This is a genomic window from Mycobacterium sp. DL99 (assembly GCF_004762045.1).
GTDB lineage: Bacteria > Actinomycetota > Actinomycetes > Mycobacteriales > Mycobacteriaceae > Mycobacterium.
The window spans coordinates 4144270-4201940 of sequence record NZ_SJOM01000007.1 but is presented as its reverse complement, the minus strand read 5'-3'; the positions used below and the strand labels follow the sequence as shown (position 1 = coordinate 4201940).

Below are 57671 nucleotides of genomic sequence, written 5' to 3'. Positions count from 1 at the left end.
TGCCCGCGGGGGTGTTCGCTGAGGATGAGCGTGACACACGACGGGCGGCATTCACCCAGGTGGTACGCCAGCGGCAAGCCTCCGGAACCGATCGCCGTGATCGGCATCGGCTGCCGCGTCGCGGGCAATGTTGCGACACCGGCGGAGTTCTGGAATTTCCTGGTCGAGGGGCGCAGCCACGTGACCGAGGTGCCCGAAGAACGCTGGGAGCCTTACCTGCGGCGTGATCCGCGCAATGCCGCGGTGCTGCGCGAGGTCACCCGACTGGGCACCTTCCTCGATGATCTGGCCGGCTTCGACGCCGAGTTCTTCGGGGTGTCACCGCGCGAGGCCGAGGTGATGGACCCCCAGCAGCGGCTGGCGCTCGAGGTCAGCTGGGAGGCACTCGAACACGCCGGGGTGTCGCCGAGGGCGCTGGCCGGCAGCGACACCGCGGTGCTGATGGGCGTCAACTCCGACGACTACGGCAAATTGATCATGGAAGACCTGCCCGGGATCGACGCGTGGACCGGCATCGGGACCTCGCTGTGCGGTATCGCCAACCGGGTTTCGCATCTGCTCGATCTCCGCGGCCCGAGCGTGGCGTTGGACGCCGCATGCGCGGCCTCGTTGGTCGCGGTGCACCAGGCCTGCCAGATGCTGCGTGCCGGCGAGACGTCGCTGGCCCTGGCCGGCGGGGTCAGCGCGCTGATCGGCCCGGGCCTGACCCGGGTCCTCGACGAGGCCGGGGCCACGGCCCCCGACGGCAGGTGCAAGACCTTCGATGCCGCCGCGGACGGTTACGGGCGCGGTGAGGGTGCCGGCGTGGTGGTGCTCAAACGACTTGCGGACGCCGAACGCGACGGTGACCGAATCCTGGCCGTGGTGCGTGGTGGTGCCACTGCGCAGGACGGGCGCACGGTGGGCATCATGTCGCCCAACGGTGCCGCGCAGGCGGACATGTTCCGCCGCGCCTGCGCGATGTCGGGCGTCGACCCGGCCGGCGTCGGCTATATCGAGGCGCACGGAACCGGCACTCCCACAGGCGATCCCACCGAGGTGGAGGCGCTGGCCGAGGTGTACGGCGTCGGGCGGGCCGAGGCGGACCGGTGCCGCGTCGGGTCGGTCAAACCCAACATCGGCCACCTCGAAGGCGGCGCCGGCGTGATGGGACTGATCAAAACGGTCCTGGCCCTGCATCATGAGGCGATCCCGCCCACCGCCGGGCTGCGGCAACTCACCGGCGCGGTGGACTGGGCCAACAGCGGGCTTCGGGTGCCCATCGAGGTCGAACCCTGGGCACGCACCGATACCCCGCGTCGGGCCGCGGTGTGCAGTTACGGCTACGGCGGCACCATTGCGCATGTCCTGCTCGAAGAGGCTCCGGCGCAACAGAACATGACGCCGCACGCGTCCGGTCCGGTGATCGTCCCGCTCTCGGCGCGCTCTCCGCAGCGGCTGGCCCGCCAGGCCGAAGCGCTGGCCGATCATCTGCGGGCAGGCCATCAGGACCTGGCACCGGTGGCCGCCACATTGTGGACCCGGCGTACGCACGAACCGGTCCGGGCCGCGGTCGTCGCCGAACATCGGCATGAACTGATCGCCGGCCTCGACGCACTGTCCCATGGGGATTCCGGCGCTGGCGTGGTCACCGGCGAACTCCCGGGCGGTCAGGTCGCCGACGCGGTGTGGGTGTTCTCCGGACACGGTTCGCACTGGGCCGGAATGGGTCGTGAGTTGCTCACGGCCGAACCAACTTTCGCCCGTGTCATCGACGAAGTCGACGAGGTATTCGGGCGCGAGCTCGGGTTCTCCGCGCGCGAGGCGCTGAGCACGGGAGAGCTCGGCGGCACCGACCGGATCCAGGCGCTCACCTTCGCCATGCAGGTCGGACTGGCCGCGGTACTGGAGCAGCGGGGAGTGCGTCCGGCCGCGGTGATCGGTCACTCGGTCGGCGAGGTGGCGGCCTGCGTGGTCTCCGGGGTGTTCGAGTTGCGTCAGGGCGCCGCCGTGGCCTGCTACCGGGCCCGCGGCTTCCGATCCGTGATGGGTTGCGGCGCCATGGCTTTGGTGCGTCTGCCGTTCGCCGAGGCCGCGCAGCGGCTGACCGGCCGCACCGATGTGGTGGCGGCCATCAGCGCATCGGCGGAATCCTGTGTCATCTCGGGTCTCACCGACGCCGTCGAGGAGGTCTGCCAGTCCTGGGGTGAGCAGGGCATCGTGGTGCGCCGGGTGAATACCGACGTGGCATTCCACAGTCCTGCGATGGACGATCTGACCGACGCCCTGGCCGAGAACGTCGCCGGGCTCGATCCGGCCCGGGATGCGGTGATCCCGCTCTACACCACGGCTTTGCCCGATCCCCGCTCCACTGCGTCGAGGGACGCCGACTACTGGGTGCGCAACCTGCGCGGGCAGGTCCGGTTCGCCGAGGCCGTCGCGGCGGCGGCAGAGGACGGACACCGGCTGTTCCTTGAGGTGTCCGCCCATCCCGTGGTGTCGCACTCGACCGTCGAGACGCTGCTGCACCTGGGCGTCGACGACCACGCCGTCATCCCGCTGCTGCGTCGTGACGCGCCCGAGTCGACGGCCGTCACGACCGCGGTCGCCTCGCTGTACTGCCACGGCGCCGATGTCGAACATGGTGTCGCCGAGACCGATCCGTGGGCCGCCGACCTCCCGGTCACCCAATGGCAGCACCGGCACTTCTGGCGGGTGCCTTCCGCCGCGCCCGGCGGGCGTGCGGTGCACGACACCACCGTTCACACCCTGCTGGGCGGCCGCACCGACGTGGCCGGAACCGTCGCCACCCGGATGTGGCAGACCCGGCTGGACTTCGACAATCGGCCGTACCCGGGGGACCACCCGGTGCAGGGCACCGAAATCGTGCCTGCCGCAGTACTGCTGAATACCTTTCTGGCGGCGGCCGGTGGTGGCGCCGGGCTGACGGACATCCGGCTGCGCACGCCCGTGGCCCCGGCCCGCGCCCGCGATCTTCAGGTGGTGCTGGCCGACCGCGAGCTGACCCTGGCCTCGCGGTTGGCGGATGCCACCGAGGACCAGGGCGGCGGGTGGCTGACGCACAGCAGTGCGGTGGTCGCTCTCGATGACGGTGCGGACGACGGTGGCGCACCGGCCATCGACCTGGCTGCGGCCCGTGTGCGCTGCACCGAGGCCCTGCCGGCGCGGCATGTGATCGACTCCCTGGCCGAACTCGGGGTTGCCGCCATGGGATTCGGTTGGGACATCAAGGATCTGCGCCGCGGTGAAGGCGAACTGCTGGCCCGGGTGAGCTCGGGGTCCGACGGCGCGCAGCCCAGCACCTGGGCCTCGCTGATGGACGCGGCCACCTCGGCCGCCTCGACGAGCTTCGACGGCCCGCCGCGGCTGCGGATGCCTGCCCGGATCGAACGGGTGCACGTACTTGGCGCGCCGCCGGCGACCGCGATGCTGTCGGTGCGGCGCAGGCCCGGTACCACCACCACCGACGTGGCGATCACCGACGAGTCCGGGTCGGTGCTGTTGTCGATCGGTGGGATGGCCTTCGAGGAGTTGGAGAATCCGGGGCGCGCTGCGTCGGCGACCGACGTCCGCCGGATCGTGCACCAGGTGTCGTGGCATCCGGTGTCGGCTCGCGGCGGGCGGTCGCCCAGTGGGGTGGTGCTGGTCGGCGGAGATGTCGACCGGCTGGAAACCGCGGTCAACGACCTGACCGCGGCCGCCGTGCCCTACCTGGCGGTGGAAGACCCCGCCGAACTGGAGTCGAGCATCGAATTCGGCTCATTACCAAGCGAACTCGGCGACGCCCCGGTCGTGCTGGTGTTGCCGCGCGACGATGACTCACCCGGGGCTGCCGTCGACCTGGTGACCGGGACGTTGGCCCTGCAGCAGCGCCTGGGTCTGTCGGCGCGGCTGTGGGCGCTCACCGTCGGCGTCCATGAAGGCGCCAACGTGACCCACGCACCGCTGTGGGGTCTGAGCCGGGTCGCCGCGGCCGAGCACCCGCAGTTGTGGGGCGGTGTCGTCGACGTGGCCGACGGACGCCTGCCACTCGACGCGCTGGGGTCGCTGGCCGGACATGGTGTGCTGGTGGTTCGCGACGGGGTGGCGTTGGCCGCCCGCCTCTCCGCTTCGGGTTCGGGTTCGGCCGCGACGGTGCAGGCGAGCCCGATGCGGTGCGCACCGGGGGGCACCTATCTGATCACCGGCGGCACCGGCGTGCTCGGTCTGCAGATGGCTCAGCGTTTGGCCGATCTCGGTGCCCGCCGTCTCGTGCTTCTGTCCCGCTCGGGCCTGGGCGACCGTTCGGCCTGGGCGGCCGGCGAGCAGTCGGCGGCGGTCCGTGCGGTGACCGCACTCGAGGATCGTGGGGTGTCGGTCACCGTCGCCGCGGTCGACGTCGGTGCGCCCGGATCGGCCGACGCCCTGCGGGACGTGTTGCGCCCGCTGCCGCCGGTGCACGGTGTCATCCACGCCGCCGGCGTGGAAGCCGGTGCGCTGCTGATGAACACGACATCCGACGAGTTCGCCGCCGCCATGCATCCGAAGGTGCAGGGGACACTCGTGCTGCACGAGGTGTTCCCGCCCGAGCAGCTCGACTGGATGGTGCTGTTCTCGTCATGTGGCTACCTGGCCGGGTTCCCGGGGCAGGGCGCCTATGGCTGCGCCAACTCGTTCCTGGACGGAATGGCCCGGCACCGGCGCAGTCTGGGCGACCGGACCACCGCCGTCGCCTGGACGGCGTGGCGTGGGCTGGGGATGGGCTCGGCATCGGAGTTCGTGGCGGCGCAACTCGATGCACTCGGCATGGGCACCGTCGGCGCCGACGACGCGATGGGCGCGCTCGACCTGGCGATGCGTGAGGATGCGGCCAACATCGTGGTGCTACCGGTCCTTCCCGCGGCCGCCGCGGTGCCGATCCTTGCGGATGTCGCACCCGAGGAAGAACCCGACGACGCATCGGAGCCGCCCTCGTCGAGCACGGGGGAGTTCGATCCCGATCAGGTGGCGGCCCATGTGTTGACCGCGGTGGCAAGTCAATTGGGGCTCGCGGAGTCCGACGTGAACGTCGACCTGCCATTGGTGGAATTGGGCGTCGACTCGATCATGACGGTGCGGCTGCGCCGCCAGCTGGAGAAGCAGACCGGGCTGTCGCTGCCGCCGACCCTGTTGTGGGAGCATCCCACCGCAGCCGCCGTGACGGCCAGGATCATCGAGCTGCTGGAGGCTGGGATGGGCTGTGAGGTCAAGGCGTAGCGGTGGCCGCCCAGCCTGTCAGGCTGATGATTTCCGCGGCGATATCGGAGACGCTGCGACCGTCCGTGGGGATCTGGTGTGTTGTGGCCGCGGCGCCGGCCCGCAGGCGGTCGTTCATGTGGGAACTGGACGCGAGGTGTTGATCGAGCGTCGAGCCGATTTCGCGCTGGCTGAGACGTTTTCGGGCTGTGGTATCGGTGCAGGTGAGCAGGATGGTGAGGACGGTGGGTTTGTCGCCCATCGCGGTGGTGAGGTGTTCGACGACGTCTGGTAGGACGCAGGCGGTATTGGTGTAGATCAACCGGCGATAGCCCAGTGCGCGGTAATTTGCCCACATCGCTGCGAGGTTTTGTTCGGCGAGCTTGTGTTCCCACGGGGCGGGGTAAGCCATGTCGAGGAGGTCGCCGTCGATCAGACAGTGAGAGACGCCCGCGACGCCCAACCGGGCGTGCATCTCAAAGCTGGTGCTGGTCTTGCCGGTCCCGGATCGCCCGCCGATGAATACCACCTCGCTGGTCATGTCGGGCAGTGTCGTCCATGGCGGCGGCAGGCGCGAGACATTTTCAGCCGAGGGGCAGCGACGTCACGAGCTTCTTCTTGTCGACCTTGCCCACCGCCGTGGTGGGCAGCGTCGACATCGGGACTAGCACGTCGGGCCGGGCGTGAACCGATGCCCCGCGTTGGTCCAGGAACTCGTTGAGCTGGATCAGGGTGATCGGTGCGCCCTTGAAAACCACCGCGGCGCAGATCTTTTCGCCGAGGTAGTCGTCGGGAAGCGCCACGGCGGCAGCCGCGTACACCGCCGGGTGCGTCAGCAGGTGGTCCTCGAGGTCGGTGGCCGACACCGTCTCGCCGCCACGGTGGATGACGTCCTTGATCCGGCCGGTCACCTCGACGTAGCCCGCGCGCGGCCCGTCGGTGAAGATCCGGACCCGGTCCCCGGTGCGGTAGAACCCGTCGGGGCTGAAGGACCGGGAGTTGGCCTCCTCGGCGCGGTAATAACCGTTGAGTGTGTAGGGGCCGCGCACCAGCAGCTCCCCTTCCTGTCCGGGCGCAACCTCATGGCCGTCCTCGTCGACCACCCGCATCTCGTCGTGCGGTGACATCGGCCGGCCCTGGGTGTTCTCCACCACGTCCACCGGGTCGCCGGGCCGGGTGAAATTCAGCATCCCCTCGGCCATTCCGAAGATCTGCTGCAGTCCCGGGCTCAGCCCCTGACGGATGAAGCGGGCCTCCTTCGGCGACATCCGTGATCCGCCCACCTGGACCACGCGCAGTGACGTCGGCAATATCGGTTCCCAGTCGCAGGCCTGGGTCCACAGCTTGGCCAGGGCGTTGACGAGTCCGGTCACCGTGACGCCGTGGCTGTTGATCAGAGCGAAGGCGGATTCAGGGCTGGGGTCATCGGTGTAGACGGTCGTTGCCCCGACGGTCATGGAGCCGAGCAGGCCGGGGCAGGCGAACGGAAAGTTGTGCCCGGCGGGCAGTACCGCCAGATACACGTCGTCGTGCACCATTTCGCAGGCCTGTGCGCACGCCGCGGCGTTGTAGAGGTAGTCGTCGTGGGTGCGGGGGATGAGCTTGGGCAGCCCGGTCGTTCCGCCGGACACCAGGAGTACGGCCGGACCGCTGGTGTCGACGGTGACGTTCGGCGGTCCCGAGTCGTCGAAATCTTTGAGGGCCGACCAGGATTGGAAGCTGCCGGGGTCGCCGTCGACGAGGACGTGACGCAACCGCGGGTGTTCAGCGACGAGCTGAGCCGCCAGCTCGCGGTGGTCGAAGCCGGCGATGATGTCGGGGATCACCAGTGCGACGGCTCCGCTGACCTCGGCGAAGTGCCCCAACTCGGCCGACCGGTGACCGGGCAGGCACAACACCGGGACCGCTCCGGCGCGAAGCAAACCGAAAGTGGCGACCGCGAATTCGCGCGTGTTCGGCAGCTGCACCAGGACGCGGTCGCCGGGGGCGATGCCCCGGGCGGCGAGTGCCGCGCCGATGCGATCGGCGAGTGCGTCCAACTCGGCGAAGGTGTGGCCACCGGTGGCGTCGACGACGGCCGGCTTGTCCGGCCAACGCTGCGCGGCCTCGCGCAGGATGCTGTCGAGCGCTTTGCCCTGCCAGTACCCGGCCTGGCGGTACACCTCGGCGCGGTCCTCTGGGAACGGTGCGAATCCGTTTGCCAGCTCGGCCTGTTCGTGGTCAAAACCGGTGGTCATCGGTGTTCTGACTCCCCTTGGGTAAGTGTGTCGGCAGATCGAATATAGGGTAACCTCCGCTAAGTTAGGGCAGCCTTTACTAATTGTTTGAAGGATGGTGAGCGTGGTGGCGACGAGTTCCCGGACGGTCCGCGACGAGGTCGCCGAACTCCTGGGGGTCAGCCCTGACGATGTCGATCCCGACGCCGACCTGATCGCTTCCGGGCTCGATTCGATCCGGATGATGTCGCTGTCGGGCCGCTGGCGTAAGCAGGGCATCAATGTCGGATTCGCCGCCCTGGCGGCCAATCCCACCGTCGCCGCCTGGATCGGCCTGGTCGCCGAGCATTCTCCGGACGCCCCGACCCGGGACCCCGGTCCCGAAATTGGTGGGGCCGCCGGTGATGACGGCGAACCCTTCCCGCTGGCGCCCATCCAGCACGCCTTCTGGATAGGCCGCAACCAGGATCAGCAGCTCGGCGGAGTCGGTGCCCACCTGTACGTCGAATTCGACGGTGCCGGTGTCGATCCGCAGCGACTGCAGACGGCGGCGGCGAAACTTGCTGCGCGCCACCCGATGCTGCGGGTCGAGATCCTGCCCGACGGCACCCAGCGGATCGGTGACCGCCCGCTGCCCGTCACCGTGTACGACCTACGTGACCTGGATGAGGCTGCGGCACAAGCGCAGTTGGAGCTGACCAGGGAATCCAAGTCCCATCAGATGCTGCACGAGGAGGTGCTGCAGCTGAGCCTGTCTCTGCTGCCCGGTGGACGTAGCCGTCTCCATGTCGACATGGACATGCAGTGCGCGGACGCGGTGAGCTACCGCAACTTCATGGCGGATCTGGCCGCGTTGTACCGCGGCGTCGATCTGCCGGATCTCGACTACACCTACCGCGAATACCGGGCCCAGCTGACGGCTTCGGTGCCGCCGCCGTCGGAGCAAGATCTGCAGTGGTGGGCCGAACGCGTGCCCGATCTGCCGGATCCGCCTGTGCTGCCACTGGTTCCGCTGTCCGATCAGAGCAACCCGCACCGCAGCATCCGGCTGTGGGAGACGCTCGACGTGCCGACCCGCGACGCATTGTTCGCGGCGGCCCACCGGCGCGGCATCACCCCGGCCATGGCGGTCGGGGCGTCGTACGCCAATGCGCTGGCGCACTGGTCGACCCAGTCCCGGTTCCTGCTCAACCTGCCGATGTTCGGCAGGGAGCCGTATCACCCCGATGTGGACAAGCTCGTCGGTGACTTCACCTCATCGCTGTTGCTCGACATCGACCTGACCGGAGCCGATACCGCCGCGGCCCGGGCCCGGGTGGTGCAGGAGACGCTGCACGCCACCGCTGCGCATTCCTCGGTGTCCGGTCTCGATGTGCTGCGCGACGTGAGCCGGCACCGTGGCAGCCAGACGCTGGCCACGATCGTCTACACCAGTGCGCTCGGGCTGGGCGATCTGTTCGCCGGCGACGTCACCGACCACTTCGGCGCGCCGGTCTGGACCATCTCGCAGGGACCCCAGGTGCTCATCGACGCTCAGGCCACCCCCATCGCCGAAGGCCTGATGATCAACTGGGACGTCCGGGTCGAGGCGTTCCGGCCTGGCGTGGCCGAGGCGATGTTCGCTTACCACTTGGCCGAACTGCGCCGCCTGGCCACCGACGACGCGGCCTGGGATGCCCCTGATGCACCCGCGGCCTCGGAGCAGCAGCGGCGGGTGCGGGCGGAGCTGAACGCGACGGCCTCGGCGCCCAGCGGCGATGTACTGCACACCGGTTTCCTGGCCAACGCGGCCGCCACCCCGGACGCGCCCGCGGTGTTCAGCAGCGCCGGGAATCTCACTTACGGCGAGCTGGAGGACAAGGTGCTGGCCGTGGCGGCCGCCCTGCAGTCCCGCGGCGTGTGCCGGGGCGAGGTGGTCGCGGTGCTGGGCCCGAAGAGCGTCGAGCAGGTCATCGCGTTGCTGGCCGTCTCGATGGTCGGAGCCGCGTATCTGCCGGTCGGGGTGGATCAGCCGGCCGACCGGGCGGCACGCATCCTGCACACCGGGGGAGTCGACTTCGCGCTGATCTGTGGTTCGGGGTCGGAACATCCCCACCTGCCGCACCTGACCGTTGCCGACGCCGAGATCATCGGCGATCCGGCACATTTCGAGCCGATCGAGGTCAAGCCGGAAGATCTGGCGTACGTGTTGTTCACGTCGGGCTCCACCGGCGAGCCCAAGGGCGTCGAGATCACCCACGACGCGGCGATGAACACCATCGAGTTCATCAACGACCATTTCGAGATCGGGCCGGCCGATCGCTGTCTGGCGTTGTCCCACCTGGAGTGCGACCTGTCGGTGATCGACGTCTACGGGACTTTCCGCTCGGGTGGCTCGATGGTGGTCGTCGACGAGGAGCACCGCCGCGATCCGGACGTCTGGGTCAAGCTGATCGACGAGCACCAGGTCAGCGTCCTGCACTTCCTGACCGGTTGGCTGGAGATGCTCGTGGCTGCCGGCGGAGCGCGTGAATCCCTGTCGTCGCTGCGGGTGGTACCGACCGGCGGGGACTGGGTGCGTCCGGACCTGGTGCGTGCACTGCGCGCCGCGTCGCCGCGGGTGCGCTTCGCCGGGCTGGGCGGAGCCACCGAGACCGCGACGCACAACACGGTCTTCGAAGTCGGATCCGGTGACGACGCGCTGCCCTCGCACTGGACCTCGGTGCCGTTCGGCGTCCCGCTGACCAACAACTGCTGCCGGGTGGTCGACGCTCGGGGCCAGGACTGCCCCGACTGGGTTCCGGGTGAGCTGTGGGTCGGCGGTCGCGGCATCGCCCGCGGATACCGCGGCCGTCCTGACCTGACCGCTGAACGGTTCGTCGAGTACGACGGGCGCCGCTGGTACCGCACCGGAGACCAGGTGCGGTCCTGGCCCGACGGCACACTGGAATTCGTCGGCCGGGCCGATCACCGGATCAAGGTCAGCGGCTTCCGTATCGAGCTGGGTGAGGTCGAGGGTGCCTTGTGCCGGGTTCCCGGTGTGGATGCGGCGGTGGCGGTGCTGGTGCCGGTCGAGGGCGGCCACGATCTGCTCGGCGCGGTGGTGCGGGCGGACGAGGCCGGCCTGGATGCCGGCAGGGATGCGGAGACGGTCGCTCAGGTCATCCGCACGGCACTGGCCGAGCTGGTACCCGCGCACATGGTTCCGCAGGTGCTTCTGGTCGCCGACGAGATTCCCTACGCCCGGGGCAAGACGGACCGCACGGTGGCAGTCCGGATGCTCTCGGCGGTCGGCGCCCCCGAGGCCAGGGGGTACCGGGCGCCGTCGGACCCGCTGGAAACGGCCCTGTGCGCGATCGTCGGCGACGTTCTCAAGCAGTCCGGCGTCGGTGCCGACGACGATTTCTTCGCCCTCGGCGGGGACTCGGTGCTGGGTACTCAGCTGGTGGCGCGGATCAGGGACTGGCTGGACACCTCGACCGTCATGGTCGCCGATGTCTTCGCGGCCCGAACGGTCGCCGAGATGGCCGCGCTGCTGGCCGGCCGGGAGGCGGGATCGGACCGTCTGCAGTTGGTTTCCGAGCTGTATCTCGAGGTCGCGGGCATGGACAGCGCAGATGTGGCGTCCGAGTTGGAACGCACGGCCCCAGAACCCGCGTTCGGCAACTAAGGTTAGAGTTACTTCAGTTAGGGCAGGCTTTGCTTATCGTCAGGAGGTCGTTGTGGACGCCGTGAGTCGCACGACTACGCAGACCATGCACGCAGTGGCGGCCGACCCGCTGCACCAGGGGTTCTTCGCGCACGCGCAGGTCGCGCCCGACGACATTGCGGTGACCGGACCGACAACCCGTTGGACCTACGGGCAACTGCGTGAGCAGGCGCTGTCGGTATCCGGCGCGCTCGCGGTGGCCGGGGTGCGCGTCGGAGACCGGGTCGCCGTCGTGGGGCCCACCGGCCTGGACACCGTGATCGCCATGCTGGGCATCCTGGCGGCCGGCGGCGTCTGCGTTCCGATCGACACCGCCGAACCGGCCGAGCCGATCCTGGAGCACACGGGCGTGCGCATGGCCCTGTTCACGGGAGACGGACCACCCAACTGGCTGCCCGCGCTCACCGTCTCCGAAGCACTGCGGATCGGCGCCCGCGCGGGTGACGTCACCCCGGTGCGCTCGGGCCCGGCCGATCCTGCCTTCCTGGGATCGCTCGATGACAGCGGATATGCGGTGGTGACGCACGCTGCCGCTCGCGACGCGGTCCTGGAACTCAGTGGCCGGCTCGGTGTCAGCGGCGAAGACCGCATCGGCGCGTTCGCGGCTACCGGTGCTGCGGCTCCGGTCCTCATGGTGCTGGTGGCACTGACCGCGGGCGCAGGCGTCGTCGTCGCCGATGATGCGCCGCGCCGCAACCCCGAGCGGCGGATCAACAGCTTCGCGCTGGCCGCACGGCGTCGGGATGCGGTGTCCGCTCTCGACACCGCTGTGCCGTCGTGACACCGCCGGATACCCAGATCACCGTCAAGCCCTGGGTCAAGCGCTATCCAGGGTCTCAAAGCTCAACAGCCACACTGATTTTCCCGCACGCCGGCGGAGCGGCAGTGGCCTACCGCGGATTCGGGATGGCGCTGGCCGCGGCCGGATCCGACGCCTACGTCATGCAATACCCGCAACGCGGCGACCGGCTGTCGCATCCGGCCGCACCTACGGTGGGCGATCTCGCCAAAGATCTGTTCGACGCGGCTGATTGGGCCGGCATCGGATCGATCCGGCTGTTCGGACACTGCATGGGCGCCGTGGTGGCCTTCGAATTCGCGCGGATCGCAGAACGCAACGGTGTGGCGATAGACGCCCTCTGGGTGTCGGCCAGCGAGGCGCCGTCGGCGGTGGCGGCCGCGCCCGCACTGCCGATGGCCGAGTCCGAGATCCTCGCCGAGATGGTCGATCTCGGCGGCACCGATGAGGCGCTGCTCGCCGACGAGGATTTCGTCGAACTGCTGCTGATGGCGGTGCGGGCCGACTACGCGGCGTTCAACCGGTACTCGTGTGAGGCCGACGTGACGATCGCGGCCGACATCTATGCCCTTGGTGGCGACCGCGACCACCGCATCAGCGAGGACATGTTGCGGCGCTGGGAATCTCACACCGGCGGGGCCTTCACGTGCTCGATGTTCGACGGCGGACATTTCTATCTCAACACCCAACTCGAGGATGTGGCGGAGCTGGTCAATGAGCTCTAGCCACCAGCTTCCCGGGCTGGACGCCGTCGATCCGGTGGTGATCGTGGGGATGGCGCTGGAGGCTCCCGGCGGGATCGACACCGCCGACGGCTACTGGTCTCTGCTGACCGAGCAACGTGAAGCGCTCGGCGGCTTTCCCACCGATCGGGGCTGGTCGGTGCGCGAGCTGTTGGACGGCTCCCGCCGTGACGGATTCAAGCGGATTCACGACCTCGGCGGGTTCCTTTCCAGTGCAGCGGTGTTCGATCCCGCGTTCTTCGGAATCTCACCGCGTGAGGCGGTGGCGATGGATCCGCAGCAACGCGTCGGACTGCGCATCGCATGGCGCGCACTGGAGAACAGCGGCATCAACCCCGACGACCTGGCCGGGCACGATGTGGGCTGCTACGTCGGTGCGTCGGGCCTGGAGTACGGGCCGGCACTGTCGCAGTTCTCCCACCACAGCGGTCATCTGATCACCGGCACCTCGCTGGGCGTCATTTCCGGCCGGATCGCCTACACGCTGGATCTGTGCGGCCCGGCGCTGACCATCGACACCTCGTGTTCGTCTGCGTTGACCGCGTTTCACACCGCCGTGGCCGCGGTACGGGCGGGGGATTGCGACATGGCGCTGACCGGAGGTGTCTGCGTGATGGGCACACCCGGGTACTTCGTCGAGTTCTCCAAACAGCACGCGTTGTCCGACGACGGGCACTGCCGGCCCTACAGCGCACACGCGAGCGGGACAATGTGGGCCGAGGGGGCGGCGATGTTCGTCCTGCAACGCCGATCCGCGGCCCTACGGAACGGTCGGCGCATCCTGGCCGAGGTGCGCGCCACCGCGGTGAACCAGGACGGCAAGACCACCGGTCTGACCGCGCCCAGCGGCGGCGCTCAGCAGCGGTTGTTCGCCAAGGCGATCGAGCAGGCCGGAGTGCGACCGGAGGACGTCGGCATGATCGAAGGCCACGGCACGGGCACCCGCCTCGGCGACCGCACCGAATTACGTTCGCTGGCACAGACATACGGGGCGACTGCCCCGGGTGGCGGCGCCATGCTGGGGTCGGTGAAATCGAACGTCGGTCACTCGCAGGCCGCCGCGGGCGGGCTTGGCCTGGCCAAGGTCATCCTGGCCGCCGAGCATGCGTCCATCCCCGCCACCTTGCACGTCGACGAGGTCAGCCGGGAGATCGACTGGGACAAACAGGGTTTGCGGTTGGCCACCAAGCTGACCCATTGGCCGGCTGTCGACGGGCAGCGCATCGGTGCGGTCTCGGCCTTCGGGATGAGCGGCACCAACGCCCACGCGATCATCTCGGTTCCCGAGGTCGCAGCATGACCGAAGTCGACGCCCTGCCCGACGGGCGCATACCTGTCCTGCTCAGTGCGCACGCAGAGGAACTGATCGGCACCGATGCCGCCGCCATCCTGCGCTATCTGGATGCGCGTCCCGGGGTGAGCGCCGCCGACGTCGCCGCCACCGTGGCGTCCACGCGGCGTCTGCGTCGTCACCGCGCTGTCGTGCGGGCCGCCGACCGTGACGAACTCGCGGCGGGCCTGCGTGCACTGGCCGAGGACGCCGATCATCCGCTGGTCACCCGGGCACAGGGCGGCTCTGCGGCATCGGGTTCGAGTGCGCGTATCGCGTTCGTGTTCCCGGGCCAGGGCAGCCAGTGGCCCTCGATGGGCGTGCAGGCCTACGACCGGCTGACGGTCTACCGGGCCGAGGTCGACAAGTGTGCGGCCGAGTTCGAGGCTGCCGGTGCGGCCTCCCCGCTGGATTACCTACTGGCCGAACCTGATTCGGGGGCCGTCACCAACGATTTCTCCCAGGTGCAGATTCAGGGTGCCCAGTTCGTCCACGGTGTGGCGCTGGCGGCGGTCTGGCGTTCCTGTGGTGTGCTGCCCGATATCACCGTGGGCCACAGCCTGGGGGAGATAGGGGCGGCCTACGTGGCCGGCAGCATCAACCTGCCGGAGGCGGTGGCCGTGGTGGTCGCCCGCGCGACCGTACTCGACCGGTTGACGGGTCCCTACCGGGTCGCGGTGCTCGGGATCACCCCCGACGAAGCGTCGAAAGTGGTGGCCGAGACACCGGGCTGGCTCGAGCTGTCGGTGGTGAACTCACGGTCATCGGTCGCGGTGTCGGGGGAAACCGATGCGGTGGCGGCTGCCGTGGCCGCTGTGGCCGGCCGCGGATCGTTCGCCAAGGAAATCGAGATGTGGTTCCCGGCGCACACCACCGCGCTCGACGCGGCCCGCGCCGAGCTCGAATCGATGCTTCCCGCAGCTCAATTCAGTGAGTCGCCGGTGCAGTTCATCGGCTCGGCCACCGCTGACGTGGTCGAGGCCGGTACCGGTTTCGCCGACTACTGGTACACGAATCTTCGCAGCACCGTGCGCTTCGACCGGGCCATCGAGACGGCAGCCCGGCGCGGGGCCCGGATCTTCGTGGAGCTCTCGGCGCATCCGGCGCTGCTGTTCGCGATGGGGGATCTGCTCGATGACGCGGCCGAACTCACCGGCGGTCCGGTGGTGATGGTCGGGTCGGGCCGGCGCGACGAACCGATCACCGAGCGGCTCAGTGCCAACATCGTCACGGTGGCCATGGCCGACACCGGCTACCGCTGGGACGACCGCCCGAACCACGGCGCCACATCGCTTCGCGATTTCCCGTTCGCGCCGATGCGGGCCGAACATCTCTGGGCGACACCGCAACCGCTGCCTGCGGTCGCCGGCGTGACGGTGGGTGTGGAGCACTGGGAGACGGTGTCCCCGCTCAACGCACCGGCCGGGCCGCGCCGCGTCGCGGTGCTGGACCTGGCGGCCGGGCAGGGACCGGCGGCCGCACTGAACCGGGCGATCGAGGAGATCACCGAAACCACCGCTGCCGCCCCTGCCGACGCCGACCTGCTGGTCGTGGTGGCGCCGGTGTCAGACGAGGTCGACACCGTGACTGCGGCAGAAACCTTGAGCCGCCGCATCGATGACGGCCTGATCGGCTATGTCGAGGCGATCGCCGCCGAGACCCGCGACGTGTGGCTGGTCACCGTCGGTGGTGAGCAGGTCTCCGACGAGGACTCGCCGCGGCCCGAGGCCGCCGCCCTGGCCGCGATGCACCGCAGCCTGGGCTACGAGCACCCCGACCAGACCTTCCGGCGCCTGGACCTGCCGCCCACACCCCTCGGCGCGGCCGCCGCCGCCGCGGCCATCACCGCCATCCTCAGCACCGCGAGCGATATCGCACTGCGGGACACTGGTTCCGGGCTAACCCTCTGGCAGCGGGGGATGCGCGACGACACCTCAGGCGCCCGGTCCTGGACCGCCGAGTCGGGGATCTTCGACGAGGTGGTCATCACCGGTGGAGCCGGCGCGGTGGGCCTGCACTATGCCCGCCATCTGGCTGAGCAGGGGGCGCGGCGCATCGTGTTGCTCAGCCGCAGCGGGCTGGAAGATCAGCAGGTCGCCGCACTGGCGGCCGGGAGGACCGAGATCGTCGCGCCCCGATGCGATCTCACCGACCCGGCACAGATCGCCGCAACCATCGCCGAGCTGGCGATCGGCCCGGCATCGCTGGTGATTCACGCGGCCGCATCCGCCACCCTCGCCCCCGGCGGCGAGCTGACCGGCGCGACGGTGCGGGATACCTTCGCCGCCAAGGTGAGCGGGCTGGCCAACCTGGCGGCCGCCTGGCCGCTGCGCCCGGACGCCCGGATCGTGTTGTGCTCGTCGGTATCCGGCCTGTGGGGCGGATACGGCCACGCCGCCTACTCGGCCGCCAACCGGCTGCTGGACGCGCTCGGCGGGCAGCTGCGGGCCGAGGGCCGGCACTGCACCGCGGTGCGGTGGGGACTGTGGCTCGGCGACGGCATCATCGACGCGGCTGAGGTCGGTAAGGTCGAACGGTCCGGGCTGCGAGCCATGCCGGCCGACCTTGCGGTCGAGGCCGGGCTGCGGGACTACCCGGTCGATCCGCTGGTGTTCACCGCCGACGCCGACCGGCTGCGGACGTTCCTCGGAGACAACGAAGAACGCGCCGTTACGGTCAGCGACACCCTCGAAACAACCGTCAGCGATGGGGCTGACGCCACGGGCGCGATGCGGATCGCACTGGGGTCCGTGTTGAAGCTCGCCGACACCACCGCACTGGATTTCGACATGTCGTTGCTGGATCTCGGTGTCGATTCACTGTTGGCAATCGACCTGCGCAAGAAGCTCAAGAAGGCCACCGGACGATCAGTGCCGCTGGCCACCATCCTCGGTGGCGCCACCGCTGCCGAATTGATCGAGCATTTGGAAAGACCTGAAAAGGAAGCATTTTCGCGTGACTGACATGGTTAGTGCCGACTCGGCAGCCCCCCGCACTTCCGACGCGCGTCTGGAGCTGATGCGGCGCAGGCTTGCCGAACGGGGCCTGGCGGCGTCGGGTGCGGAACCCGGGCAGGCGGTCTCGGGCTCCGAAGGCGCACCGGTCGACCCGACTGTGCTCACGGACGGGCAGCGCCGGATGTGGTTCGTGCAGGGATTCGACCCGAGCGGGGTACTGCTCAACATCTGCCTGTCCTACCGGCTCAGTGGGGTGATCGACGCCGAGGGGCTGCACGATGCCCTGAATGCGGTGGCACGTCGGCACCCGATCCTGCGCACCACGTATCGGGCCGACGAGAACGGCGAGCCCACCGCGACGGTCCACGGTGACCTGACCCCGGGCTGGGCGGTCCACGATCTGTCCGACAAATCCGAGCGGGCCCGCATGCTGCGGCTAGAGGTGCTGGCGCAGCGCGAGTTCGGCACGGCCTTCGATCTGAGCAGCGACTCCCCGCTACGGATCTCGCTGATCAAGACCGGGACCGCTGAACACGTGATGCTGCTCGTCGCTCACCACATCGCCTGGGATGACGGATCGTGGCGGGTCTTCTTCACAGACTTGACCCGGGCTTATTCCGGAGCGCAGCTTGCCGAGACGCCGCGGGTGACGGTGGCCGCCGCCGGGGACGGCGGCGAGGACCTGGCGTACTGGCGGGAGGTGCTGGCGAACCCACCGGAGCCGCTGGAGTTGCCCGGTCCGTCGGGGTCGGTGGTTCCCAACGGTTTTCGGTCCCAGCGCAGCGCGGTGCGGTTGTCTGCCGAGACGGTTGCCCGCGTATCGGCGCTCGCCCGCGAAACCGGTGCCACGCCGTACATGGTCCTGCTGGCGGCCTTCGGCGCACTCATCCACCGCTACACCCATACCGACGATTTCCTGATCGCCACCCCGGTGCTCAACCGCGACACCGACGAAACCATCGGCTATTACGGCAACACCGTGGCGATGCGGCTGCGACCGCAGGGCTCGGCGGGGTTCCGGGATCTCGTCGCGTCCACCCGGGACACCGCCATCGGTGCCTTCGCGCACCAACGGGTCAACCTCGACCGGGTGGTGGCCGAGCTCAACCCGGACCGCCGCCACGGGGCCGAGCGGATGACCCGGGTGAGCTTCGGGTTCCGCGAGCCCGACGGTGGCGGTTTCGCCCCGGAGGGCGTGACGAGCGGGCGTGCCGACCTGCGCGGCCAACACACCCGGCTGCCACTGGGTTTCATGATCGAACTCGACGCAGCCGGTGCAGTGGTGGAGGCCGAGCATCTCACCGAGGTGATGGATGCCGAGCTGGCCGCACAGATGCTGCGGCACTTCGTCGTGCTGCTGGACAGTGCACTCGACGAGCCCGACCGGCCGCTGTCGCGGCTGGTCCTGTTCACCGCCGAGGACGCCGAATGGGTGCGCGCGGTGTCCACCGGTGAGCAGTTCGCGACGCCGGCGACCACGTTGGCGGCGCTGGTCACCGAGCAGGCCGCCCGTACCCCCGACGCCGTCGCGGTGGTCTACGAGGGCCGCCACTACACCTATCGCGAGATCAACGAGTCGGCGAACCGGTTGGCGCACTGGCTGATCGGGCAGGGCATCGGTACCGAGGACCGGGTGGCGGTGCTGCTGGAGAAGTCGCCCGAACTGGTCATCACGGCGCTGGGCATCGTCAAGGCCGGTGCGGTGTACCTGCCGGTCGACCCGACCTATCCCGAGGACCGGCTGACCTACATTCTCGAGGACTCCGATCCGAAAATCGTTCTGCGCGAGCCGGTCGACGGCCTGGAGCACTATCCGGCCACGGATCCGACCGACGCCGAGCGGGTCCGGCCGCTGCGTCCGGACAACACCGCGTATCTGATCTACACGTCGGGATCCACCGGCCTGCCCAAGGGCGTGCCGGTGCCGCACCGGCCGATCGCGGAGTACTTCGTCTGGTTCGGCGGCGATTACCAGGTCACCGAGGACGAACGCCTGCTGCAGGTGGCCTCGCAGAGCTTCGACGTGTCGATCGGCGAGATCTTCGGCATGCTCGCCGCCGGTGCGCGCCTGGTGATCCCGAAGCCGGGCGGGCTGGGCGACATCGGGTACCTCACCGATCTGCTGCGCGACGAGGGCATCACGTCGATGCACTTCGTCCCGTCACTGCTCGGGCTGTTCCTTTCCCTGCCCGGTGTCAACGAGTGGCGCACGCTGCAGCGCGTCCCGATCGGTGGCGAGGCGCTGCCCGGGGAGATCGCCGACAAGTTCCTCGCCACATTCGACTCCCTGCTGCACAACTTCTACGGCCCCACCGAAACGGTGCTCAACTGCACCCGTTACAAGGTCCAGGGCAAGCAGGGCGCACGGATCGTGCCGATCGGCACACCGAAGATCAACACCACGATTCACCTGCTCGACGATGCACTGCAGCCGGTTCCGGTCGGGGTGATCGGTGAGATCTACATCGGCGGAACGCATGTCGCGCACGGCTATCACGATCGTCCACGCCTGACCGCGGAACGGTTCGTCGCCGATCCGTTCAATCCCGGCGGACGGATGTACCGGTCGGGTGACCTGGCCCGGCGCAACGCCGACGGTGACATCGAATTCGTCGGCCGGGCCGACGAGCAGGTCAAGATCCGTGGCTTCCGAATCGAACTGGGCGAGGTCTCCGCGGCCATCTCCGTCGACCCGTCGGTGGGGCAGGCCGTGGTCGTGGTCAGCGACCTGCCGTCGCTGGGCAAGAGCCTGGTCGCCTACATCACGCCGGCCGCCGACGCCGAACAGGTCGAGATCGACCGCATCCGGGCCAGGGTGACCGCCGCGCTGCCCGAGTACATGATCCCCGCGGCGTTCGTCGAGCTGGCCGAGATCCCGATCACCGCGCACGGCAAGATCGATCGCCGGGCCCTGCCGGAGCCGGAGATCCGCTCGGCCACCGAATTCCGCGCGCCGGACACCGAAACCGAACACGAGATCGTCGCCCTGTTCGGTGAATTGCTCGAGCGGGACGGCGTCGGCGCTGACGACTCGTTCTTCGATCTGGGCGGCCACTCGCTGCTGGCCACCAAACTCGTTGCCGCCGTTCGAGCCCGCTGCGGTGTCGAACTCGGCGTGGCTGATGTGTTCGAGAACGCCACGGTGGCGGGCCTGGCGGCCAAGGTCGACGAACTGCGCGCCTCGGGCGTCGGTGCCGGCCTACCTGCCATCGTGGCCACCACCCATGACGGCCCGGCACAGATGTCGGCGGCCCAGCACCGGCAGTGGTTCCAGTTCCGCATCGACGGACCCAACCCGGTCAACAACGTGCCCTTCGCCGCACGACTGACCGGACCCTGCGATGTCGAGGCACTGGCGACCGCGGTAAGCGATGTGGTCGCCCGCCACGAGATCCTGCGCACCACCTATCGCGAGATCGACGGTGTGCCTTACCAGGTCGTCCATCCCGCCGCTCCGGTCGCGGTGCGTCGTGCCGACGGGACGGGCGAGAATTGGGTACAGGGCGAACTCGATGCCGAACGGCGGTACTGCTTCGACCTGGAGAACGAGTGGCCGGTCCGCGCCGCGATGCTGTCCACCCCAGACTCGCATGTGCTCTCGCTGATCGTGCACCACATCGCCGCCGACCACTGGTCGGGGACAGTGCTGTTCACCGACCTGCTGACCGCCTACCACGCACGCCGGACCGGACAGGTGCCCGAATGGGCACCGCTGCCGGTGCAGTACGCCGACTTCGCGGCCTGGCAGGCCGAGGTGCTCTCGGGCGCAGAGGAGCGTGTCGAGGAACAACGCGCCTACTGGACAAAGCAATTGGCGGGGCTGTCGGGGGAGCCGGACGTCGAGAACGGCCTGCAGCCGGACTTCCCGCGGCCACCGGTGCCGACCGGTGAGGGCAAGGCACTCGACTTCACGATCGACGCGGCACTGCGGGGCAAGCTCGTCGCGCTCAGTCGTGAACTCGAAGTCACCGAGTTCATGGTGTTGCAGGCAGCGGTCGCGATCGCTCTCCACAAGTCCGGTCAGGGCAGCGACATCGCGCTGGGTACCCCGGTGGCCGGGCGCACCGCGCCCGAACTCGACGCGCTGATCGGGTTCTTCATCAACATCGTGGTGCTGCGCAACGACCTGTCCGGCAACCCGACCCTGCGCGAGGTGCTGCGCCGTTCCCGCGACATGGCGCTGGCCGCCTACAAGCATCAGGACCTGCCGTTCGACCGGGTCGTCGACGCGGTGAGCCCGGTGCGTTCGCTGGCGCGCAACCCGCTGTTCGGAGTCGTGGTGCACGTACGTGAGGACCTGCCGGCCGAGCAGGTCATCGACTCCGGTGCTGACGGTGAAACCCGTTTCACGGCACTGGAACCCACCTTCGATGTGGCCCACGCCGACCTGTCGCTCAACTTCTTCGCCGAAGCCGGCGCCGGGTATCGGGCCACCGTCATCTACCGCACCGAGCTCTACGAGGCGGCCACCGCGCGGCGTCTCGTGGGCTGGCTGCACCGCATCGTCGAAGCTTTTGCCGGCGACGCCGACCAGACGGTGCGCGACATCGCGGTTCTCGACGCGGCCGAACGCGACCAGCTGGTCGATGACTGGAGCCGCAAGGCGGTACCGCCGGCCGGGCTGCCGCAGACCGAGGGTGCGGACCGCGTCTACCTGCTCGACGAGTGGCGTCAACCGGCGGCCATCGGTGTCACCGGGGACGTCTACTACGCCGGTGGTGCGGTGGACGAGGCCGCCCGGGCTGCCGCCGGGATTGCCGCACAGCGCTTCGCGCCCAACCCTTTTGGCGAGGGACAGCTGTACCGCACCGGGGACCGGGGCCGCTGGACCACCGACGGCCGGCTTGAGCCGATCATCACCGGTGAGCCCCGCCTGCAGGCCGCGCTGGAAGCGCTCGACGGCGTGGCGGTCGCGGCGACCAGGCATTGGGACGGCCGTGGCGCCATCACGTTGGCCGGCTACGTGGTGCTCGAGCCGGGAGTGACTGACACCGACACCTTCCTGGACAACGCACGGACCGCGCTGCCCGAGGAGTTCGCCGGTGCCGTGCTCACCGTGGTCGACGACATCGAACCCGCCACTCTGACCCGTCCGCGAGTCACCGCCTCAGCACCGTCCGAGCCGCCGGCCACCCCGACCGAGCACGCGCTGGCGGCGATGCTGGTGGACCTTCTCGGTGCCACCGACGTGGGGCGGTATGACGACTTCTTCACCCTCGGCGGCGACAGCATCCTGGCCGTGCAGCTCGCGGCGCGGGCGCGCGATGCCGGCATGGCGATGACAGCACGCATGGTGTTCGAACATCCCGGGCTGGCCGACCTGGCTGCCGCGATCGACGCGGCGGGCGACGGCGCTGCAGCGGCCGACGTGCGCCATGAGCCGATGTCCGCATCGGGCCTTTCGCCCGACGAACTGGCCGCGCTGACCGCGGGATGGGGCCAGGACCAGGGGATCTCGACATGACGACAACTGGAACGCCGCCCGGCGTCGAGGATGTCCTGGCGCTCAGCCCGCTGCAGCAGGGGCTGTATTCCCTGGCCGGGCTGACCGAGGGGGACGACGGCGCCGATCCGTACGTCATCGCGATGGCCGCCGACGTCGACGGGGCACTGGACGTCGAGCTGCTGAGGACCTGCGCCGAGGCGATGCTGGTGCGTCATCCGAACCTGCGGGCCAGCTTCTTCCAGGGAAACCTGAGCCGCCCGGTGGCGGTGGTCCCGTCGGCGATCGACTTGCCCTGGCGGCATGTGCAGACCGATGAAGCGCAGGCGGTCACGCTGGAGGCCGAGGAGCGCGCCCGGCGGTTCGACCTCGGACGCGGGCCGCTGATCCGTTTCCTGCTCATCGAAAAGCCGGGCCTGCATTGGCGTCTGGTGATCGTTGCCCATCACATCGCGATCGACGGCTGGTCGTTGCCGGTCTTCGTCGGCGAGCTTCTGGCGCTCTACGGGGCCAAGGGCGACGTCACCGCGCTGCCGTCCACGGTGCGCCCGTATCGCGATTACATCGGCTGGCTGGCGGGGCGCGATCAGCAGGCCAGCCGGGCACGGTGGCAGGCCCATCTGTACGGCATGGATGCGCCCACCCTGCTGTCTCCGGTGCTGTCCGGGCGGGAAACCCAGCCGGGCCTGCCCGCGCGCACCGAGGTGACGCTCGACGAACAGCAGTCCGCCGCGATCTTCGAGGCAGCCCGGCGTCGGGGCGTCACCGTCAACACCCTGTTCCAGATGGCCTGGGCGACAATTCTTTCAGTCTTCACCGACCGCACCGATGTGGTGTACGGCGTCACGGTGTCGGGGCGCCCGGACGAGCTGGCGGGCGTCGAGTCGATGGTCGGCCTGTTCATCAACACGGTGCCGCTGCGGGTCCGGGTCGACCCCAGCCTGCCGGTCGGCAGCCAGTCCCTTGCCCTGCAGCGCGAAGCCGCCGAACTGCGTGAGCACAGCTACCTCAGCCATACCGAGTTGCGTTCGCTCGGCGGCATCGGCGAGCTGTACGACACCCTGCTGGTCTACGAGAACTTCCCGCCCGGCGGACTGGTCGGCAGCGACGAGTTCGATCTCGGCGGGGCGGTGCTGCGGCCGTCGGCGCTGGAGAGCCTGTCGCACTTCCCGGTCACCATCGCCGCACATCCGACCCACGGCCGGCTCACGGTGCTCGTCGAAACCCTCGACGGGGCACTGGGACTGCTCGATCCGCGTGCCCTGGGACTGCGGGTGCTGGCCGTCGTCCAACGGCTGTTGGACGGCTGGGAGCGTCCGCTGCGCGAGGTGGCCGTCACGCTCGACGACGATCCGCGGCCGGCCGGGGCGCCAACCGTTGCCGACGATGACCGGTTCCGCACGGGCTTTCACATCGCGTTCAGTGAGATCGCCGAGGGGCGGCTCGGTTCGGTGGCATTGAGTTGGGACGGGGGAGAACTCAGCTATCGCGAGCTTGACGATGCCGCCGATCGCCTGGCCGCCGAGCTGATCCGCCGTGGTGTGCGCGCGGAGACTCCGGTCCCCATCCGGTTGCGCCGGGGGCCCGACTACGTGGTGGCGATGCTCGCAGTGCTCAAGGCGGGCGCGATGATCGTGCCGCTGGATCCGGCCATGCCCGAGGAACGGGTTGCCGAGATCCTGCGCCAGATCGGCGCAGCCCGGCCCGCACAGCTCATCGTCGACGACGCGTTCCTGGCATCCGCCGGTTCCGAGGCGGACGCCGACTACCGGCCCGCGCGGGTTCGGCCCGGCCAGGCCGCCTACATCGTGTTCACGTCCGGGACCACCGGAAAGCCCAAGGGAGTCATCGGAACCCATCAGGCGCTGCGCGCCTATGCCGCGGATCACGCCCACCATGTGCTGCAGCCCGCGGCCAAGCGCCTCGGCCGCCCGTTGCGGGTGGCGCACGCCTGGTCGTTCACCTTCGATGCCGCCTGGCAGCCGTTGGCGGCGCTGCTCGACGGGCACACCGTGCACATCGTCTCCGACGAGGTGCAGCGCGACGCCGAGGCGCTGGTGGACACCATCGGGCGCTTCGCGATCGACATGATCGACACCACCCCGTCGATGTTCGCCTCGTTGCGCGCGGCCGGGCTGCTCAGCCGGGTGCCGTTGGCAGTGCTCGCGCTCGGCGGGGAGGCCATCGACAACGCCACCTGGCAGGGGATCCAGGCCGAGTGCGAGCGCACCTGGATGTCCGCGCACAACTGCTACGGCCCCACCGAGACCACGGTGGAAGCCGTCGTCGCGGCGATCGCCGACCACGAGCAACCGTGCATCGGTCGTCCCACGGATTCGACCGCGGCCTATGTGCTCGACGGCTGGCTGCGGCCGGTTCCCGACGGCGTGTACGGCGAACTGTATTTGGCCGGTGGCCAATTGACGCGCGGCTACCTCGGCCGGGCGGGGGAGACGGCAGGCCGGTTCGTCGCCGATCCATTCACGCCGGGTGCGCGTATGTACCGCACCGGTGACGTGGTGCGCCGCAACCCCCAATCGCGTGCTATCGAGTTTCTCGGTCGCAGCGACGACCAGGTCAAGATCCGCGGATTCCGCGTGGAGCCAGGAGAGGTGGCCGCGACACTGCACACCCATCCCGGGGTGCGGCATGCCCACGTGGCGGTACGTCAGCACCGCAGCGGGCCGCGACTGGTCGCGTACGTGGTCACCGATACCCACGTCGCCGAGTTGCGCCGGATGCTGACCGCCACCCTGCCAAGACATCTCGTGCCACACCACATCGTCGTCGTCGACGAGATCCCGCTGACCATCAACGGCAAGGTCGACGACGCCGCGCTGGCTTCGGTCGGCACCGGCGGCTCTGCCGAGGGCTCCGAGCATCCGGCCACCGAGACCGAGCGGGTGCTCGCCGAAGTGCTGGCCGAAGTCCTGGGAACTCCCGAGGGATCGGGTATCGACGTCACCGCCGACTTTCTCGATCTCGGGTTGGACAGCATCGTGGCCCTGTCGGTCGTGCAGGCCGTGCGGCGCCGCGGCGTGGCGCTGCGGGCCCGGTTGATGCTGGATTGCGCGACCGTTCGCGAACTCGGGGCCGCGATCGACTCCGACGAGGTCGCCGTCGAGCGCGGTGACAATGCGGCCGACGAAGGGGCGGGCCCGATCCCGTTGCTGCCCAACGGGCGGTGGCTCTACCAGTACGGCGATCCTCGCCGGCTCGCGCAGACCGAGGTGTTCCGGCTGCCCGCGGGCGTCACCCGCGCGCAGCTGGAAGCGCTGTTGCGCAATGTGATCGACGGGCACGAGGTGCTGCGCACCCGGCTGGACCGCGAGGCGCTGGCCTTGGTCGCACACACACCGCGCGAGGTGCTGTCGGAAGCCACGGCCGACGGTGATCTCAACGCCGCGGTGGCCGAGCAGGCCGAGCTCTCGGTGCAGCGTATGGATCCCGAGAACGGATCGATGCTCGACGCGGTCTGGTTGCATCACCCACAGACTGATGGCGGTCTGCTGATCCTGACCGCCCATGTGCTGGCGCTGGACCCGGCATCGTGGCGAATTCTGGTGGGTGAACTCGAAAATGCCTGGCACGCATTGGCTTCCGGGCGTGATCCGATGCCGGTGCGAGAACACACCCCATTGCGGCAGTGGTCCCGTCTACTCACCGATCGGGCGGCCGAACTCGACACGTGCGGTTTCTGGGAGCAGCAGTTCGAGGGCGACGATCCTGACATCGGCGCCCGCCGGATCGATTCCACCATCGACCGGATGGCCGACGTGACGATCGTGATGGCCTTCGCCGAGCCCGAGGTGACCGCCCGGCTGTTGAGCGGACCGGTCCCGGTGACCGAAGTGCTGGCCGCGGCAACGGCGCGCGCCCTGACCGATTGGCGTCGTCACCGAGGCCGGCCGACCCCGGCGCCGTTGCTGGCGCTGGAGACCCACGGCCGGTCGGACGCGGTGGTGTCAGATCATGACGAGGTCGATACCGGTGACACCGCCGGGCTGCTCAGCATGATCTACCCGTTGCGGCTCACCGCCGATGACGCCCACGGGGTGGCTGCGCAGGTGACCGCGATCCCGGGCGACGCGATCGACTACGGGCTGCTGCGGTACCTGCGCGAGGACACCGCCGAACGGCTGGGAACGCATCGGGATCCGCAGGTACTGCTCAACTACCTGGGTCGGATCGAGCTGGATGCATCTGATCACGCCCTGCTGCAGGACCGGTCGTTGCAGACGGGTGTGACTCCGGTGCCAGAACCGAATGTCGCTGTGCGTCATGAACTGACGATCATGGCCGCGGTGATCGACCGCGACGGGGAAGCCGTGCTCGGCACCCAGTGGCGGACCCTGCCCGACATCCTGTCCGCCGAGGACATCGCCACCCTGCAGGCGATGTGGCAGGACGCATTGCGAGAGGTGTTGCGAGAGGTGACCCAATGAGTGCCCCATCGACCCCCACGCTGGCCGTAATCGGGGCCGGACCCAAGGCCATCGCAGTGGCCGCCAAGGCCGCCGAGTTGCGGGCGATGGGTGTGCCGGCTCCCGACGTCGTCGTCGTCGAGCGTGCCGGGGTGGCCGCCAACTGGCAGGCCGTCGGCGGCTGGACCGACGGCAATCATCGTCTCGGCACCGGGCCCGAGAAGGACGTCGGCTTCCCGTACCGATCGTCCCTCGTGTCGCGGCGCAACGCCGAGCTCGACGAGCGCATGACCCGGCACAGTTGGCAGGCCTACCTGATCGCCACCGGTGGATTCGCCGAGTGGGTGGACCGCGGCAGGCCCGCGCCGACCCACAAACGCTGGAGCCAGTATCTGGGCTGGGTGGCCGATGGCATCGGGATGAGGGTGGTTTCCGGTGAGGTGGAAAAGATCTCAATCGACGCAGATGCGCGCCGGTGGGTTCTGCACACCGCCGAGGACACCGTAAGCGCCGACGGTCTGATGGTCACCGGGCCCGGTCAGGCCGAACGCTCGGTGCTGCCGGGCAACCCCCGGGTGATGTCGATCGCGCAGTTCTGGCATCAGGCCGGCAAGCACGAGCTCATCACCGCCGAGCGGGTGGCGGTGATCGGCGGTGGTGAGACCGCCGCGTCGATGCTCAACGAGCTGTTCCGCCACCGGGTTTCGACCATCACGGTGATCTCGCCGACAGTCACCCTGTTCACCCGAGGCGAGGGATTCTTCGAGAACACCCTGTTCTCCGATCCGACCGGATGGACCGGGCTCACCCTGGCCGAGCGCCGGGATGCGTTGGCCCGCACCGATCGTGGCGTTTTCTCGGCGCGCGTTCAGGATGCGCTGCTGGCCGACGACCGGATCCGCCATCTCCGCGGCCGGGTCGCCCACGCGGTGGCCCGCGACGAGCGGATCCGGTTGACGCTGTCCACCAACACCGGGGGTGAAGCGGTCGAGACCGTGCACGGCTTCGATCTGGTGATCGACGGATCGGGCGCCGATGCGTTGTGGTTCGCCCCGTTGTTCAGCCAGGACGCCCTGGATCTGCTCGAGCTGGGTCTGGGCGGCCCGCTGACCGGTGACGCGCTACAGGAGCACATCGGTCACGACCTGGCGCTGACCGACGTCTTCCCCAAGTTGTTCCTTCCGGGGCTGGCCGGGCTCACCCAGGGCCCGGGCTTCCCGAACCTGAGCTGTCTTGGCCTGTTGTCCGACCGGGTGCTGGGTGCAGACCTGGCCCACCCCTCGATGAGGAGACTCGATGAGTTCCAATCCGTTCGATGACGAGAACGGCACGTTCTACGTACTGGTCAATGGCGAGGACCAGCACAGCCTGTGGCCGGCGTTCGCGGATGTGCCGGCCGGCTGGCGGGTGGCCTTCGGTGAGGCCGGCCGCGCCGAGTGCCTGAGCTACGTCGAGGCGAATTGGACCGATCTGCGGCCCAACAGCCTGCGTGAGGCAATGGCGAATTAGGGACAGCTGAGCGACGGCGGTTACGCCGGGCTGGGCGCGAGCGCGTCCATGTCGAACACCCGGGCATGCAGGATGGTGCGGTTCCGCAGCGCCGCGCGCACGGCCCGGTGCAGACCGTCTTCGAGGTAGATGTCGCCGCGCCACTTCACCGCGTGCGGGAACAGGTCGCCGTAGAACGTCGAGTCCTCGGACAACAGCCGGTCCAGGGCGAGCACCGTGGTGGTGGTGACCAGCTCGTCGAGGCGCAGCTGGCGCGGCGGAATGCGGGACCAGTCCCGGTAGGACAGCCCGTGCTCCGGGTAGGGTTTGCCCTCCTGGACGCCTTTGAAGATCATCGCCGGCCCGCGTCCGTCGCAGTGTTCCGCGGTCTTGCCATCGGCATAGTTGCCCAGGCTAATACGTTCGCGGGTTATTGCCTGCGCCGGTATCGCTCGGCGCAATGATCCCCGGCGCTCGCCGCGAATCGGTAAACCCGCTGCTGATCAGTAAAATGAACCGAGCAATATAAAGGCATCGCTGCTGCGAAGGGTAGGTGAACAGGTGGGGAGCGCCGACGAACGTCGTTTCGAGGTGTTGCGCGCCATCGTCGCCGACTTCGTGGCCACCAAGGAGCCCATCGGCTCCAAGACCCTCGTCGAGCGTCACAACCTGGGCGTGTCCAGCGCCACTGTCCGCAATGACATGGCGGTGCTGGAGGCCGAGGGTTACATCGCCCAGCCGCACACCAGCTCGGGCCGGGTGCCCACAGAGAAGGGCTACCGCGAGTTCGTCGACCGGATCGACAACGTCAAGCCGTTGTCCTCGTCGGAGCGCCGCGCGATCCTGTCCTTTCTGGAGTCCGGGGTCGACCTGGACGACGTGCTGCGGCGCGCGGTGCGGCTGCTCGCCCAGCTGACCCGACAGGTCGCGATCGTGCAGTACCCGACGCTGTCCACCTCGTCCGTCCGCCACCTTGAGGTGGTGGCGCTGACCCCGGCGCGGTTGCTGCTGGTGGTCATCACCGATTCGGGCCGGGTGGATCAGCGCATCGTGGAGCTCGGCGATGCCATCGACGAGCATGAGCTGTCGAAGTTGCGCGAGACGTTGGGGCAGGCGCTCGAAGGCAAGCCGATCACCGCCGCCTCGATCGCGGTGAGTGATCTGGCTTCACATCTCAACGGCCACGGTGCGCTGGCCGATGCGGTCGGGCGGTCGGCGACTGTCCTGGTCGAGACACTCGTTGAGCACACTGAGGAACGGCTGCTACTCGGCGGCACCGCCAACCTGACCCGGAACACCGCTGATTTCGGCGGATCGCTGCGGTCGGTGCTGGAGGCGCTGGAGGAGCAGGTGGTGGTGCTGCGGTTGTTGGCAGCCCAGCAGGAAGCGGGCAAGGTAACCGTGCGGATCGGTCACGAGACCGAGGCCGAACAGATGCTGGGTACGTCGGTGGTGAGCACGACGTACGGCAGTTCGGGCAAGGTGTACGGCGGAATGGGTGTGGTCGGTCCCACCCGAATGGACTACCCGGGGACCATCGCCAATGTTGCGGCAGTTGCTCTGTACATCGGCGAAGTCTTAGGTACTCGGTAATACAGCCGGGATACGTCCGGCACAGAAAGGTCAGGCAAGGTCAGCGTGGCACGCGATTATTACGGCTCGCTCGGAGTGAGCAAAGGCGCGAGCGATTCGGAGATCAAACGTGCCTATCGGCGGCTGGCACGTGAGCTGCATCCCGACGTCAACCCCGACGAGGAAGCGCAGGCCCGGTTCACCGAGATCCAGGTCGCCTATGAGGTGCTGTCGGATCCGGAGAAGCGCCGCATCGTGGACATGGGTGGCGACCCGATGGAGTCGGTGGGCGGTGCGCCCGGCGGGTTCAGTGGGTTCGGCGGTCTGGGCGATGTCTTCGAGGCCTTCTTCGGCGGCGGCACCGCATCGCGCGGGCCGGTCGGCCGGGTGCGGCCCGGCGCCGATTCCCTGCTGCGGATGCGGCTGGACCTGGCTGAGTGCGCGACCGGCGTGACCAAGCAGGTGAGTGTGGATACCGCGGTGCTGTGCGACCTGTGCCACGGCAAGGGCACCAACGGCAATTCCACGCCGGTCACCTGCGACACCTGTGACGGCCGCGGTGAGATCCAGACCGTGCAGCGCTCGCTGCTGGGCCAGGTGATGACCACCCGTCCGTGCCCGGTCTGCGGCGGAATCGGTGAGGTCATCCCGGATCCGTGCAACCGGTGCGGCGGTGACGGCCGGGTGCGCGCCCGCCGCGAGATCAGTGTCAAGATCCCGGCCGGTGTGGGCGACGGGATGCGCGTCCGGCTGGCCGCCCAGGGCGAGGTCGGACCGGGCGGCGGTCCCGCCGGCGACCTTTACGTCGAGGTCCACGAGAAGCAGCACGAGATCTTCGTCCGTGACGGTGATGACCTGCACTGCACCATTTCGGTGCCGATGGTCGACGCTGCGCTGGGCACCACGGTCACCGTCGACGCGATCCTCGACGGCCCCACCGAACTGACGATCGCCGCGGGCACCCAGCCCGGTTCGGTGACCACATTGCGCGGCCACGGCATGCCACATCTGCGCTCCGGGGTGCGTGGTGACCTGCACGCGCACATCGACGTGGTGGTGCCGTCGCGGCTCGACAGCACCGATACCGACCTGCTGCGCAAGCTGAAGGAGAACCGCAGCCGCGACGCCGCGGAGGTGCGCTCGACGCAGGCCTCGGCGAGTTCTGGCGGTCTGTTCAGCCGGCTGCGCGAGACGTTCTCCGGCCGCTGACGCCCGTGAGCGCAGCGCTTTTCTACGTCGACGCGCTGCCGGGCGCGGGGGAACTGGCCGTCGTCGACGGCGACGAGGGCTTCCACGCGGCCAACGTGCGTCGCATCCGCGTCGGCGAACAGATCGACTTGAGCGACGGCGCCGGGACGCTGGCGCGCTGTGTCGTCGAAGAGACCGCCAAGGGCCGGTTGTCGGCGCGGGTGACCGAGCGGGTCGCCATCGCCGGCCCGCGCCCGCCGGTCACCGTGGTGCAGGCGCTACCCAAATCCGACCGCTCAGAGCTGGCCGTGGAGCTGGCGACCGAGGCCGGTGCCGATGGCTTTGTTGCCTGGCAGGCGACTCGGTGCGTGGCCCGCTGGGAAGGCCCGAAGGTGGACAAGGGCCTGAGGCGTTGGGAGGCGGTGGCCCGCTCGGCGGCGCGGCAGTCACGGCGCCCCTACATCCCGGTGATCGACGGTGTGGTCTCGACGTCTGCGCTGACCCAGCGCGTCGCCGACGCCGTCGCCGGCGGAGCGGTGGTGCTGGCATTGCACGAGTCGGCCACCGAGCCGCTCACGGAACTACCTCTGGCCCAAGCGGATTCGCTGATGCTCATCGTCGGTCCGGAAGGCGGCATCGCCGATGAGGAGATCGTCGCGCTGACCGGGGCCGGCGCGAAGGCGGTCCGCCTGGGCCCGACCGTGCTGCGTACGTCGACCGCAGCCGCCGTGGCGTTGGGGGCGATCGGTGCGCTGACGGCGCGCTGGGAGATTTAGCGCCGCCGGCGGCCTTGGCCAGGCATTACGCTCCATTCGTGAGTTTTCCGCCGCAAGGCCCGCCGCCCTACGGACAATCGCCATACGGGCAGCAGCCCCCGCATTGGCCACCGCCTCAGGGGCAGCCGTGGCAGGGCCGGGCGGGCGTGCCGCCGCCCTACGGCCCGCCACCGCAGTGGTCGCCGTACGGCCAGCCGCCCCGGCCTCCGTCGAAGAACTCGGGGCTCATCATCGGGGGAGTCGTCGTGGCAGTCATCGCGCTTCTCGGCGCCCTGGCTGTCGTCGCAAAATCGGTCGACAGAGGTGAAGAACGTGTGGTGAGCGACGAACAGCGTGCGGCGAACGCGATCACGGCCGAATGGTCGACCGAATTTGACGTCGTGTGCAAGGACGGCTCAGTGAGCAACGCCGGGGCCTATGCAAAGCCGTACAAGTTCGCGTCCTTCTTCCAAGGGATGAAGGACGGCTCGTGGTATCAGGTGGCCGACCAGCGCAGTGAAGCCCTGTCTGAAATAAATGTCGCTGCCTGCCTGACCCGCAAGTCCGGCACTGAGGTGAAGTCAGGACAATGTGAATCGACTGCGTGGGATAAGCCCGTCACCATCGATCACTACGCCGTCGAATACGACATCGAGCTCCGCGAAGCCCAGACGGGCAAGTACATCGGAAATCTGGGCACGGTGAACGGGCCCGCCGGCGATTGTCCGTCGGTGGCGTTCTTCGACTGGGTTCCCGACAAACTGTACGGCGAGCCGGACGGTGCGGCGGTCGCGGCGAAACTGGCGGGATTCACCGGCTGACGACGGCGCGACCCACCTCACCTGCGGCGCGCCACCATCCTGCTTAACCATTGGGGCGTGTCGTTGACCGGCGGTAAACTGGTAACAGTACGACGGCAGCCGGCCGTTCGGAAACACGGAAAGCAGGCACAAACTCCACGTGACGCCCCGCGACACGACCGCTGACTCGTCGGCCACCGCATCGGAATCGGTCCGCAGCAGCATCACTGTTCCGCCCGACATCATCGTGGGCCTGCTCGGCTCCGCCGATGAGAATCTGCGGGCACTCGAAAGACTTCTGATCGCCGACATTCACGCCCGCGGCAACGAGATCACCTTCACCGGCGAGCCCGCTGACGTCGCGCTGGCCGAACGCGTCGTCGCCGAGCTCATCGCCGTCGCCTCCAGCGGGCAGGCGGTGACACCCGAGGCGGTCCGCCACAGCGTCGCCATCCTCACGGGTACCGAGGACGCGTCGCCGGCCGAGGTGCTGACGCTCGACATCCTGAGCCGCCGTGGCAAGACCATCCGGCCCAAGACGCTCAACCAGAAGCGCTACGTCGACGCCATCGATGCGCACACGATCGTGTTCGGCATCGGCCCGGCCGGTACCGGCAAGACGTACCTGGCGATGGCCAAGGCGGTGAGCGCGCTGCAGTCCAAGCAGGTCAACCGGATCATCCTGACCCGGCCCGCGGTGGAAGCCGGTGAGCGCCTCGGCTTTCTGCCCGGCACATTGACCGAGAAGATCGACCCGTATCTGCGGCCGCTCTATGACGCGCTGCACGACATGATGGATCCGGCCGCTATCCCGAACCTGTTGGCCGCAGGGGTGATCGAGGTGGCACCGCTGGCATTCATGCGCGGGAGAAGCCTCAATGATGCGTTCATCATCCTCGACGAGGCGCAGAACACCACCGCCGAACAGATGAAGATGTTCCTGACCCGCCTGGGATTCGGCTCGAAAATCGTTGTCACCGGCGATATCACGCAGGTAGACCTGCCGGGTGGGGCGCGGTCGGGCCTACGGGCCGCGATCAGCATCCTCGACGGGATCGAGGACATCCACTTCGCCGAGCTCACCAGTGCCGACGTGGTACGGCATCGGCTGGTGTCCGAGATCGTCGACGCCTACGCCCGACATGAGGAGCCGGTATTGCTCAACCGTGCCCAACGCCGTTCGTCGAACGGACGGCCCCGCCGATGAGCGACGCTTGCGGAGCAAATCAGCAGACGGCATCCGGGACCCGAGCCTGCGAGGGAACCGCATGAGCGTCGAGGTATCCAACGAGTCGGGGATCGATGTCTCCGAAGAGGAACTGATCAGCGTCGCCCGGTTCGTCATCGCGAAGATGGACGTGAACCCGGCGGCTGAGCTGTCGATGGTGCTGGTGGACAGCGCCGCCATGGCCGATCTGCACATGCGGTGGATGGACCTGCCGGGGCCCACCGACGTGATGAGTTTCCCGATGGACGAGCTGGAGCCCGGGGGACGGCCGGATTCTCCCGAGCCGGGTCCGTCCATGCTCGGCGACATCGTGTTGTGCCCGGAATTCGCCGAACAGCAAGCCACCAAGGCCGGGCACTCGCTCGGTCAGGAGCTGGCCCTGCTGACCGTGCACGGGGTGCTGCATCTGCTCGGCTACGACCACGCCGAACCGGACGAGGAAAAAGAGATGTTCGCGCTGCAGCGTCAGCTCCTCGAGGAATGGGTGGCTGATCAGGTCGAGGCGTACCACGCCGACCGGCAGAGCCAGAAAGATCAGCGCCTGCTGGACAAGTCCCGATACTTCGACGAACCGTGACCGAATTACTTCCGCTGCTCGGCGCCGTGGTGCTGGTCGGGTTCGGTGGCTTGTTCGCGGCCATCGACGCGGCCCTGTCCACTGTCTCGATAGCGCGGATCGAGGAATTGGTCCGCGACGAACGTCCCGGCGCCGCCCGGCTCAGCCGGGTTGTTGCCGAACGGCCCCGCTACATCAACCTTGTTGTGCTGCTGCGGATCACCTGCGAGATCAGTGCCACCGTCCTGCTGGTGTCCTTCCTGGACGGGCTGCTCGGCGTGGGCTGGGGACTGGTGGCCTCGGCCGCGATCATGGTGGTGACGAGCTTCGTGGTCATCGGTGTCGGCCCGCGAACGGTCGGCAGGCAGAACGCCTATTCCATCGCGTTGATGTCGGCCTTGCCGCTGCAGGCGATCTCGGTGTTGCTCACCCCGATCAGCCGGCTGCTGGTGCTGATGGGTAACGCACTGACCCCCGGCCGTGGCTTCCGTAACGGCCCGTTCGCCTCCGAGATCGAATTGCGTGAGGTCGTCGACCTGGCCCAGCAGCGGGGGGTGGTGGCTGACGAGGAACGCCGGATGATCCAGTCGGTGTTCGAACTCGGGGACACCCCGGCCCGTGAGGTCATGGTGCCGCGCACCGAGATGGTGTGGATCGAATCGGACAAGTCGGCCGGCCAAGCCACGTCGTTGGCAGTGCGGAGCGGACACTCCCGCATCCCGGTGATCGGCGAGAACGTCGACGACGTCGTCGGCGTGGTCTATCTGAAAGATCTTGTCCAGCAGACCTATTACTCGACCAACGGCGGCCGCGACACCAACGTGGCGCAGGTGATGCGTCCGGCGGTGTTCGTGCCTGACTCCAAGCCGCTCGACGAACTGCTCAACGAGATGCAGCGCGACCGTAACCACATGGCGCTGCTCGTCGATGAATACGGCGCGATCGCCGGCCTGGTCACGATCGAGGACGTGCTGGAGGAAATCGTCGGTGAGATCGTCGACGAGTACGACGCCGGTGAGGTGGTTCCGGTCGAAGACCTCGGCGATCGCCGGTACCGGGTGTCGGCGCGGCTGCCGATCGAAGACCTCTGCGAGCTCTACGAGATGGAGGCGGACGAAAATCTCGACGTGGACACCGTCGGTGGTCTCGTGGCATTCGAATTGGGCCGCGTACCTCTGCCCGGCGCCGAAGTGACATGGGACGGCCTGAGGTTGCAGGCCGAGGGCGGCTCCGACCATCGTGGGCGGGTGCGGATCGGCACAGTTCTGGTGAGCCCGGCCGAATCTGAGAAACAGGAGACCCGAGGTACCGATGACTGAGCTCGACGCAGAAGACAACAAGCTCGTGGTGTTGGCGCGAGGCGCGATGGGCCGAGCCGAGGCGTCCTCGGGTGCGGCGGTGCGCGATCAGGACGGCCGTACCTATGCCGGAGCACCGGTGACCCTGGCGGCGCTGCAGCTCACCGCACTCCAGGCGGCGGTGGCCGCCGCGGTGTCCAGCGGTGCCACCGGGCTGGAGGCCGCGGTGCTGGTCGGCGGTGCGGCTGACGACGCCGGCGTCGTCGCGGTCCGGGAACTGTCCGCCGACGCCACGGTGATCGTCACCGACCGAGCCGGAACACCGCTATGACACCGCCGAGACTGCGCACAGATCGCGTTTCCGGTACAGATCGTGATCTCACCGCAGTGTCGGTGACAAGGGGAGTGCGATGAGTGAATTCCGTTCCGGCTTCGTGTGTTTCGTCGGCCGGCCTAATACCGGCAAGTCGACGCTGACCAATGCGCTGGTGGGCCAGAAGGTCGCGATCACCTCGAACCGGCCGCAGACCACCCGGCACACCATCCGCGGCATCGTGCACCGTGAGGACTTCCAGATCATCCTGGTCGATACCCCCGGGCTGCACCGGCCGCGCACCCTGCTCGGGCAGCGGCTCAATGACCTGGTCAAGGACACCTATTCCGAGGTGGACGTGATCGGTCTGTGCATCCCCGCCGATGAGCGCATCGGCCCCGGTGACCGCTGGATCTATCAGCAGATCCGCGCGGTGGCGCCCAGGACCACGCTGATCGCCGTCGTCACCAAGATCGACAAGGTGCCGAAGGATCGGGTCGCGGAACAGCTGATGGCCGTCAGTGAGCTCCTGGGGCCCGATGCCGACATCGTGCCCGTCTCGGCCACCGCGGGCGAACAACTCGATGTGCTCACCGATGTCCTGGTCTCGAAACTGCCGCAGGGGCCTGCCTATTACCCCGACGGTGAGCTGACGGACGAGCCAGAAGAAGTCCTGATGGCCGAGCTCATCCGCGAGGCCGCCCTCGAGGGCGTGCGCGACGAGTTGCCGCACTCGCTGGCTGTTGTCATCGAGGAGGTCGAGGAAAGGGAGGGTCGTGACGATCTCATCGACGTGCACGCCATCCTCTACGTCGAGCGTGACAGCCAGAAGGGCATCGTGATCGGCAAAGGCGGTGCGAGGCTGCGCGAGGTCGGCACGGCCGCCCGCACGCAGATCGAAAAGCTGCTCGGCACAAAGGTTTATCTCGACCTGCGGGTCAAGATCGCCAAGAACTGGCAGCGTGATCCCAAGCAGCTCGGCCGGCTCGGCTTCTGACCGGCCCGGCGAGCCGCCGCTATTTGCTCATCAACACCGCAATCGCGATGAGGATCGCGATCCCGAGAATCCCCACGCCGACAAGGATCAGCGCGGTCTTGACGCGATCTCGTGCGCTGTCGCCCAGTCCGTGTGATGTGGAGCCGCTGAAGAGATTCAACAGCGCCTCCATGAGCTGCCATCCCCACGAATTGCCGTCGTTCCGCTTGGCGCCCTGTTGCTCAGTTGTAGTGGGCGGTGGGTAATACTGCGGTTGTGGCTGGGCGCCGTGAGGTGCAGCGGGCGGGTAGCCACCGTTGGGTGCAACGTTGGGCGGATAACCGTATCCGTAGGGTCCGGGCGGCGCGGGCGGATACGGCCCCGGCGGAGGTTGCTGCTGGGGATGGTACGGATCCGGATAGCTCATTGCGGCAGCCCCCTTGGCCTACTCGATAGCCTGCAAAATCTTAACTGACCGACGAACTGGGTCCGACCAGCATCGCCGCCCCGGTCGCTGTCCATGTCGCCGTCGACGATCAGTGTTCGCCCCGCAGATACGCCGCCATGGCCTCGGCTTGGGCCGCCTCGGACTGTGCCGGTGTAGGCAGGTCGGTGATCTCGTCGATGAACTGCGCGGCGACATCGGGATCCATTCCCTGATACATGAGAAGGCTTTGGACCATCGCGCGCTGGATGGCCCGGCCTTGTAGGTTCGCCAGCTTGGCGGTGACCATGATGTCGCGTGCGAGGTCCGATTCGGTCATCGAGGTGATCGACGAGGACAGCTCGATCCGGTTGATCGCGCCCGAGATCGTGGCTTGCGCGGTTATCGTTCCGGCCGCGTTGGTTACGCCAAAGGTGACAGGTCCCGAGGTGTCGTCCGAATCGTCGTCAACGGGTATGGCAGGTGCGGAGGTATCAGCCGTTGAACCGGCGGGGGTTTCGTCGACGGTGTACGCGTCGAGCCCTGACCGGTCGTCGTGGTCGTCGTCATGGTGTCCAGCGTCGCCGAAATCCAGAGCATCGAGTTCGCTCGGGAACTGTTCGTCATCGGGATCTGGATCGTCCCAGTTGTGATCGGGCATGGGTGATCAGCAGTGCATGGTCCGGCCGAGGCTGCCGGATTCTTGCGCATCGGTCTGGTCATACTGTGAGGCCGCGCTGGTCAGCTTCTGGGACAGGTCGTTGGACGTATTCATCATCGTTTCGGCAGCGGACTTGCGCGCCTCGTTCGCTTCGCACAGTGCCTGTTGGGACGTCCAGCAGATCGGGCCGTGCGTTGCCAGCACCTTCCATTCCACGAACGACGTCGTATCGCCCGCTGCGGAGAATCCGGCGGCGGCCGCGTCATGCGTGGTCGACATGTCTCGGAGATCCGAAGTGAGAACATTCAATTCGTCGGACATGAATTGCTTCTTTCGCGGTTAGAGGTTCGTTGTGAGATGCCGAGGTGCGGTCGGACTCGCGGCGCCGGTATTGAATGGAGTACCGATTGGCGCACGCCCGGCATGTGATTCGGTATTTGCCGTGGCGCCGGACTGTTCCGAGGCCTGAGCGGGCTGGGCGGCGGGAGCCGCGCCCGGCTCATCACCGGGCCGACCATCATCGGTGCCGGTGCCTTTCTCCCCGTTCTGGTCCTGTTGATTGGCTTGTTGCACTGCCTGAGTCACGGCCTGCGCAACCTGTCCGGCGGCGCCCATGAAACTGCCGAGCATGCTGGCTCCGCCGCCACCGGAACCACCGCCCATCTGCGGAAGCGATGGCATGCCACCCGAACCCGTACCAGTGCTTGCGGCCGTACTGACACCGGCAGGCGCGCCAGTCGTACTGGGCATCGACGGCGTCGTCGGTGACCCGCTCCCACTGCCGGTTCCGGACCCGCTGCCGGCACTCGACCCACCGCCGGATCGGCCCCCCGGATTTCCATTGCTCGTGGGTCCGCTCTGGGGGCCGGGGATGTCCTGTCCGGTCGGATTGCCCGGTTTGTCGGACCCATTCTGGTTATCGGAGTCAGCCGGTGAGGCAGGCGAACCCGTCCCGGACGTGTTCGCCGCTCCCGCCTGACGGTACTTCTCCGTGGCTTCTCGTATTTGCGCCGCATTGTCTTGCGCGTAGCTCATCAGATTGCCGACCGCGACGCCGGCGAACCCGCTCGCTGTGGCCACTGCGGCGAACTGGAGGGCAATCGACTCCGGGGCGCCAAAAACCGTGGCCTCCAGCGCCATTGCCACCGGAATCATTGCGGCCAAACCTTTTGCCGCCCAGTCGACTTGAGTCCGGGCATGGTCGACCTGTCCCGCCTGAGTGGACAAGACCCTTACGATGGCGTTGTCGGCTTCCAGCATCGTTGACGCACGCTGGATCTGGTGCGAGTTCTGCGACGTGTAGGCACCAGAGGCAGAGCCGGACCACGACTCGGTGGGATAGGCGCCTTCGAGGGATTTCCCGTTGGACTGAAACAGTTTGGCGCCGTCGTTGAAGGAGCCACCGGTGTCGGGGCTTCCGACACCCATGGTTTTGCTGACTCCCGTCAGGACGTACAAGCCGCCTTGGATCACCGGCGTGGCGATAGCTTCGGGAATGAGTAACTGCGCCCACTTGCCGGCATCCCCCAACAGTCCGACCGCTCCGATCGGGTCGCCTTCCATCAGCTTTTTGAGATCGCTGTAGGTGCTCCAGGCGGTTGCCGCGACGCCGAATTTGCTGGGCCCCTTGCTGCTCGCATCGCCCTCTGATCCTGCTGACCCCGTCACATGGGCCCCCGCGTATCGCCCGTAGCTGCATCGATGTGCACGCTGATCGACCCTCCCGACAGCTCAATGAATTTCGTTCGCGGTGGCCCCACACCGCGCAGTTGAGCCTAACAACGAGCGCGTTGGGTCAATCGCACCAATTTTGCCGGTGACGTGGAGGCGATACGCAACGTAATGGCCTTCTAACCGCCCTACCCGTCAAGCGAGTTGATCGCGGCGGCGGCCTGTGATGCGTCGGTCTGCGACGGGGCATTCCACCAGATCTCGGGCTGCTTGGCGGCCCAGCCGGTGATCGCCTCGAGCTCGGCCGCCAGCGAGATCAGCAGCGGCTCACTGTCGGCCGGCCCCATCAGCTGAATGCCGATCGGCAGCCCGTCGGAGGTGAAGCCCGCGGGCACGTTGATCGACGGCCAGCCCAGCAGGTTCCATGGCCAGGTCACCGGGCAGGCGGCGATCGAGCTGCGTTCGGTGGCAGACCACCCTCGGCGGTCGAATTCGTGTGTGAGCGGCGGCGGTTGGGCCGTCGTCGGCGCGATGATGACGTCGACGAGATTGAAAATCCAGGACATGCGGCGCTGGGCTGCTGCCTCGTGTGCGCGGGCCTTGCGCAGCACGTGCTGTGACAACAGCCTGCCGATTCGCATGTTGGTCAGCGTGCGCTCGTCGAAGGGCACGTCGCCCAGCCGGTCGGCCCAGTCCAGTAGGCCCGCGGTCGAGCGGGCCAGAAAGTCCCACGACATCCGCAGGCTGTAGTTGGGGTCTTTGGCGACCACGGTGTGGCCCAACTGCCCGAGTTGATCGGCGATGTTCTGCAGCGCGTCGCGGATCTCGGGGTGCAGCGTGGCCGGGAAACCGGAGAACGGGAACTTGGTCGACATGGCCACCCGCAACGGTCCGGGGGCGCGGCTGACATGCTCGGCGGCCTGAATCGGCGCCGGCTTGTGCAGATCGCCCTCGGCGTTGCCGGATGCCGCGTCGAGCACGAGGGCCGCATCGGTGACGGTGCGGGCCAGCACCCCGTTGACGGTGATGCCGTTGAACGCCTCGGGCAGCGGCCAGGTGGAGATGCGTCCACGCTGCGGCTTGATGCCGACCAGGTGTGTCCACGCCGCGGGAATGCGGACGCTGCCCGCGCCGTCGGATCCGATGGCCGCGGCCACCAGGCCCGCAGCCACGGCCGCGGCGCTGCCGCCCGAGGATCCGCCCGGGCTGTGCTTGCGTGACCACGGGTTGCGGGTGTGCCCGAAGCCCGGACCGCCCGTGAACGGCCACTGCCCGAGCTCGCAGCTGTTGGTCTTCCCGACGATCACCGCGCCGGCCGCCTTCAGGCGGCGCACCACCTCGGCATCGGCTGGGGCGACCCGAACGTCGCCGTCGATTCCGAACCGGGTGGGCACCCCGGCGATGTCGACGTCATCCTTGACCGCGATCGGGATCCCAAGGAGTGGGAGTAGTTTGCCGGCTGCGCGAGCCGCGTCGGCTTTCGCGGCGTCGGCCAGTGCTTGCTCGGTGAGCACCACGCGGAAGGCGTTGAGAGTGGACTGGCTCGCGGTGATGGCATGCAGAGACTGACGTACCAGGTCGTCAGAAGTGACTGCGCCGCTGGCGAGTTGGTAGAGCTGGTTGGTCAGGGTGGGGAACGGAGGCGATGTCGAGTCGGAAGTCGCGGATTTGGCCATCACTTTCGAGGATATCGGCGGTGCGTAACGGAACCTGTCCGGCCATGGTGCGACACTGTCACGATGCGGCTGTACCGGGACCGGGCGGTGGTGCTGCGCCAGCACAAGCTCGGCGAGGCCGACCGGATTGTCACCCTGCTCACCCGCGACCATGGTTTGGTGCGCGCGGTAGCCAAGGGGGTTCGGCGTACCCGCAGCAAGTTCGGCGCGCGGCTGGAACCGTTTGCCCACATCGACGTGCAGCTGCATCCGGGACGCAACCTCGACATCGTCACCCAGGTTCAGGCCATCGACGCGTTCGCCGCCGACATCGTCAGTGACTACGGCCGCTACACAAGTGCGTGCGCGATGTTGGAGACCGCCGAGCGGCTGGCCGGGGAGGAACGGGCACCGATGCCCGACCTGCACCGGCTCACGGTGGCTGCGCTGCGGGCCATCGCCGACGGTCGCCGGGCCCGCGAACTGGTGCTGGATTCCTATCTGTTGCGGGCGATGACGATCGCCGGCTGGGCGCCGGCGCTGACCGAGTGCGCCCGCTGCGCCGCGCCGGGCCCGCACCGGGCATTTCACGTCGCGGCCGGCGGCAGCGTGTGCGTGCACTGCCGGCCCAGTGGATCCAGCACTCCGCCGCAGCCCGTGCTGGAGCTGATGTCGGCGCTGCACGAGGGCGACTGGGAGTATGCCGAGGCCTCCTCATCGGGGCATCGCAGTCAGGCCAGCGGATTGATCGCGGCGCATCTGCAATGGCACCTCGAGCGTCAGCTGCGGACATTGCCTCTGGTCGAGCGGGTGTACCGGATCGATCGGACAGTCGCTGAACAGCGCGCGACGCTGGTCAGGCAGGATATGACCCATGGTTTTGAAGCGGGACAAGCAGCAGGGCAAGACCACCTACCCACAGCTGCCCCCGGCGCCTGAGGACTATCCGGTCTTCCCGGACACGTCGTCCTGGCCCGTCGTCTTCCCGGAGATCCCGGCCGGCACCAACGGCCGCTTCGCGCGTCCGCCCCAACACACGTCGAAGGCGGTCGCGCCCCGGATCCCGGCCGATCAGGTACCCAACCACGTCGCCGTGGTGATGGACGGCAACGGCCGGTGGGCCACCCAGCGTGGCCTGGGCCGCACCGAGGGCCACAAGATGGGCGAGGCGGTGCTGATCGACATCACCTGCGGTGCCATCGAACTGGGCATCAAGCACTTGAGCGTCTACGCGTTCTCCACCGAGAACTGGAAGCGCAGCGCCGAGGAGGTCCGGTTCCTGATGGGCTTCAACCGGGAGGTGGTGCGCCGCCGCCGGGAGAACCTGAACGCCATGGGCGTGAACATGCGCTGGGTCGGATCGCGGCCCAAGATGTGGCGCAGCGTCATCAAGGAGTTCGACATCGCAGAACAGATGACGGTCGGCAACGACGTCATCACGGTCAACTACTGCGTCAACTACGGCGGGCGCACCGAGATCGTCGAGGCCGCGCAGGCACTGGCCGAAGAAGCTGCCGAGGGCAAGATCAATCCGGGCCGGATCAGTGAGGCTGCCTTCGCCAAACACCTGCACCGCCCGGACATCCCCGACGTCGATCTGTTCATCCGGACCTCGGGGGAGCAGCGGGCCAGCAACTTCCTGCTGTGGCAGTCGGCGTATGCCGAGTTCGTGTTCCAGGACAAGCTGTGGCCCGACTACGACCGGCGCGACCTGTGGGCGGCGTGCGAGGAGTACGTGAACCGTAACCGTCGATTCGGTAGGGCCTGACATGCCGAGCCTGCTGCAACGGTTGTCCTCGGCGCTCGGCGAGGTGATGACCGTCGTCGAGGAAGACGACGACGCGCTGACCGTGACGGTCGATGGTTCGGTCGCCTCGGTGCGGGTGGTGGCCATCGCCGAGGACCTGGAAATGGTCTCGCTGACCCAGCCGTTGGCCTGGGATCTCCCGCTGAACAACAAGATTCGCGAACGGGTGTCCGAGCATGCCAGCAAGACCATGCTGGGCACGGTGGTGTTGGTGGAGAAGTTGGTCGAGACGCCCACCAACGGTGCGACGCCCAAGGGCGCTACGCGTAAGCGGCCGGCCAAGAAGGTCGCCGACGTGATGCTGCGCTACAACTTCCCGGCGGCCGGTCTCACCGACGACGCGCTGCGCACGCTGATCCTCATGGTTCTGGCCACCGGCGCCGACGTGCGTCGGGACCTGATGTCGTGACGGTCATTCGCATCGTCGCGGCAATGGTGCTCGGTGAGGACAACCGGCTACTCGTGGTCCGCAAGCGGGGCACGACGGCGTTCATGCAGCCGGGCGGCAAGATCGAGCCGGGGGAGCAGCCGATCGAGGCGCTGTCCCGGGAGGTTCGTGAGGAGCTCGGGGTCGGTTTTGATGTTTCGGCGGCCGAAGAACTCGGCCACTTCACCGCACCCGCCGCCAATGAACCCGGCCACACCGTCGATGCGTGGCTCTACCTGATCAGCCTCGACGGTGAACCGCGGCCGCAGGCCGAGATCGCCGAGATGACGTGGATCGACCTGCGCACGCCCGGTGACATCGAGCTTGCCCCGTTGACCCGCGACCCCGTGCTGACCCTGGCACGCGATCGGGCTTAGCGTCCCCACGTGTGAAGCGCTATGGCGGAAAACCGGCACTGGGACCGCCACCACGCTTCATACGCGGAAATCAAGTCAGTTGACTCCGTCGCCGCAGCCGCGACACATCCCGAAGATCTCGATCGTGTGGCTGACGTCGGAAAAACCGTGCTCGCGGGCCACATCGGCGGCCCATGCCTCGACGTGGCCGCCCGAGATCTCGACGGTCGCGCCGCAGGCCCGGCACACCAGATGGTGGTGATGGTCCTCCGAGCAGCGCCGGTAGACCGATTCACCGGTGTCGGTGCGCAACGTATCGACGCTGCCGGTGGCGGCCATGGCCTGCAGGGTGCGGTACACCGTGGTCAGCCCGATGCCCTGACCTCGCCGGCGCAGCTCGTCGTGCAGCTCCTGCGCTGAGCGGAACCCTTCGGTTTCGTTGAGCAGGTCGGCGATCGCTGCACGCTGCCGGGTGGACCGGACTGCGCCCGTCACCGCGGTTCCTCACTGGCGTGCGCGACAGCATCGGCGACGATGTGGGCCAGATGATGGTCGACGAGGTGGTAGAGCACCTCACGCCCCGCGCGCTCGCTGGCCACCACCCCGGCCTGCTTGAGTATCCGCAGGTGCTGGCTCACCAGCGGTTGCGGCACGGCGAGTGCGTCGACCAGTTCGTGCACGCACCGTTGGGACTGTTGCAGCTGCAGGACGATGGCGATCCGCAGCGGGGCGGCGAGTGCCCGCAGCAGTTCGCCTGCGGTGTCGAGGACCTCCCGCGACGGCAATTCCGACGCCGGCGTTGCGCTGTGCTCGTGCGCGTCGCCGTGTTGATTCGCATTGATATTGGAAATCGTTTCCATTACGGGTCACAATACATGCGCGATATTGCATGTCAACCGGCCCGGTGACCACGGCGGATTATCGCTGGCGGCGGGCTGGTCGCTACGCTGATGCACCGTGGCATCCATCATCGATACCGTTGCGAACCTGGCGAAACGCCGTGGCCTGGTCTACCAGTCCGGTGAGATCTACGGCGGCACCAAGTCCGCATGGGATTACGGGCCGCTCGGTGTCGAGCTCAAGGAGAACATCAAGCGGCAGTGGTGGAAGTCCATGGTCACCGGCCGCGACGACGTCGTCGGCCTGGACAGTGCGATCATCCTGCCCCGCCAGGTGTGGGTGGCCTCCGGTCACGTCGACGTCTTCAATGATCCGCTGGTGGAGTGCCTGAACTGCCACAAGCGGCATCGACAGGACCACATGCAGGAGGCTTACGCCCTGAAGAAGGGTCTGGATGACCCGGATTCGGTGTCGATGGACGAGATCGTCTGCCCCGACTGCGGCACCAAGGGTCAGTGGACCGAGCCGCGTGATTTCAACATGATGCTCAAGACCTACCTCGGCCCGATCGAGTCGGAGGAAGGCATGCACTACCTGCGCCCGGAGACCGCGCAGGGCATCTTCGTCAACTTCGCCAACGTGGTGACCACTTCGCGTAAGAAGCCGCCGTTCGGCATCGGCCAGATCGGCAAGAGCTTCCGCAACGAGATCACGCCGGGCAACTTCATCTTCCGTACCCGCGAGTTCGAGCAGATGGAGATGGAGTTCTTCGTCGAGCCCTCCACCGCGGGCGAGTGGCACAAGTACTGGATCGAGACCCGGCTGCAGTGGTACGTCGACCTCGGCATCAACCGGGACAACCTGCGTCTGTACGACCATCCCAAGGAGAAGCTGTCGCACTACTCCGATGGCACGGTCGATATCGAGTACAAGTTCGGTTTCGCCGGCAACCCGTGGGGTGAGCTGGAAGGCATCGCCAACCGGACCAACTTCGACTTGTCCACGCACGCAGAGCATTCCGGTGTCGATCTGTCCTTCTACGATCAGGGTGCCGACACCCGCTACGTGCCGTACGTGATCGAGCCCGCAGCCGGCCTGACCCGGTCGCTCATGGCGTTTCTGGTCGACTCCTACACCGAGGACGAGGCGCCCAATGCCAAGGGCGGTGTGGACAAGCGCACCGTGCTCAAGCTCGACCCGCGCCTGGCCCCGGTCAAGGCTGCGGTGTTGCCGCTGTCGCGCAATGCCGACCTGTCACCCAAGGCCCGCGACCTGGCCGCCGAGCTGCGCAAGAACTGGAACGTCGAGTTCGACGACGCCGGTGCCATCGGCCGGCGCTACCGCCGTCAGGACGAGATCGGCACGCCGTATTGCGTGACAGTCGATTTCGACACGCTGGAGGACAACGCGGTCACCATCCGCGAGCGCGACGCCATGACTCAGGAGCGCATCGCCCTGGACAAGGTGTCGGACTACCTGGCCGTGCGGCTCAAGGGCGCGTAGTTTTCCCGCGCGCCGTTCAGGGGCGGGCGTCGACCGCGGCGGCGATGGTCGTCACGGTTGGGGTTCTCCCAGCAGTGGTGCGGGTACATCACCGTCGAGCAGGCCGATCAGCGTCGCCAGTAGGGCATCGAGTTCGGCGCCGACCGCGGTGATCGCCGGGTTGCCGTAGCTGGTGAACAGCAGGCTGGGTTGGTCGACGGCGAGCACGGTGCCGTCCGGGCCGGCGTAGAGCAGCGTGCGCAACGGCGCGTGCAACATGACACCGGGATCGTGGCGGAACATGCGTTCGGCGATCGTGTGATTGCCCATCAGATACTGGGTGGCCCGCCCGTTGGATCCGGACCCGGCCATGCTCGGGGCGATGTCGAAGCCGAAATAGCGCAGAAACCCATGTGGGGCCTGGACTTTGGCGATGGCGAGTACCTCGTCCCAGTTCGAAGCGGCCGCGAATGCTGCGCCATCGTAGGCGGGCACCAGGGTTTCGTAACGCTCACGGGCCTGCTCATAGCTGTCGGGCAGCGCCACCAGCAGCCGGCGGTTGGGGTGGTTGACGGTGCCACTGTGCCGCGTCATCGTGGCGTCACGAGGCCTGGAACAGGGGCGCGTGCACCTGGCGGGTCAGTTCGTCGGCAAGTACTTCCGGTGTGCCGGAGACGATCCCGTCGACGATCTGGCGGGCGACGTCGGCTGGATCGTTCTTGGGGACATCGAGATCGGCGGTCATCGAGGTATCGGTGTAGCCGAGATATACGCCGATCACATCAGTGCCCTGCTCTCGAAGTTCCAGTCGCAGAGAGTTGTTCGCCGACCACAGGGCTGCTTTCGAGACGCCGTAGGCACCGTAGCCGGGGAGCCACGACAGCACCGATGCGATGTTGACGATCGCGCTGTTGCGCCCGGCCAAGCGCGGCGCGAAGGCTCTGGTCACCCGTAGCGCGCCGAAGAAGTTGGTCTCCAGTACTGACCGAATTTCGTCGAGGTCGTCGGCCGCCAATGATCGGCCACCGAGCACGCCGGCGTTGTTGACGACGATGGTGGCATCGGCGGCGACCTCGGCCAGTCGGGCGACTTCGTCGGGTTTGGTGACGTCGGCTTGAATGACCACCACGCGAGAATCGGCTGCGGTGTCGGGACGCCGGCTGGTGGAGTACACCTTGGCGGCCCCGCGCGCCAGAAGTTCATCCACGATCGACTTGCCCAATCCCCGCTGGCCGCCGGTCACGACGACTGTTGCACCCGCGACCGGTGTTCCCGTTATTGCCATGTCGAACTCCTTTGATTCGAGCGGTGACCTCGGCCGACTCCGATGGCCTTCCGGGTGTCACGTCTGCCAACGCAGCATCCTGAGTTTGCATTCCCAATCCAGCTAAGATGTGAGGATGCGCGCAGAACTGTGGTCCGACGCCGCCTGCCCGATCGCCCGCACGATGTCGGTGCTGGGGCAGCGGTGGTCCATCCTGATCATTCGCGAGGCGCTGTTGGGCCGGTCCCGGTTCTCCGAGTTCCGCGAACATCTGGGTGTGGCTTCCGACGTGCTCAGCACGCGGCTGTCCGAATTGGTGGCAGCCGGCATCCTCGATGTCGTCGACTACCGGGAGCCGGGCGATCGCACCCGTAGCCGCTATGTTCTCACCGATGCCGGACACGACCTGGTACCCGTTCTGGCGGCCATGGGCCAGTGGGGTCACGAACATCTCGCCCGGCCGCACAGCAGCGGTTACCGGTTCGTCGAAACGGGCACCGGGGAACTCACCCGGATCGGATTCCGCCGCGCTGACGGCACCGCGGTGCCGGCCGGGCAGGTCACTCTCACCGAGACCCGAGTCGATTAGCGAGCGCTACCGCCTGAGCCTTTCCTGCCGAGCAGGGTCGAACTAGAAGCGGCCGCCACCGCCGCCGTAGCTGCGGCCCGACGAATGCGACGAGCCGCCGTAGGACGTCGGACGGCCCATGCTGCGGCCCCCGCCGTACCCTCCACCGAAGCCGCCGCCGAAACCGCCACCGCCGCCGCGCAGGACATTGCCGATGAGGATGCCGCCGAGCACCGCACCCATATCGGACCCGCCACCTCCGCCGTACTGCGAGGTATAGGACCGCTGCGCGGCGCGGACGTCATCGTTGGCGAGGCCCTGCGCCTGCGCGGCCAGCGTCGAGGCCCCGTTCGCGTGCGCCACCGCCTCATTCGGATTCTCGGCCCGCTTGGCTTCGGCGGCCTCAAGCTGCCGCTGCGCCTCGGCCAGTCGGGTGCGGGCCTCCGGACCGATACTGCCGCGCCGGGTTTCGATGAAGTCCGACACCGCCTTGATCCGCGACTGGGCGGTGAACAGCGCCTGCTCGAGAGCCCGGGCGAGCCGCTCGGTGGCCTCCTGCTGTGCATGCACGCTGGCCAGTAACTGATCCAGGTCGGCATCGGCCTTGGTCAACCGGGTGAATGTGCCCAGCGGATCGGCGTCGCCCGCCGAGCGGGCTTCGTCGGCCGCCTTGGCGGCGGCGTCACGGGCTTTGGTGAGGGCGTCCTGTTGAGGCGTCGACGCTTCGTTGAGCAGAGCGGTGGCTTGACTGATGCCATTGGTGATGTCGGCGATCGCCGCGGGCAGGCCGGCCAGGGCCCGGTTGATGTCGGAGGACGCGCTGTCCACGGCGTCGAGCAGGGTGCGGGTCTGATCGAGCGCGGACTCGGCCGACCGCACCGCGTCCACCAGTGCGGTCTGATCGGTGGCCGGCCGAGACACCAGGCTGCGGGCTGTGGTGATGCTGCGATCGGCGAACGCCAGCCGCTCCTTGGCAGTGTCCACGTTGGCCGCCACCGAACTCAGGGCGGTCGCGTCGAACTGGGTGTGCAGGTTGTCCAAGGTCTGGCGGGCCGGGTCGATGCGGGCGGTGAGATCGACCATCTGCTGGGTCATGGTGTCGAGTCGGGCCGGGGCGTTGATCACCAGATCCCGCAGCTGCTCGAAGGCCTGGCTCTGGGTGTCCAGCTCGCGGTCCGCCCTGGCTGCCGACACCACCACCTGCGTCAACAGCTGACGCTGTTGCAGGGGTGTCTCGGGTGCATCGTCGTCGAGGGTCTGGCGCACGTTGAAGGCTTGGGCCAGAGCCTTTTTCGCATTTTCCAGGGCCGCGCTGAACGGTTCGGTTCGATTGGCGCCGAATTCCTCGACGGCCAGTTCGAGCTCGGCCTCACTGGTGCGGACCGCATTGTCGACGTCGACCACGATCGAGCGGGACAGCTCGTCGAGCGCCTCCAGCGGCACCGCGGCCAACGCGTTGGCGTCGGTCGGATCGACCCGCTTGGCGGCCTCGAACTCGGCGTGGCGTCGCTTGGCCCGGCGGCGGCGCGACCACCACCACAGCAACCCGGCCAGCACCAACACCACGCCGAGGGCGATCAGCATGCCGGGCCACGACACGCCGGGTGTGGCGGGGGATTCGGGTTCGGAGTTCAGCCCGTTGGCCGCGGCGATCGCTGCCCCCGCCCAGTCGTCTCGGCGCAGGGCCGGGGTGACGCTGTTACGCCGGATGTCGTCGGCGCGTGCCGAAGTCGTGATGGTGTCGGGCACCTGGAACGCGAACGCCCGGTCCACCGTGGCGACCGCCAGTAGCGCGTCGTCGTCACCGAAATCGCTCAGCTGCATGGTGTTCTGCGCCCAGCCGACCGGGTTCTGCCGGGCGAAATCGTCGACGAAGACCACCCATAGCTTGATGTGGCGGTCGTCGTAGAGCCGGTCGATCGCGCGCTGCACGTTGCCGCGCTGGGCGGCCGACAACACCCCGGCGTTGTCGGTGAGTTGGGTTGCCAGCCGCAGAGGCGGCTCGGCGGCGGCGCCGGGGGCGACCAGGAGTCCGGTCATCAGGATCGCGAGCAGCATGGACAGCAGACGGGCGATACGCATGACCGTCAATCTAATGCGCTGCGGGGTTGCCGCGTTGCTTCCTGGCAGACTGTGCGTCGGTGAACGCGGATACGCAGTCCTGGTATGACGACTTCGACCGGCAACGTCTGGTGGTCGAGGCGCCCAAGGGTGCTGTGCTGCCCGGAACCGACACCGAGCATCGAACCGACTTCGCTCGCGATCGGGCTCGCGTGTTGCACAGCGCCGCGCTGCGGCGGCTCGCCGACAAGACCCAGGTGGTCGGCCCGCGGCATGGGGACACCCCACGCACTCGGCTCACCCATTCACTCGAGGTGGCTCAGATCGGGCGCGGCATGGCGATCGGCCTCGGCTGCGATCCCGACCTGGTGGATCTGGCCGGGCTGGCCCACGACATCGGGCATCCGCCGTACGGGCACAACGGCGAGCGGGCCCTCGACGAGATCGCTAAACCGTTCGGCGGCTTCGAGGGCAATGCCCAGAATTTCCGGATCCTCACCCGGCTGGAGCCCAAAGTTCTTGATGCCGATGGGCGTTCGGCTGGGCTCAACCTGACCAGGGCCGCGCTGGACGCGGTGGCCAAGTATCCGTGGCCCAGCTTCGGCACCCGGAAGAAGTACGGCTTCTACGACGACGACGCCGAGGCTGCGGCCTGGGTGCGAGCCGGTGCGCCTGCCGAACGGCCGTGCCTGGAGGCCCAGGTGATGGACTGGGCCGACGACGTCGCCTATTCGGTGCACGACGTCGAGGACGGGGTGATCTCCGGGCGCATCGACCTGCGGGTGCTCGGCGATCACGATGCTGCCGCCTCGCTGGCGGATCTGGGCGCCAGGTCCTTTCCCAGCGTCACTCACGATGATCTGTTGGCCGCCGCCGAGCGGTTGTCGCAGGTACCGGTGGTGGCCGCGGTAGGGCGCTACGACGGAACCCTGGCCTCCTCGGTCGCGTTGAAGACCCTGACCAGTGAACTCGTGGGGCGCTTTGCCAATGCGGCGATCAGCCAGACCCGGGCAGTCGCCGGCGCCGGGCCGCTGCGGCGGTTCGACGCCGAGCTTTCGGTGCCGCCGCTGGTGCGTGCCGAGGTGGTGCTGCTGAAGATGCTTGCGCTGCAGTTCATCATGTCCGATCACCGGCATCTGCAGATCCAGGCCGATCAACGCACCCTCGTCCACGAAGTCGCCCTGGCGCTGTGGGCACAGGCCCCGGGGAGTCTCGACCCGCAGTTCGCTCCCGAGTTCGACCTCGCGGCCGACGATGGTGCCCGGCTGCGCGTGGTGGTCGATCAGATTGCGTCCTACACCGAGAGCCGGTTGGAACGCGTGCACGAGGCGCGCTCGCCCCGGCCGTTGGGCTGAGCGGACGGCTGGATCAGCCGATCTTGTCGATGCTCGCGTCCAACACGGCCGTCGTGCGGTCGTCAACCGTCTGTTCAGTTTCCTTGTCGCGCCAGCCGCGGATTTCGAGGTCGACGAGATAGTTGCGGTGCAGACCGATCGCACGTGTCACGCGCTTGTAGCTGTCGACCGTGTGATCGAGATTGTTTTCGTTGTCGATGAACGCCACCAGTGTCTCCGGGGTGGCCCGCACCTCGTTGATGGTGCGGGTCGAGTTCAGCTTCGGGTCGGACACCGACTCGTTCACTGTCTTGCCCTCGCAGCGCTTCCAGATTTCGGAGAACTCATCGAACAACGTTTGAGCCGACGCGACATCGGGCAACGCGATGACGTTCTGAATCACGAACATCGCGGGGCCCATCTTGGGTCCCCACCGCCACACCGAGCCGGCGAAAGCCTTCTCCTGTGCGGATTCGTAGCTCGATTTTTGTGCGGCAAAGGGCACGCCGGCGCACTCCGGTGCGTCCGAGGTGACGTTGGCCCGGCGCAGACCACCATTGCTGTCCGTCAGGGCGCTCATCAGCTGATAGTCCGATTGCATCGCCCGGTCGACCTCGGGTTTGGTCAGCAGGAACTGCTGGACGGACTGCTGGTCGGTCGGTCCGGCCGGCAGCGCGGCCCGTGACGGCGAGCCCGACGAGGGAACGGTCAGCCACACGACGAGTGCCACGACGGCGACGAGGATGATGACGTACGACAACGTGAGACCGACGATGGCCTGGCTCCGGCCATTCTGCGGACGCTTCTTGATCTCGGACAGCGCCAGATGACCCAGCACCGCACCGGCCGGGGCAAAGATGAAGGCGAACACGATCGACAGAGTCGCGAGTGTGTTGGTCTCGGATTGCGGCGGAGGTGGCGTGGGCGCCGAAATGACCGGCGGCACAGCCATTGGCTGTTGTCCGAACGGATCGTGTGGACCGCCGAATCCCCCGTAACTCATCGCGTGATCCTACTGGGGCAGCCGCGGCCGGCGGTCAGGCGATGCGGGCCATCATGGCCTTGGCGACGTCGATTCCTGAGTTGTTCATACCCGACACCGGGTCCTGCCCCGGAGCGACGCCGTAGAAACCCACCTCGACGTCGACGAGGCAGTTTCCCTTGACCCCGAGCGCGTGTGCGCTGGCACGGGCCCATCCGCCGCTGGAACGGTCGGACGCCAGTGCGGCGGAGAGAACCGAATCGGTGACCCGCACGTTGTTGGCGGTCGTGATGTAGTTGCTGCCGTCGGAGGCCTGACCGGCCAGCACCGTCATGGTGCGGCCCTCGCATGCTTGCCACTGGTTGGTGAATGCGGTGAACGCTGCTTGCGCCTCGGTGGGGGAGGCGTACACGACGACAGCTTCTTCCACCTTCATCACCGGTCCGGAAGCGGCGGTCCACCAGTTCTCCGAGCCAAAATGTTGGACGCCGGTGCCTTGGAAGACGCTGCGTTGGGCCACCCTGGTGGCACCGACGCATTCGTGAGGTGAGGCTGCGGATTCGTTGGCCAAACCATTGGGCATCGTGTCGAGCGATCCGACCTGGCGATCCTTGGCGGCTGCCTCGAACTTCTGATTGAGCAGTGCGGTCAGGGCGCCGCCGTTGAGCAGGACGTCGGTGAAGTTGGCGCCGGTGATCGGCATCGCCACGACGTTGGGTTTCGCAGTCGTGGGTGGCGAAGTGGTGGTGGTCGTGGCTCCCGTGGTGGGAGCGCTGCTCGACGATGAGGTGGTCGGCGGGTTGGCGATCGCCGGCATCGGCTTGTCCGAGGGCAGCGCGGCCCACACCACCAGTCCGATCACAAGCATCAGGATCATGAAGTACGACAGGACCAGCCCGATGATTGCGCGGTCGCGGCCCTTCTGATGAAGACGCTTGATCTGTGAAAGCGCAATATGGCCGAGCACGGCCCCGGCGGGAGCGAAGACGAACGCGAAGACGATCGACAGCGTCGACAGCGGGTTGGTCTCCTCCGACCGTGGCGGCGGGACCTGATAGTTAGGTGGCCCCGACTGGGGCCCCGCCCACCCACCTGACGGCTGCCCACCGAACGGCTGCCCGCCGAATGGATCCGACGACGGTCCGCCATATCCCCCAAAGCTCACCGACGCCTCCCTCAGGCAAACCTGTGCAGCGCGACTTTCACGCACGCATAGACTAGGCCGGTGGCCGGCCGGATTTCAGATCGCGATATCGCGGCCATCCGTGAAAAAGTCCGAATCGAAGATGTCGTCGGCGACTACGTCCAGCTGAGGCGGGCCGGCGCCGACTCGATGAAGGGCCTGTGCCCGTTCCACGACGAGAAGTCTCCGTCGTTCCACGTGCGGCCGAACCATGGTCACTTCCACTGCTTCGGCTGTGGCGAGGGCGGCGATGTGTACGCCTTCGTCCAGAAGATCGAGCACGTGAGCTTCGTCGAGGCGGTCGAGTTACTGGCCGACCGGGTCGGCTACACCGTCACCTATACCGGCTCGTCGACCACCAATGTCCAGCGCGACCGGGGCAGCCGAAGCCGGTTGCTGGCCGCCAACGCCGCGGCCCAGGAGTTCTATGCCGAGGCGCTGACCTCAGACGAAGCCGCCGAGGCGCGCAAGTACCTGACCGAGCGCAACTTCGACGCCGCCGCGGCTGCCCAGTTCGGGTGTGGGTTCGCGCCGTCGGGGTGGGACACGTTGACAAAGCACTTGCTACGCAAGGGTTTCGAGTTCAAGGAGCTGGAGGCGGCCGGACTGAGCCGGGAGGGCAAGCGCGGGCCGATGGACCGGTTCCATCGTCGTCTGCTGTGGCCGATCCGCGTGTCCTCGGGCGAGACCATCGGCTTCGGCGCGCGCCGGTTGTTCGACGACGACCAGAACCAGGCGAAGTACGTCAACACCCCCGAGACCGTGCTCTACAAGAAGTCGCAGGTGTTGTTCGGGCTTGACCGTGCCAAGCGCGACATCGCCAAGGGGCATCAGGCCGTCGTGGTCGAGGGCTACACCGACGTGATGGCCATGCACATGGCCGGGGTGACGACCGCGGTGGCGTCGTGCGGCACCGCGTTCGGCGAGCAGCACCTGTCGATGCTGCGCCGGCTGATGATGGACGACAACTTCTTCCGCGGCGAGTTGATCTACGTGTTCGACGGTGACGCCGCCGGCCAGGCTGCCGCGGTGAAAGCGTTCGAGGGCGAGCAGAACCTGTCCGGTCAGTCGTTCGTGGCGGTGGCTCCCGACGGGATGGATCCGTGCGATCTTCGGCTGCGCTCCGGCGACGGCGCGGTGCGCGATCTGGTGGCGCGGCGAACTCCGTTGTTCGAGTTCGTGATTCGCAGCGCACTGACCGAGCATGACCTCGACAGTGCCGAGGGCCGGGTGGCCGCGCTGCGGCGCTGCGTGCCGATCGCGGCCCGGATCAAGGATCAGACGCTGCGCGACGAGTACGCCCGTCAGCTGGCCGGCTGGGTCGGCTGGGACAACGTCGCCCAGGTGATCGGCCGGGTGCGGGAGGAAGCCAGCGGGGGCCGCAAGGATTCGCGGCGTCAGCCCGCGCGGCAACAGGCGAGACCCGGGCAGATCCCGGTACCGGCACCCGTCGGCCGCCCCGACCCGAGCGATCCGACACTGTGGCCGCAGCGCGAGGCGCTCAAAGCCGCGCTGCAGTATCCGGCGATCGCCGGGCCGGTGTTCGATTCGTTGACCGTCGAGAGCTTCACCCACCCCGCGTACGCCGCGGTGCGTGGGGCGATCGAGGCGGCCGGCGGCATGGCGTCGGGCAAATCCGGGGCCCAGTGGATCGAGGCCGTCCGCGAGCAGACCACGTCGCCGGCGGCGGCCAGCCTGGTCAACGAACTGGGCGTCGAGGCCATCAACGTCGAGGACGACGAGCACCTGCCGCGATATATCAGCAGCGTGCTGGCCCGCCTCCAGGAAGTCTGGGTGGGCCGGCAGATCGCCGAGGTGAAGTCCAAGCTGCAACGCATGTCGCCGGTGGAACAGGGAGACGAATATCACGCCCTGTTCGGTGACCTGGTGGCCATGGAGTCCTACCGGCGCAGCCTGCTCGAACAGGCCAGCGGCGACGACCTGACTGCGTGATTGCCCGCATCGCGATAGGGTGACGGCAGTCGGGCCCCTACACGCGAAAGAGGCAAACCCGGTGACACTGTTCAGCTCCAAGACGCGGCGATACGCCGCGGTCGGCGCATTTGCGCTGGTCGCAGGGGCGGCCGCGGCTGCCCCGGCGTTCCTCGCAACGTCCACTCCCGGCCCCGAGGTCTCGGCCCAGCCGGCCTGCCTGGCCTGGTTCGGGAACAAGGAGGACGGCAAGTGCCTGTCCTACTCGAACGGAACGCCTGCCAACATCGGCACGCCGTGGGTCGGCGCCGGGCAAAACGGCGTGGTGACCGGCCCGCTGCTGCCGGGCACGTCGATCAACCGGGGGATCGGCTAGCTCTACCAGCGAGATTTCGCTGAACCGTCGGTGCTCTCCTTCGTGGAGAACACCGACGTTTCTGCGTCTATGGGGGTCAGCGTGAGGAACTGCGGATCCGGCGACACCCGTTTGGCGACCTTGCGCCGGCCGGCGTCCAGAACCGCTTTGGTGGCCGGATTGGCGGTCACCGCGCGATAGGTACTGGCGATCTGCTCATAGCGGCGTCGCCCGGCCTTGGCGCCCAGCACGTAGCCGACGGCGATAACGGCGGCGTAGCGGATCACAGCGTTCCTCCCAGACGACAACTTTGTGTGCTCCATCCTGCCTCACCGACGCCCCGACGCGCCCGTCTGGGAGCGCATTGGCGGCGGCGGCGGTCCATGCGCTAGAGTCAACGCTCGGCCGCGGCTTCCGCGGAAGGTAGTCCCCTGTAGCTCAATTGGCAGAGCTCCCGACTGTTAATCGGGCGGTTATTGGTTCGAGTCCAATCGGGGGAGCAAGTTCTCGAAGAACCCCAGCCTTACGACTGGGGCCGGGTCTGAGCCTGACGGGCCGCCTGGGTAAGCGCCTCCACAAGTGGATTGGCCGCCGACGCGAGAGCTTTCCGCTCCTCTTCGGACAGTTGATAGAACGTCCACACGCCCCAGGCCGCCGGCCGCACGTACACCGTCACCTGTTGCCGGTTGTTCGCCAGCACGGCAGGGACGGGCACCGCGCGATCGAGGGTGGCGGCGCTGGACATCTCCTCGGCTATCTGTTGGACGTTGACTGATTCCTGCAGTTGGTACAGCACGGCCTTGTTGGCGGGGCCTTCCATGGCGAGGAACCATGCCATCAGTGTCTCCTTGGGGTCAGTGGTTGTGAGCGGTGGTACTTCGACGATCACGAGTGAGATCGCAAACAGTGTGGCCTATCGACGCGCCGCCGTCAGCCCACTCGCTGAGCCGGTCTGATTGGCTACCCTTGGGGGGTGCACCCACGGCTTGTCGCCATCGTCGCCTTCGTCGGTCTCTTAGCGGTTGGTTGCGGCTGGAGTCCGTCGTCCGCACCGCCGCCGAAACCCGATACCTGCGCACCGTCAGACGGTCCCAGCGCTGACACGGTCGCGGATCAGATCGCGAAACTTCCGGCACCCGCGGCGGGCAAGGAATGGACCCAGATCGGCACCGGGCACACCACCAACTGCCGCCTGTACTGGGTGCAGGTGGGCCAGTCCAACCCCGAGCCAAACAGCGTCGGCCAGCTGTTGTTCTTCGACCGGCAGACGCCCATCGGCCCGGCCACCCCGGAGCCGCGGCCCTACATCAACGTGGTCACCAACGCCGATGACAGTGTGGTGGTGAACTACCAGTGGCAGCAGGGCCACGACTCACCCACCTCGCCCACCGGAATCGCCACCGTGCGGTTCCGGATCGGGGACGACGGCAAACTGGTTGCCGTCGACCCGATTCCGAAGCCCTGAGACGCCTCAGCCGTTGACCAGCTCGGCGGGGTCGAGCATCGCCGCGTAGCGCAACTGCTCGGGGATGCCGAACCCGTCGACGAGGGTTTCGACATGCGGGCGCAGTGAGCGACACCGTTCGTTGATCCCGCGCGTCACGGCCTTGGCACGTTCGGTGGACAGGAAACGGTGCTCGATGAACCAGGCCTTGTCCTGCTCGATCGCCGACAGTGCGTA

The 57671-nt window shown here is 67.9% G+C and carries 47 protein-coding genes and 1 tRNA gene (1 of these 48 running past the window's edge); 30 read left to right on the top strand and 18 right to left on the bottom strand.

All coding sequences use genetic code 11. The features are described 5' to 3' along the window. Nucleotides 1-24 precede the first annotated feature (24 nt). The gene (locus tag EYZ64_RS20550; RefSeq protein ID WP_135456200.1) at nucleotides 25-5235 is read left to right on the top strand and encodes a type I polyketide synthase; all 5211 of its coding nucleotides are present in this window, start codon (nucleotides 25-27) and stop codon (nucleotides 5233-5235) included. Here EYZ64_RS20550 and EYZ64_RS20545 read toward each other — a convergent pair. Together EYZ64_RS20545 and EYZ64_RS20540 are read right to left on the bottom strand one after the other, a co-directional pair. Further along, nucleotides 5225-5755, bottom strand: a complete 531-nt coding sequence (locus EYZ64_RS20545; protein WP_135456198.1) for a DEAD/DEAH box helicase family protein — start codon at nucleotides 5753-5755, stop codon at nucleotides 5225-5227. The genes EYZ64_RS20550 and EYZ64_RS20545 overlap by 11 nt on opposite strands. A 43-nt stretch (nucleotides 5756-5798) precedes the next feature. After that, complete coding sequence (locus EYZ64_RS20540) at nucleotides 5799-7451, bottom strand: (2,3-dihydroxybenzoyl)adenylate synthase (protein WP_135456197.1); 1653 nt, start codon at nucleotides 7449-7451, stop codon at nucleotides 5799-5801. Between the two features lie 94 nt (nucleotides 7452-7545). Between EYZ64_RS20540 and EYZ64_RS20535 the strand changes: the two genes are divergently transcribed. The 9 genes from EYZ64_RS20535 to EYZ64_RS20495 all read left to right on the top strand — a co-directional run bounded on the left by EYZ64_RS20535 (nucleotide 7546) and on the right by EYZ64_RS20495 (nucleotide 28323). Beyond that, complete coding sequence (locus EYZ64_RS20535; protein WP_135456194.1) at nucleotides 7546-11079, top strand: non-ribosomal peptide synthetase; 3534 nt, start codon at nucleotides 7546-7548, stop codon at nucleotides 11077-11079. 61 nt (nucleotides 11080-11140) lie between these two features. After that, on the top strand, nucleotides 11141-11899 hold the full coding sequence (locus tag EYZ64_RS20530; RefSeq protein ID WP_167857899.1) for an AMP-binding protein: 759 nt from the start codon (nucleotides 11141-11143) through the stop codon (nucleotides 11897-11899). After that, nucleotides 11896-12642 carry a thioesterase II family protein gene (locus EYZ64_RS20525; protein ID WP_135456190.1) on the top strand — a complete coding sequence of 249 codons (747 nt, stop codon included), beginning with the start codon at nucleotides 11896-11898 and terminating at the stop codon, nucleotides 12640-12642. The genes EYZ64_RS20530 and EYZ64_RS20525 overlap by 4 nt, the downstream gene beginning before the upstream one ends. Then, the gene (locus EYZ64_RS20520; RefSeq protein ID WP_135456187.1) at nucleotides 12632-13960 is read left to right on the top strand and encodes a beta-ketoacyl [acyl carrier protein] synthase domain-containing protein; all 1329 of its coding nucleotides are present in this window, start codon (nucleotides 12632-12634) and stop codon (nucleotides 13958-13960) included. Before EYZ64_RS20525 ends, EYZ64_RS20520 begins: the two co-directional genes overlap by 11 nt. After that, nucleotides 13957-16953, top strand: coding sequence for a mycobactin polyketide synthase MbtD (gene mbtD, locus EYZ64_RS20515; RefSeq protein ID WP_135456185.1), 2997 nt, complete (start codon nucleotides 13957-13959; stop codon nucleotides 16951-16953). Before EYZ64_RS20520 ends, mbtD begins: the two co-directional genes overlap by 4 nt. Nucleotide 16954: 1 nt before the next feature. After that, complete coding sequence (locus EYZ64_RS20510; RefSeq protein ID WP_286175308.1) at nucleotides 16955-22411, top strand: non-ribosomal peptide synthetase; 5457 nt, start codon at nucleotides 16955-16957, stop codon at nucleotides 22409-22411. Continuing rightward, nucleotides 22408-26835 (top strand): non-ribosomal peptide synthetase, encoded by a 4428-nt coding sequence (locus EYZ64_RS20505; RefSeq protein WP_135456182.1) that lies wholly within the window; start codon nucleotides 22408-22410, stop codon nucleotides 26833-26835. The genes EYZ64_RS20510 and EYZ64_RS20505 overlap by 4 nt, the downstream gene beginning before the upstream one ends. Then, on the top strand, nucleotides 26832-28133 hold the full coding sequence (gene mbtG, locus EYZ64_RS20500) for an NADPH-dependent L-lysine N(6)-monooxygenase MbtG (protein WP_135456180.1): 1302 nt from the start codon (nucleotides 26832-26834) through the stop codon (nucleotides 28131-28133). The genes EYZ64_RS20505 and mbtG overlap by 4 nt, the downstream gene beginning before the upstream one ends. Beyond that, nucleotides 28111-28323 carry an MbtH family protein gene (locus tag EYZ64_RS20495; RefSeq protein ID WP_135456178.1) on the top strand — a complete coding sequence of 71 codons (213 nt, stop codon included), beginning with the start codon at nucleotides 28111-28113 and terminating at the stop codon, nucleotides 28321-28323. Before mbtG ends, EYZ64_RS20495 begins: the two co-directional genes overlap by 23 nt. Before the next feature lie 20 nt (nucleotides 28324-28343). On the opposite strand, the gene EYZ64_RS20490 is transcribed toward EYZ64_RS20495, so the two are convergent. Next, nucleotides 28344-28658 (bottom strand): type II toxin-antitoxin system VapB family antitoxin, encoded by a 315-nt coding sequence (locus tag EYZ64_RS20490; RefSeq protein WP_039322059.1) that lies wholly within the window; start codon nucleotides 28656-28658, stop codon nucleotides 28344-28346. Nucleotides 28659-28863: 205 nt separating this feature from the next. On the opposite strand from EYZ64_RS20490, the gene hrcA reads away from it, so the two are divergent. From hrcA to era, 9 genes are all read left to right on the top strand, one after another. Next, nucleotides 28864-29895, top strand: coding sequence for a heat-inducible transcriptional repressor HrcA (hrcA, locus tag EYZ64_RS20485; RefSeq protein ID WP_135456175.1), 1032 nt, complete (start codon nucleotides 28864-28866; stop codon nucleotides 29893-29895). 45 nt (nucleotides 29896-29940) lie between these two features. Further along, the gene (gene dnaJ, locus EYZ64_RS20480; RefSeq protein WP_135456173.1) at nucleotides 29941-31083 is read left to right on the top strand and encodes a molecular chaperone DnaJ; all 1143 of its coding nucleotides are present in this window, start codon (nucleotides 29941-29943) and stop codon (nucleotides 31081-31083) included. Between the two features lie 5 nt (nucleotides 31084-31088). Then, nucleotides 31089-31838: a 16S rRNA (uracil(1498)-N(3))-methyltransferase gene (locus tag EYZ64_RS20475; protein ID WP_135456171.1), complete on the top strand. Its 750-nt coding sequence runs from the start codon at nucleotides 31089-31091 to the stop codon at nucleotides 31836-31838. Between the two features lie 245 nt (nucleotides 31839-32083). Then, a complete protein-coding gene (locus tag EYZ64_RS20470) occupies nucleotides 32084-32638 on the top strand; it encodes a hypothetical protein (RefSeq protein ID WP_135456169.1) in 555 nt (184 codons plus the stop codon). Between the two features lie 139 nt (nucleotides 32639-32777). After that, entirely contained in the window at nucleotides 32778-33824 is a 1047-nt protein-coding gene (locus tag EYZ64_RS20465) for a PhoH family protein (RefSeq protein WP_135456167.1), read from the top strand. Between the two features lie 61 nt (nucleotides 33825-33885). Further along, entirely contained in the window at nucleotides 33886-34422 is a 537-nt protein-coding gene (gene ybeY / locus EYZ64_RS20460; protein ID WP_135456165.1) for an rRNA maturation RNase YbeY, read from the top strand. Next, complete coding sequence (locus EYZ64_RS20455; protein ID WP_135456164.1) at nucleotides 34419-35720, top strand: hemolysin family protein; 1302 nt, start codon at nucleotides 34419-34421, stop codon at nucleotides 35718-35720. Before ybeY ends, EYZ64_RS20455 begins: the two co-directional genes overlap by 4 nt. Beyond that, nucleotides 35713-36030, top strand: a complete 318-nt coding sequence (locus tag EYZ64_RS20450) for a cytidine deaminase-like protein (RefSeq protein WP_135456162.1) — start codon at nucleotides 35713-35715, stop codon at nucleotides 36028-36030. The genes EYZ64_RS20455 and EYZ64_RS20450 overlap by 8 nt, the downstream gene beginning before the upstream one ends. A 79-nt stretch (nucleotides 36031-36109) precedes the next feature. Beyond that, the gene (gene era / locus EYZ64_RS20445; protein ID WP_135456160.1) at nucleotides 36110-37009 is read left to right on the top strand and encodes a GTPase Era; all 900 of its coding nucleotides are present in this window, start codon (nucleotides 36110-36112) and stop codon (nucleotides 37007-37009) included. 19 nt (nucleotides 37010-37028) lie between these two features. On the opposite strand, the gene EYZ64_RS32095 is transcribed toward era, so the two are convergent. The 5 genes from EYZ64_RS32095 to EYZ64_RS20425 form a co-directional block, all read right to left on the bottom strand. Next, the gene (locus EYZ64_RS32095) at nucleotides 37029-37181 is read right to left on the bottom strand and encodes a hypothetical protein (protein ID WP_167857898.1); all 153 of its coding nucleotides are present in this window, start codon (nucleotides 37179-37181) and stop codon (nucleotides 37029-37031) included. Between the two features lie 343 nt (nucleotides 37182-37524). After that, nucleotides 37525-38073: a hypothetical protein gene (locus tag EYZ64_RS20440; RefSeq protein WP_135456159.1), complete on the bottom strand. Its 549-nt coding sequence runs from the start codon at nucleotides 38071-38073 to the stop codon at nucleotides 37525-37527. 6 nt (nucleotides 38074-38079) lie between these two features. Continuing rightward, nucleotides 38080-38394: an ESX-1 secretion-associated protein gene (locus EYZ64_RS20435; protein WP_135456157.1), complete on the bottom strand. Its 315-nt coding sequence runs from the start codon at nucleotides 38392-38394 to the stop codon at nucleotides 38080-38082. A gap of 18 nt (nucleotides 38395-38412) precedes the next feature. Continuing rightward, entirely contained in the window at nucleotides 38413-39636 is a 1224-nt protein-coding gene (locus tag EYZ64_RS20430) for an EspA/EspE family type VII secretion system effector (protein ID WP_135456155.1), read from the bottom strand. A gap of 296 nt (nucleotides 39637-39932) precedes the next feature. After that, nucleotides 39933-41420, bottom strand: coding sequence for an amidase (locus tag EYZ64_RS20425; RefSeq protein ID WP_135456153.1), 1488 nt, complete (start codon nucleotides 41418-41420; stop codon nucleotides 39933-39935). A 63-nt stretch (nucleotides 41421-41483) separates the two neighbouring features. On the opposite strand from EYZ64_RS20425, the gene recO reads away from it, so the two are divergent. Genes recO through EYZ64_RS20405 form a run of 4 tightly spaced genes read left to right on the top strand, consistent with a single transcriptional unit; the run spans nucleotide 41484 to nucleotide 44010 of the window. Beyond that, nucleotides 41484-42338: a DNA repair protein RecO gene (gene recO, locus EYZ64_RS20420; protein WP_135456151.1), complete on the top strand. Its 855-nt coding sequence runs from the start codon at nucleotides 41484-41486 to the stop codon at nucleotides 42336-42338. After that, entirely contained in the window at nucleotides 42274-43167 is an 894-nt protein-coding gene (locus EYZ64_RS20415) for a decaprenyl diphosphate synthase (protein ID WP_135456149.1), read from the top strand. The genes recO and EYZ64_RS20415 overlap by 65 nt, the downstream gene beginning before the upstream one ends. A gap of 1 nt (nucleotide 43168) precedes the next feature. Then, the gene (locus tag EYZ64_RS20410; protein ID WP_135456147.1) at nucleotides 43169-43615 is read left to right on the top strand and encodes a hypothetical protein; all 447 of its coding nucleotides are present in this window, start codon (nucleotides 43169-43171) and stop codon (nucleotides 43613-43615) included. After that, nucleotides 43612-44010 carry an NUDIX hydrolase gene (locus EYZ64_RS20405; RefSeq protein WP_167857897.1) on the top strand — a complete coding sequence of 133 codons (399 nt, stop codon included), beginning with the start codon at nucleotides 43612-43614 and terminating at the stop codon, nucleotides 44008-44010. Before EYZ64_RS20410 ends, EYZ64_RS20405 begins: the two co-directional genes overlap by 4 nt. Before the next feature lie 75 nt (nucleotides 44011-44085). Here the strand turns inward: EYZ64_RS20405 and EYZ64_RS20400 are convergent, their stop codons facing one another. Continuing rightward, nucleotides 44086-44484, bottom strand: coding sequence for a Fur family transcriptional regulator (locus EYZ64_RS20400; RefSeq protein WP_135456145.1), 399 nt, complete (start codon nucleotides 44482-44484; stop codon nucleotides 44086-44088). Beyond that, nucleotides 44481-44849, bottom strand: coding sequence for an ArsR/SmtB family transcription factor (locus tag EYZ64_RS20395; protein ID WP_135456143.1), 369 nt, complete (start codon nucleotides 44847-44849; stop codon nucleotides 44481-44483). The genes EYZ64_RS20400 and EYZ64_RS20395 overlap by 4 nt, the downstream gene beginning before the upstream one ends. Before the next feature lie 97 nt (nucleotides 44850-44946). On the opposite strand from EYZ64_RS20395, the gene EYZ64_RS20390 reads away from it, so the two are divergent. Continuing rightward, nucleotides 44947-46332, top strand: a complete 1386-nt coding sequence (locus tag EYZ64_RS20390) for a glycine--tRNA ligase (protein ID WP_135456141.1) — start codon at nucleotides 44947-44949, stop codon at nucleotides 46330-46332. A gap of 51 nt (nucleotides 46333-46383) precedes the next feature. Here the strand turns inward: EYZ64_RS20390 and EYZ64_RS20385 are convergent, their stop codons facing one another. Next, a complete protein-coding gene (locus EYZ64_RS20385) occupies nucleotides 46384-46905 on the bottom strand; it encodes a DUF302 domain-containing protein (RefSeq protein WP_210115542.1) in 522 nt (173 codons plus the stop codon). Nucleotides 46906-46912: 7 nt separating this feature from the next. After that, on the bottom strand, nucleotides 46913-47596 hold the full coding sequence (locus tag EYZ64_RS20380) for an SDR family oxidoreductase (RefSeq protein ID WP_135456139.1): 684 nt from the start codon (nucleotides 47594-47596) through the stop codon (nucleotides 46913-46915). Nucleotides 47597-47711: 115 nt separating this feature from the next. Between EYZ64_RS20380 and EYZ64_RS20375 the strand changes: the two genes are divergently transcribed. Next, nucleotides 47712-48164 (top strand): winged helix-turn-helix transcriptional regulator, encoded by a 453-nt coding sequence (locus EYZ64_RS20375; protein WP_135456137.1) that lies wholly within the window; start codon nucleotides 47712-47714, stop codon nucleotides 48162-48164. A 42-nt stretch (nucleotides 48165-48206) separates the two neighbouring features. Here EYZ64_RS20375 and EYZ64_RS20370 read toward each other — a convergent pair whose 3' ends face one another. Further along, a complete protein-coding gene (locus tag EYZ64_RS20370; RefSeq protein ID WP_135456135.1) occupies nucleotides 48207-50225 on the bottom strand; it encodes a TPM domain-containing protein in 2019 nt (672 codons plus the stop codon). Between the two features lie 59 nt (nucleotides 50226-50284). Here EYZ64_RS20370 and EYZ64_RS20365 point away from each other — a divergent pair, with 59 nt between their 5' ends. Further along, nucleotides 50285-51559: a deoxyguanosinetriphosphate triphosphohydrolase gene (locus tag EYZ64_RS20365; protein WP_135456133.1), complete on the top strand. Its 1275-nt coding sequence runs from the start codon at nucleotides 50285-50287 to the stop codon at nucleotides 51557-51559. A 13-nt stretch (nucleotides 51560-51572) separates the two neighbouring features. Here EYZ64_RS20365 and EYZ64_RS20360 read toward each other — a convergent pair whose 3' ends face one another. Together EYZ64_RS20360 and EYZ64_RS20355 are read right to left on the bottom strand one after the other, a co-directional pair. After that, nucleotides 51573-52541 carry a sensor domain-containing protein gene (locus tag EYZ64_RS20360; RefSeq protein WP_135456131.1) on the bottom strand — a complete coding sequence of 323 codons (969 nt, stop codon included), beginning with the start codon at nucleotides 52539-52541 and terminating at the stop codon, nucleotides 51573-51575. Nucleotides 52542-52575: 34 nt separating this feature from the next. Further along, on the bottom strand, nucleotides 52576-53685 hold the full coding sequence (locus EYZ64_RS20355) for a sensor domain-containing protein (RefSeq protein WP_167857896.1): 1110 nt from the start codon (nucleotides 53683-53685) through the stop codon (nucleotides 52576-52578). A 60-nt stretch (nucleotides 53686-53745) separates the two neighbouring features. On the opposite strand from EYZ64_RS20355, the gene dnaG reads away from it, so the two are divergent. Both dnaG and EYZ64_RS20345 read left to right on the top strand, forming a co-directional pair. Continuing rightward, nucleotides 53746-55656 carry a DNA primase gene (gene dnaG, locus EYZ64_RS20350; RefSeq protein ID WP_135456127.1) on the top strand — a complete coding sequence of 637 codons (1911 nt, stop codon included), beginning with the start codon at nucleotides 53746-53748 and terminating at the stop codon, nucleotides 55654-55656. A 61-nt stretch (nucleotides 55657-55717) separates the two neighbouring features. Continuing rightward, nucleotides 55718-56011, top strand: a complete 294-nt coding sequence (locus EYZ64_RS20345) for a DUF7155 family protein (RefSeq protein WP_135456126.1) — start codon at nucleotides 55718-55720, stop codon at nucleotides 56009-56011. A gap of 2 nt (nucleotides 56012-56013) precedes the next feature. Here EYZ64_RS20345 and EYZ64_RS20340 read toward each other — a convergent pair whose 3' ends face one another. Then, nucleotides 56014-56277 carry a hypothetical protein gene (locus EYZ64_RS20340; RefSeq protein WP_135456124.1) on the bottom strand — a complete coding sequence of 88 codons (264 nt, stop codon included), beginning with the start codon at nucleotides 56275-56277 and terminating at the stop codon, nucleotides 56014-56016. Between the two features lie 140 nt (nucleotides 56278-56417). Here EYZ64_RS20340 and EYZ64_RS20335 point away from each other — a divergent pair. After that, nucleotides 56418-56490: transfer RNA gene (locus EYZ64_RS20335), tRNA-Asn, on the top strand. 23 nt (nucleotides 56491-56513) lie between these two features. Here the strand turns inward: EYZ64_RS20335 and EYZ64_RS20330 are convergent. Further along, on the bottom strand, nucleotides 56514-56828 hold the full coding sequence (locus EYZ64_RS20330) for a hypothetical protein (RefSeq protein WP_135456123.1): 315 nt from the start codon (nucleotides 56826-56828) through the stop codon (nucleotides 56514-56516). A gap of 135 nt (nucleotides 56829-56963) precedes the next feature. On the opposite strand from EYZ64_RS20330, the gene EYZ64_RS20325 reads away from it, so the two are divergent. Continuing rightward, the gene (locus tag EYZ64_RS20325) at nucleotides 56964-57455 is read left to right on the top strand and encodes an LppP/LprE family lipoprotein (RefSeq protein ID WP_135456120.1); all 492 of its coding nucleotides are present in this window, start codon (nucleotides 56964-56966) and stop codon (nucleotides 57453-57455) included. Between the two features lie 6 nt (nucleotides 57456-57461). On the opposite strand, the gene EYZ64_RS20320 is transcribed toward EYZ64_RS20325, so the two are convergent. Beyond that, nucleotides 57462-57671, bottom strand: the final stretch of a protein-coding gene (locus EYZ64_RS20320; protein ID WP_135456118.1) for an acyl-CoA dehydrogenase family protein. 1713 nt of this gene lie beyond the right edge of the window; the window shows 210 of its 1923 coding nt (coding positions 1714-1923); its start codon lies beyond the right edge, outside the window — the gene reads right to left on this strand; its stop codon occupies nucleotides 57462-57464.

What these genes read in the sequence shown, in the direction of transcription:
- EYZ64_RS20330 (WP_135456123.1), bottom strand. Translation starts at nt 56,828, where the DNA reads ATGGCATGGTTCCTCGCCATGGAAGGCCCCGCCAACAAGGCCGTGCTG.
- EYZ64_RS20380 (WP_135456139.1), bottom strand. Translation starts at nt 47,596, where the DNA reads ATGGCAATAACGGGAACACCGGTCGCGGGTGCAACAGTCGTCGTGACC.
- EYZ64_RS20415 (WP_135456149.1), top strand. Translation starts at nt 42,274, where the DNA reads ATGGTTTTGAAGCGGGACAAGCAGCAGGGCAAGACCACCTACCCACAG.
- EYZ64_RS20550 (WP_135456200.1), top strand. Translation starts at nt 25, where the DNA reads ATGAGCGTGACACACGACGGGCGGCATTCACCCAGGTGGTACGCCAGC.
- EYZ64_RS20520 (WP_135456187.1), top strand. Translation starts at nt 12,632, where the DNA reads ATGAGCTCTAGCCACCAGCTTCCCGGGCTGGACGCCGTCGATCCGGTG.
- EYZ64_RS20450 (WP_135456162.1), top strand. Translation starts at nt 35,713, where the DNA reads ATGACTGAGCTCGACGCAGAAGACAACAAGCTCGTGGTGTTGGCGCGA.
- EYZ64_RS20395 (WP_135456143.1), bottom strand. Translation starts at nt 44,849, where the DNA reads ATGGAAACGATTTCCAATATCAATGCGAATCAACACGGCGACGCGCAC.
- EYZ64_RS20370 (WP_135456135.1), bottom strand. Translation starts at nt 50,225, where the DNA reads ATGCGTATCGCCCGTCTGCTGTCCATGCTGCTCGCGATCCTGATGACC.
- EYZ64_RS20535 (WP_135456194.1), top strand. Translation starts at nt 7,546, where the DNA reads ATGGTGAGCGTGGTGGCGACGAGTTCCCGGACGGTCCGCGACGAGGTC.
- recO (WP_135456151.1), top strand. Translation starts at nt 41,484, where the DNA reads ATGCGGCTGTACCGGGACCGGGCGGTGGTGCTGCGCCAGCACAAGCTC.
- EYZ64_RS20510 (WP_286175308.1), top strand. Translation starts at nt 16,955, where the DNA reads ATGGTTAGTGCCGACTCGGCAGCCCCCCGCACTTCCGACGCGCGTCTG.
- EYZ64_RS20505 (WP_135456182.1), top strand. Translation starts at nt 22,408, where the DNA reads ATGACGACAACTGGAACGCCGCCCGGCGTCGAGGATGTCCTGGCGCTC.
- EYZ64_RS20540 (WP_135456197.1), bottom strand. Translation starts at nt 7,451, where the DNA reads ATGACCACCGGTTTTGACCACGAACAGGCCGAGCTGGCAAACGGATTC.
- mbtD (WP_135456185.1), top strand. Translation starts at nt 13,957, where the DNA reads ATGACCGAAGTCGACGCCCTGCCCGACGGGCGCATACCTGTCCTGCTC.
- mbtG (WP_135456180.1), top strand. Translation starts at nt 26,832, where the DNA reads ATGAGTGCCCCATCGACCCCCACGCTGGCCGTAATCGGGGCCGGACCC.
- era (WP_135456160.1), top strand. Translation starts at nt 36,110, where the DNA reads ATGAGTGAATTCCGTTCCGGCTTCGTGTGTTTCGTCGGCCGGCCTAAT.
- ybeY (WP_135456165.1), top strand. Translation starts at nt 33,886, where the DNA reads ATGAGCGTCGAGGTATCCAACGAGTCGGGGATCGATGTCTCCGAAGAG.
- EYZ64_RS20360 (WP_135456131.1), bottom strand. Translation starts at nt 52,541, where the DNA reads ATGAGTTACGGGGGATTCGGCGGTCCACACGATCCGTTCGGACAACAG.
- EYZ64_RS20385 (WP_210115542.1), bottom strand. Translation starts at nt 46,905, where the DNA reads ATGACGCGGCACAGTGGCACCGTCAACCACCCCAACCGCCGGCTGCTG.
- EYZ64_RS20425 (WP_135456153.1), bottom strand. Translation starts at nt 41,420, where the DNA reads ATGGCCAAATCCGCGACTTCCGACTCGACATCGCCTCCGTTCCCCACC.
- EYZ64_RS20545 (WP_135456198.1), bottom strand. Translation starts at nt 5,755, where the DNA reads ATGACCAGCGAGGTGGTATTCATCGGCGGGCGATCCGGGACCGGCAAG.
- EYZ64_RS20410 (WP_135456147.1), top strand. Translation starts at nt 43,169, where the DNA reads ATGCCGAGCCTGCTGCAACGGTTGTCCTCGGCGCTCGGCGAGGTGATG.
- EYZ64_RS20435 (WP_135456157.1), bottom strand. Translation starts at nt 38,394, where the DNA reads ATGTCCGACGAATTGAATGTTCTCACTTCGGATCTCCGAGACATGTCG.
- EYZ64_RS20495 (WP_135456178.1), top strand. Translation starts at nt 28,111, where the DNA reads ATGAGTTCCAATCCGTTCGATGACGAGAACGGCACGTTCTACGTACTG.
- EYZ64_RS20430 (WP_135456155.1), bottom strand. Translation starts at nt 39,636, where the DNA reads ATGGAAGGCGACCCGATCGGAGCGGTCGGACTGTTGGGGGATGCCGGC.
- EYZ64_RS32095 (WP_167857898.1), bottom strand. Translation starts at nt 37,181, where the DNA reads ATGGAGGCGCTGTTGAATCTCTTCAGCGGCTCCACATCACACGGACTG.
- EYZ64_RS20490 (WP_039322059.1), bottom strand. Translation starts at nt 28,658, where the DNA reads ATGATCTTCAAAGGCGTCCAGGAGGGCAAACCCTACCCGGAGCACGGG.
- EYZ64_RS20440 (WP_135456159.1), bottom strand. Translation starts at nt 38,073, where the DNA reads ATGCCCGATCACAACTGGGACGATCCAGATCCCGATGACGAACAGTTC.
- EYZ64_RS20375 (WP_135456137.1), top strand. Translation starts at nt 47,712, where the DNA reads ATGCGCGCAGAACTGTGGTCCGACGCCGCCTGCCCGATCGCCCGCACG.